This is a genomic window from Spirosoma sp. 48-14 (assembly GCF_001898575.1).
Classification (GTDB): domain Bacteria; phylum Bacteroidota; class Bacteroidia; order Cytophagales; family Spirosomataceae; genus Spirosoma.
On the sequence record NZ_MKUD01000086.1, the window covers coordinates 299227 to 349732 of the forward strand.

Sequence of the window (50506 nt, forward strand, 5' to 3'; positions counted from 1 at the left end):
AACCATTTGCCACACAACAGGAAGAAAACCAGGCCCGTCAGCGAGTCGAAATATCCCGCTCCATCAAGCCACAACACTTCGTAGGCTCCCCGGAAAAAAGCGACCAGAATACCCAGCAGAATCGGTAAGTCGATGTTGATAAGCCCTTTACGGAGGCTCGACCAAACCGATTCGAAATACCCCGATGCCGAGTAGAAAACGACCGGAATGGCCAGTAGTAAGTTAAGAATGCCGAAAACGTGTTTGAACGATACATCGTCGAGGCCGAGGTATTCCGGGAAACTGAACAGCATGATGTTGCCTGCACAGAATCCGGCCACACCCAGTCGGTACAGAAACGGTCTGTTGGAGGTTTTCTGCCCTTCTTTCACCACATCGTTCAGGCTGATCAGGGGTTCGTAGCCAATCGAACTTAGTAATTCGACCACCTGCCGAAGCGTAATTTCCGACGGGTTATACGTAATAAAAACCTGTTTCTTCAGAAAATCGACCCGCGACTGCTGGATAGCCGGGTTAATCCGGTATAAATGCTCCAGCAGCCACAGGCACGAACTACAGTGTATGGTGGGTACGTAAAACGTGACCTTCGCAACAGAATCGCCCGAAAACTCCAGTAATTGAGCAACGATGTCGGGGTGGTCTAAAAATTCCAGACGGGTTTGTTGGGCAACAGTAGCGGTTTGCGTAGTTCCCGGACGGTCAGTTCCTGGTTCAATGGCATAATACTGGCAAAGCTGGTGCTGGCTCAAAATGGAGTATACCGTTTTACAACCGTCGCAGCAGAAGTGCTTATCATCGAAAATAAGGTCTTCGTCCAGACATTCATTGCCACAGTGGTAGCAGACCGTTGGGGAAATCGTTGCCGTATTCATCGTTCAGAATTTGGACGCAAATTGGCACAGGTATTGGCTGCATACCCTGATAATCATCAGCAGATGGCCTGATACGGCTCAGTATTTGGAAGTTAGTGAGGAGGGAAATTTGCAAAAAATACGAGGAGTGAGGGCGGGGTGCAGGGAGCGGGGGTGAGTTATTCATCTTTGAAATCTGTATACTAACTCCCCGCACCTTGCACCCCGCTCCTCGCCCCTGCGGCTATGCAACTGATTCAGAAATACAACGTTCCCGGTCCGCGTTATACGAGCTACCCGACTGTGCCCTTCTGGGATGAAACCACCTTTAGCGAAACTGCCTGGATACGCAACCTGCGTCGGGCCTTTGCAGTAAGTAATGGCAAAACGGGAATCAGTCTTTATATCCACTTACCCTATTGCGAAAGCCTTTGCACGTTTTGCGGCTGCAACAAGCGGATCACTAAAAACCACGGTGTAGAAAGTCCATATATCGATGCCCTGCTGGCCGAATGGAATAGCTACTGCGATCTGCTGCCTGAAAAATCGCGAATTGCGGAGCTGCATCTGGGTGGTGGAACACCGAGCTTTTTTACGCCCGATCAGTTGAAACGACTGCTTACGGGTATTTTTAGCCGGGCTGTACCTACCGACTCGCCCGATTATGGCTGGGAAGGCCACCCCAACAACACGACCCGCGAACACTTACAGGTATTATACGACTTCGGATTTCGGCGCGTAAGTTTTGGTATTCAGGATTACGACCCGGTTGTGCAGAAAGCCATTCACCGGATTCAGCCCGTCGAGAACGTAAAACGCGTAACGGACTGGGCTCGCGAAATTGGCTATACATCAGTCAGTCATGATCTGGTGTTTGGATTACCGTTCCAGACCACCAATTCGATCATCGACATGATTTACCAGACGCTGATTCTTCGCCCCGACCGGATTGCGTTTTACTCGTATGCACACGTGCCCTGGATCAAGGGAAACGGCCAGCGGGGCTTTCGGGACGACGATTTGCCATCAGGTGAACAGAAACGTATTCTCTACGAAACGGGACGGGCATTACTGGAAGATGGCGGCTATGTCGAAATTGGGATGGACCATTTTGCCCGCCCACACGATGCCCTTTATAAGTCGATGGAAGCCGGTACGCTGCATCGGAATTTTATGGGCTATACAACCGCACAAACTCAGGTATTGATTGGCCTGGGTGCATCGTCTATTGGTGATGTGTGGACGGCTTTTGCCCAGAACGAGAAAGATGTCGACCTGTATATGAATCGGGTGTTAGCCGGAGAATTGCCCCTATTACGTGGGCATGTACTGGATGATCAAGACCAGTTTCTGCGTCGGCAGATTCTGAACATCATGTGTAAAGGAAAAACCAACTGGCACCTGGGCAACTGGTCGAAACGGGAGTGGGAGGCCTTGGAAGCGCGGCTGGAAGCGTTCTGGCTCGACGGCCTGATCGATTACACGGCCGAAGGTTTACAAGTCCGGCCGGAAGGGCGCCCGTTTCTACGAAACATCTGTATGGCGTTTGATGAGCGCTTGAACTACGCTAACCCACAAACCCGGCTCTTTTCGCAGACGGTGTAAGTATACCCTCTTCTGTTTTCCGTTGTTAATACGAATCCTTTCCGTGGCCTGTGAGGACACAGGCTACGGAAGGAAAACGGTCAAACATTGACAATCTACAACAATGCTTGACTATTCCTTAACAATCCTGACCAGCCTTGACAAAATTTATTCCCACTTATCCAGCCCCAGCAGTTTACGGCCCAGTGGGCTTAGCTCGGCGGTTTTATAGCGGGTTTTCTCCCAGCCGCGCGGATCACCGGGGAAAGCGTAGCCTTCGGGAGCGACACGGTCGCGCCAGGAGGTGATTCGCCATTGACGTAGCGCTTCGTTATCTTCTTCGGCAGGCATCATCGAGATGTATTGGGCTATCCGCACCTTGTCGGCCGACCGATTGGGCCGGATACCGTGCGGTTGTGTACTGTTGAAAATGAGCAGGTCGCCCGCTTCCATCTTTACCTTTACCAGCTCGAAACCTGTTGTGTCGGGTTTAAAATGGTCTCGGTCGGCAGGTTGGGTAAGTTTCCAGGTATCGTAGGTTCGATACAGTTCAGGAATGCATTGGAAGCCACCCATGTTTTCGTCCGTCTGATCGGCCAGTGCTAGTACGCCCTGTACGTTTTGGGGTCGGGTTTCGGGGTCGTAATCCCAATGAATAAAGCCTTTGAACGTATCCTGGGGGCGTAGCGGAAAGTTCAGGTTAGCCCGGTCGATGGTGACCCAAAGTTTTTCGGTGCCCCAAATATCCACAAAAGCATCGTACACGCGCTGGTATTGCCGATTGTCCCACTCGTACTGATGGTTGTAGAGTTCAACCATGCCGCTACCCGTCAGTTCTTTCATCTTCATTTCGGCGCGGGGTGGGGCATACCAGGTGCTGGAGTCGGTAGGGTCTTTTTCTTCAAACTCCCACAGAAGCGCTGCCAGCCGCTCGGCGTTTTCTTTCGGCACTGCCTGTTTGATAATTACGTAGCCGTTGGTAATCCAGAATTGCCAGTCTTCTTCCGATAGTACACGGAGTGGTTTCCCATTTGAGCGGTCGCTCAGTTTGAGTTTGCTGCTGGTAGCCGTCGACGGGTTGCCCGGAATCTCTTTATGGGCGTTGTTCGGAATCATCGTCGGGGCCATTGTTTGCGTCGCTTCCATAGCTGGTTTGTATTTTTGGTGTTTTTAGTTGTAACAAAGTTAGTCGGACTGCTTAGCGACGTGTTAGGACAGAAATTGCCAGTTTTTGCACTATATTGCTCTTGGTTCCCCATTTTTTAGATAAGTGAGGTAGTTATTGGCAAAAAGAAAGCACATTGAAGGTCGTTTTAGAGGAAATTAACCCCGATGCCAACAGTTCATTTCATCTGTTGCTGACGCCCCATCTGAGTGAGGTGTTTCTCTGGCATTATCACCCTGAGTACGAAATCGTGTATATCGAAGGAGCGAGTGGCACTCGGCATGTGGGTGATCATATTTCGCGATACGAAGGCAGCGACCTGGTGTTTATTGGCCCCAATATTCCGCACCTCAATTTCGATTATGGCGTTCAAACGGAACATCAGAAAGTAGTTGTGCAGTTGAAACAGAATTTTCTGGGCGATACACTTTGGCAGGCCCCGGAGTTCAATGCGATTACAGGTCTATTCGAACGGGCGCGGTCGGGGGTTTCGTTTTACGGGCAGACCAAGCAGGAAGTGGGTGAACAGTTGAAGCAGTTGGCTCAGTTACCGCCCTTCGAGCGACTGATGAAACTGCTGGCTATTTTTCAACAACTGGCTACCAGTACCGAATGGACATCGCTACAGGGTGAGGCCGTCACGAATGCATACAATCTGACGGAGCAACTCCGGCTGAAAAAGGTCAATCAATTTATTGCCGAACAATATGGCCGCAAAATCGAGGTCGATGAAGCAGCAGCTGTGGCTAATCTGACTAAAGCCGCTTTTTGTCGATACTTCAAACGCATGACTCACCTGACTTTTACGCAGTTTTTGAATCAATACCGGGTCAATCAGGCGCAGAAATTATTGCTGGTTGACCGAACGGTATCGGAAGCCTGTTTTGCCTGTGGTTTTGACAGCCTGTCGTATTTTACTAAAATTTTCCGGCGCGTAACCGGCGAAAACCCGCTACAGTTCAAAAAGCGGCATCGGAGTTAGTTTGATGTTTTTTAGCTGGCAAGCGTCCTCTTTGTAGTGTCTCGTGATGTCGGTTACTAATAACCGACAAGCTAGGTTTCTCAAAACCTATTGCGTTAGATTAGGTTTTGAGAAACCTGGCTTGTCAGATGAAAGCATCTGACACCACAACAGAAAACGGCATCGGGTGTAGTCAGGATTCTGCCTTTTGATGGAAAATCATTAGGGAAATGTGCGAATAAAGCGTCATGATCCTGGTCATGCTTTTGCCAAAGAGCTTTTCGGGTAAACTGCGTTGGTGAGCCGACATGACCAGCAAATCCACTTTGTTTTCGTCCAGATACTGCTCCAGTGTTTTTTCGACGCTCGTTCCTTTGACAAGTCGGAAGCGGATGTTGGAAGGACCAACTTCGGCGTTCACCTGCTGTTCAAAATCTGCCAGTGTTTTCACAGCTTCATCCGATTCGTCTCTGGTAATGTGGATAACTGTGATGTTGCTGTTGAATGCCTGCGCAATCGGTACCAGTTTTTGAAGATTGTCGATATCCCCTGGTAGATAATCGCTGGCATAGACAATGGTTCGCAGGGGTTCCAATGGCTGGTTGTCCGGCATGGCGATTACTGTACATTTCACATGTTCGACTATCCAGGAGGTATTGGTGCCAAACAACTTGCCCTCTAGTCGGCTGCCCGAACCCTGAGTACCCATCACAATGAGGTCAACGCCTTTTTCAGCCACCAGACGAAGCATTTCTTCATGAAAAGCCGTATCGCTACTGATAAATTCAGGACTTGGAAAGGTGTCGCTAGTGCCGACACGGGCGTACAAGTCTTTTAACTTCTGATCGGTATGCTCTTTTACCGCCTGTATTTCGTGGTCAAACGAGTTGGCCGATACATAAGCGCTGGTGTGGTGGCTGTGGAACGAATTAAAAACAATAAGCCGAGCCTGTAGCTTTTGCGACAGATTACTGGCGAAATGCAGCGCATTTTCTGAGTTCTTCGAAAAATCGACCGGTACCAGAATGGTTTCCATGATAATAGTATAACGCTTTTTGGGCGCTGATTAGTCAACCATAAAAGTACCGGGAAGCAATTTTTTCAACGATGACTTCAGTCATGCACCAACATGAGAATCACCTTCACAGTAATGCGGGTGGAAACCCGCAATTTGATTAAAAACTACGGGTTTCCACCCGCATTACCGAATCTTTTTCGACGAAATGTATAACGTCATGATGCCAGCGAAGATGGTAGGAACAGCATAAATCAGAAAGTTCGTGACCATCGATAACCCCATGCCAATCAGCACACCCCCAACAGCGGGACCAATAATGCCTCCTAACCGACCGATACCGATTGACCAGCCCACCCCCGTTGTCCGAAACTCTGTTGGATAGAGCCGGGCGGCTACGGCATACAAACCAACAAAGCCACCCTGGATGCCGAAACCCAATAGCCCAAATAAAACCAACAACAACGATGATCCCACAAATAACCCGAACATGGCCATCAGCACGCCCGTCATAATCAGGAAGATACCAATGGTTTTTTTGAGGCCAATCCGGCTTGAAAAATAGCCCTGTGTAACAATGCCAAAAAAGGCCCCTACGTTGAACACCGTTCCGGCATAAATGGCTAATTCAATGGAAAGACCCGCGTTGGAGGCTAGTTTCGGAATCCAGCTTGTCAGGAAATACAGCGTCGCAAAGGCTAGAAATAGAGCAATCCACAACTGAATCGTCGGGGTTTTGTATTCGCCATCCAGAACTGCCGTAAGCGGGATGCCCTGCCGTCGGGTGGGTTTGGGAGGCAGCACCGATAGGGTATTCATCCGCATCCGGTCCAGAATCACATTGGCCTTTACCAGCGCATCGGTTGGTTGCGACTTCAGATAAAATTCCAGCGATTCGGTCAGGAAAAACTGAATGATGGGAAGAGCTACAAGCGTAGCCATACCTGCCAGTTGGAACATCGTTTGCCAACCCGATTCCGGAATGACACGAGCTGCTACTAACCCCGACAGAACCGCCCCAACCGGATAGCCGCCAATGGCGAAACTTACCCAGAAATCTTTGGTTTTGTCGGGCGTGTACTCAGCCGCCAGAGCCGCCGTACTGGCCAGCATACTGCCAATGCCCAAGCCACTCACAAAGCGAAATCCAATCAAATGAAGCACCGAAGTAGACTGGGCCGTCAGGTAGATGCTAAAACCCATAATGACAGCACTAATCAGGATCATGGTTTTCCGGCCGAGGGTATCGGCAAACGGAGCCAGCATCAACGCACCGAAGGTCATCCCGAACAGTCCCGAACTGAACACGATGCCTAGGGCTTCGGGACTCGACTTCCAGCCTTTGGCAATGGCTGGTGCCGCATACGAAATCACCATTACGTCCATGCCGTCGAGCATGTTCATCAGAAAACAGATCAATACCGTTGTGTATTGTAGCCGCGTGATGGGTTGCTGGTCAATCAGAGTTTTGGGGCTAACTTCCATTGGTCAAAGGAGATTGGGTTTAGGATCTAGGCGCTCAGGTTAAGCCTAATAGCTTTATGGCATTCTCTTTCAGGATCAGGGGCTTTACTTCGTCGCGAAAACCGGCTTCGTGAAAATCTTTTATCCAGCGTTCGGGTGTGATCAGCGGGAAATCTGTACCGAACAGCATTCGGTCTTTCAGCAACGTATTGGCGTACTGCACCAACTGCTTCGGGAAATATTTAGGCGACCAGCCACTCAGATCGATGTAAATATTGGGCTTGTGCATGGCTACCGAAAGGGCTTCATCCTGCCAGGGCCAGCTTGGGTGGGCGATGATGATGGGGTTGTCGGGAAAGTCGATGGCTACGTCGTCCAGGTGAATCGGGTTCGAGTATTCCAGCCGAAGCCCACCACCTCCGCGTACTCCCGAACCAAACCCCGAATGTCCCGAATGAAACAGCATCGGCAATTTATATTCGGCAATAACCTCGTAGAGATGATAAGCCATGCGGTCGTTTGGGTAAAATCCCTGCACCGTCGGGTGAAATTTGAAGCCTTTAATGCCATGATTTTCGATCAGATCTCTGGCTTCGCGGGCACCCATACGCCCTTTATGCGGGTCGATGCTGGCAAAGGCAATCATCACATCGGGATTGTTGCGGGCCCCTTCGGCTACTTCTTCATTCGGAATCCGGCGCTTCCCAACATTAAACTCCGAATCGACCGTGAACATGACGAAGGCCATATTCTGCGCCCGGTAATAATCGGCCGTTTCCTGAATGGTCGGTCGTTTATCCGACTTGAAGTATTTGGCAAAGGCTTCGTCGAGTTCAGGCCGAAAGTCATCGTGCGGATGCCAGCAGGAAGCTTCGGCATGGGTATGAACGTCGATGGCGACGATTTTACGGGTATCGATCATTTTTTAAAGAGTAAATGAGCGATTGAGTGATTGAGCGATTGAGTGAATAGCTGACGCCTGATTTTTTATTCACTCAATCGCTCAATCACTCATTCACTCAATTTATAAAGCCTGCGGTTGGTTTTTTACCTCTTTTGACCCAGTTTCTCAGCGCATCGAACGCTTGGGCGGTTTGTTGCGGGGTGAACTGACAATGCCCTCGCCCGTTGGTGTACTTGACGGTAAAGTAGGCGTCTTTTTGCTGCTGATGCACCATATTCTCGAAGTTGACAACGCCATAAGTGGGAGGGATCAACTGGTCGTAGAGGGTGTGCATCAGCAGTACAGGTTTATTGATGTTGCCCGTTCGGTCGTACTTAGCAAAGATCGCATTGGGATTAGCCGTTGCCGCCAGTCGTTCGGCTTTCTGGTTGACTTCCAGATTGTTTGGGAAACCGCTGTAAACGGTATTGGTATTATCGAACGGGTTGCCTTTTGCTTTCTGGGCCAGGTCGCGCAGAACATTTTCATTGAAAAACAGCGAAAACGCTAGGTCGTCGAGTTGCAGATCAAAGCGTTTGGCAAAGGCAACGGCCAGCACCGAATCTTTAGCCAGAATCGCCGTTCGTATGGCCTTGGCTTTTGTTACCATAGCCTGAATCGGTTGGGCCTGATACGGTTTCGACAGATCGAAAATGTCGGTCAGCGAGGTTACAATACCCGGAAACAACCCATTGAACGTAGCATACATATCGAATTCTTTCCGGCACTGCAAATACGGTCGGCTCGAAAGTGGGCAGAGGGGTAGCCCACCGTTGTAGTTGGCGCCAAAGTTTTCGATGGTAGCCACACTAACGCCACCGCCCATCGAATGCCCAACCATAAACGTCGAATCGGGTTTGCCGTAGGTTTTAACAAAGAGCTTGCGTAAGGCTTCCGTATCATCCACACCTTGCGGTAGCGCAAACCCCTGGTACTGGTAATCGGACGCAGCCACGGCAAAACCGCGTTCCAGAAAGGGCTTCATGTTATTGGAAAAGCCAGGATTCTGACTCTGCAACGGACGTGCGCCCATAAACTCATAGCCATGTGCATACATAACCAGCTTCCCTTTCCAGTTTTGCGGAAACAGAATCACATACCGCGCCCCATCGATACGGCCCGAATCGATTTTTGCTACCAGACTTTGTGCGAACGACTGGCTGATGAGGGATAAGGTAACGAGTAAACTCAGCAGTGCTTTCATGAGGTGTAGTATCTTGATTTACGCTGTTCCCCAGACTTTCCGGGCGGTATTGACGACCAGTTCAATTTTGCGCCATTGGTCGTCATACGTCAGATCGTTGCCGTGGTGCGTTGACGAGAAGCCGCATTGCGGGCTTACACAAAGGTTATCCAAAGGCATATAATGAGCGGCCTCGTCAATGCGTTTGCAGAGGTCATCAATATCTTCCAGTTCACGCACTTTCGACGAAATGATTCCTAAAACCACCATCTTGTCTTTCGGCACAAATCGTAACGGTGCAAAATCGCCAGATCGTTCGTCGTCGTATTCAAGGAAATACGCATCGACATTGATTTCGTTGAACAGAACTTCGGCTACGGGTTCGTACCCTCCTTCGGCAAACCAGGTGCTGCGGTAATTGCCCCGGCACAGGTGAATGCCTACGGTCAGGTCGTCGGGCCGCCCATCGATTACGGAATTGATCAGGGCTGCGTAGGTTTTAGGAAGCAGGTTCGGGTCTTCGCCCCGTTCAATAGCAGCCGCTCGCATCTTGGGGTCGCAGAGGTACGCCAGATTCGTATCGTCCAGTTGTAGATACCGTAAACCCGCCTGATACAGATGGTCGATTTCTTCCCGATAGGCCGCAGAGAGATCATGGAAAAACTCATCCATATCGGGATACGATTCAATGTCGATGGATTTCCGGCCTCCCCGGAAGTGAATCATGGTGGGCGACGGAATCGAGACTTTGGGCGTTTGCGTCGTAACGGATTTCAGGAAGTTGAAATCGGCGACCTGAATATCTTTAACGTGTTTGAGCTTGCCCGTTACACTGAGCACAGGCGGTTTAAATCCATCTGAGGCTACTTTCGCGTTTGGATTCGCTTCAATGCCACCCGTTACCGAAACTCCAGCCAGTTCTTTCAGGAAATCGAGGTGAAAATAATCCCGGCGGAACTCGCCATCGGTAATCGAGCGCATCCCGGTCGATTCCAGTTTTTTAACGGTTTCGGCAATCGCGGCATCTTCAATGGCTCGTAGCTCATCGGCCGTAATCTCGCCTTTTTTCCATTTCAGGCGGTTTTCTTTTACTTCCGGGGTGCGCAGGAGGCTACCCACATGGTCGGCACGAAAAGGGGGAGTTTTCATTCGGTATTAGGATTTAAGAATGTTATAGGTTGGTAATTAAGTAAATGGATAATGGATAATGGATAAAAGACTAATTAGCCATTGTTCATTTTGCATTATCCATTATCATAAAGCTGTTCAATCAAGTGCGGTCGGTTGGCTAAAATGGCTCGCTGGTTCAGAGAGCCTTTATCGGTTATTTCACCTGTGTCGATGGAGGGTGGGTCGTGAGCGATAATCATTTTGCCTATGCGATCGGCACTGCCCATTGCGGTTTCATTGAGTTTGCCAAGCAATTGGTCGACAAAATCCGTTACGGCCATTGTCTGAAAAGCCTCCCGGTAGTGGACATCAGGAGAAAGCTTGGCTAGCTTCCGGCAGGCATCAGTGTTCAGGAAAAGGATGGCGCTGGCATAATCCCGGTCGAGTCCGGCAATGACGACATCCTGCACAATGGGCGAACCTGCCGCAATTATTTTCATACGCAGTATTCCTACGTTGACCCAGGTGCCGGTCGATAGTTTAAAATCTTCCGCAATGCGTCCGTCGAAAACAAGTCCTTTATTGGGGTCGGCCTCATCCAGAAATTTCACGGCATCGCCCGTTTTGTAATACCCTTCGTCGTCAAACGCTTTTTGAGTGGCCTCGGCATTGCGCCAGTAGCCGGGGGTTACGTTTGGGGCTTTGTAACGAGCTTCCAATTTACCATTGTCGGGCACCAGTTTCACACTCATACCGGCAACGGGTACACCTAATAAACCCGAAAAGCTACCTCCCCAATTGGCAAAAAGGGCCGATGGTCCCGATTCGGTACAACCCAGGCCTGTAATGATCGGAATTCGCTCGCCAATGGTCTCGACAGCCAGTTCTTCCAGTCGGTTCCAGATCGGTTGCGCCAGACTGGCTCCCGCATAGAACAGCATGGAAAGTCGGGCGAAAAAGGTTTCTCGCAGGGCGGGTTCGCGCTCAAAATAGGGAATCAGCATCTCGAAGCCTTTGGGGACATTGAAGTAAACGGTTGGTGAAATTTCCCGGAGGTTCTGCACCGTTGTTTCGATACCGGCCGGAGTCGGTTTACCATCGTCGATGTACAGCGAGCCACCATTGTAGAGCGCCAGCCCGACGTTGTGGTTGCCCCCGAAGGTGTGGTTCCAGGGAAGCCAGTCGATGAAAACGGGGCGCTCGGTAGCCATAAACGGAAACGTCTGCGTAATCTGCTGCAAATTGGCGCACCACATACCGTGGGTATTGATAACGCCCTTCGGCAAGCCCGTCGAACCGGATGTGAACAGGATTTTGGCAACCGTATCGGCCGTAACTTGCTCAAATGCCTGATCGACGGTATCGGTTGGCTGCGTGTTCAGTAGCTCAGAAAAATCGGTCTCATTGCCGGGTGTGGCTGTGATAATAAGGACTTCCGGGAAAAGCGATTTCGCTAACGCAATGGCGCGGGCATAGGCCGTCTCATTCTGTGCAAAAACAACTTTGGGCGTCATCACTTGCAAACAATGCTTTAGCCGCCCCAGATCGGTTGATAGAAGCGAGTACTGTGGCGAAATGGGGCTGTAAGGAACCCCAATATGCAAAGCCGCCAACGCCAGTAACGCATGTTCGAGACTATTCTCCGACAGAATGACGATCGACTCATTGGGGCTGATGTTCAGATTTAACAGGTATTGGGCAATGGCTTTTACCTGATCCAGCGTAGTCCGATACGATAAACGAATCCACTCTCCATCCGCCCCGCGACGAGCCAGAAAGGTAGCCTCGGGCTGGTGAGTGGCCCAATAGCGTAGCTTTTCGCCTGGTTTAGCAGGGTAAGCACCCAGTGGCTGTTCCAGTTCTAACCGGATGCAGCCATCAGCATCAACCTCTTTTCGGGTAGTCGTCGGTCCGAATTCAATGGTTTTGTAAGGAGATGTCATTGGGTTTAGGGTTTGCAGTATTGGGTTTATTGGTCGATCGTCCGCGATACAATCGTGGTCGAGTCGGCTCACTGCCCGACTTTCTTGGCTCGTCCTTCCAGAAAATCGGTTAATCGTTGTTTGGCTTCGGGCGATGACTGGGCAATGGTAGCCATCAGGCTTTCCATCAGCAATCCTTCCGATTGCGATGAATCGGCAATACGGGGGAGTACATGCATGAGGGCATAATTGGTCATGGGAGCGTTCTGGGCAATCCTTTTCGCCAGTTCAATCCCTTTTTCAAGCCCCTCCCCAGCCATGGTCACGTACTGAGAAAATCCCATCCAGACCCCTTCTTCGGCCGAGATCGTCCGTCCCGTAAACATCATATCTGCCATACGAGCCATACCTATTAGTTTGGGAAGCCTGACCGATGCACCACCACCCACAAAAATGCCCCGTTGCCCTTCGGGTAGGGCGTAAAACGTACTGGCTTCAGCTACCCGAATATGACAGGCCGACGCAATTTCGAGTCCGCCACCCACACAGGCTCCTTTTAGCACGGCCACGACCGGCACCTTCCCAAATTGGATTTTGTCGAGTACCCGGTGCCACATGCGCGAATGGTGCAGTCCTTCAATAATGTCCCGTTCCTGCAATTCAGACAGGTCGAGCCCAGCGCTGAAATGGTCGCCTTCGCTGTGGAGCACCGCACATTTTACCCCGTCTGGCATGTCGGAGAATACGGCTTCCAGTGCCAGAATGAGCGCATCGTTTACCGCGTTTCGCTTTTGTGGGCGGTTCAGTTTGACAAAAAGCAGTTCGCCATCCTGCTCGATTTCTACTAGTGCAGCCATGTTGTTGGAGTCATTCATTGCTTGAGGTTTAATCGATCAATGACAACGCTTATTTCACCTGCCAGACGGTAATGAGCACGTTATCTGGATTCCGAACTGCCGTAGCGATGAAAATGGCATTGTTCATCCACTCATATTTACCAACTGGCGCTTCGAATTTGGGCACCGTTCGGAAATAGTATTCGCTGGGGCTCACCTGTTCGCCACGACCAATACGCGCAGCCACTTCGGGCGTTGCAACCCGAAGGCCTGTGTTGGTGATGTAGATTGTGATCCCATCGAGGGTTTTGAGCTGATAATGGGCTTCTAGCTCGGCAACGCCATCTTTTCGGACGATTTGCCAGTCGGCCCCTCCGGGCAGGATTTCACCTTGAATACGGGGGCCTTCAAACGTACCTCCCGTAATAGGGATGATACGACGCAACCCATGAGGGGTTTCCCCAACCACATAAGGAGCCCCGACTTTCACACGTAGTTCGCAGACAAGTTCCAACTGTGGGATGTCGTACCGCTGGGGTTTCTGGGCGAGTGCGCCAGTGATTGACCCAATTAGTGCAAGCAGGATAAAGAGTTGGCGTTTCATAGCTTTCTTAACTCACTCGTTCCAGAATGATGGCGTAGCCCATACCGACGCCTACACACATGGTGGCAAGGGCATAGCGTTTTTGCTGCTTTTGTAATTCAAGCGTTGCTGTTTGAATCAGTCGGGCACCCGACATGCCCAACGGATGGCCCAGTGCAATGGCACCTCCGTTGGGGTTGATACGGGGGTCGTCGTCAGCCAGGCCCAACTGCCGGGTACAAGCCAGCGACTGGGCTGCAAAGGCTTCGTTAAGCTCAATCACGTCAATATCGGCCAGCGTCAATCCGGCCTTTTTTAACGCTTTCTGAGTAGCGGGTACAGGACCAATTCCCATGATACGCGGCTCTACACCCACTACGGCCGATGCAACAATGCGGGCTTTTGGAATGAACTGATACCGACTGATGGCGGCTTCCGATGCAATGAGTAGGGCGGCTGCCCCGTCGTTCAGGCCTGCTGAATTTCCGGCCGTTACGCTACCTCCTTCTTTCCTAAACGCAGGTTTCAGTGTAGCCAGAACATCCAGTGTGGTATTCGGCTTCACAAATTCGTCGTAGGCAAACAGCAATGGCGCTCCTTTTTTAGTAGGAAGCTCAACAGGCATGATTTCTTCCGATAATCTTCCCGATTGCTGGGAGTGGGAAGCCTTTTGCTGCGACCGATACGCAAAGAAGTCCTGATCGTCGCGGCTGATGTTGTACAGGTCAACCAGATTTTCGGCCGTTACACCCATCGCATCCGTACCATATAGGGCCTGCATTTTAGGATTGATGAATCGCCAGCCAAAGCTGGAGTCGAACAGTTGGGCGTCGTTGCCAAACGGTTTGGAGGTTTTCGACATCACCCATGGGCCACGCGTCATGTGCTCCATACCTCCGGCAATCAACACATCCCCATCACCTGCTTTGATTGCCCGATTGGCATGAATCACTGCCGACATGCCCGACGAACACAGCCGATTAATAGTTTCGCCTGGAACGGTGTAGGGAAGACCGGCCAGCAGCAGCGCCATTCGGGCTACGTTCCGGTTGTCTTCGCCCGCCTGATTATGACAGCCGAGTAGCACGTCATCGACCGCATCGGGTGGCAGGCCAGGATTGCGTTTGAGTAGTTCTTTGATCGGTAATGCCGCCAGGTCGTCGGCCCGAATGGTCGAGAGGCTACCGCCGAAACTTCCAATCGGGGTACGGATGGCGTCGATGATATAAGCTTCGTTCATAGGTGAAAGAGCGAAAGAGTGCAAGAGTGAAAGAGTGAAAGCCATCCGGCCAACACGCTCTTTCACTCTTTCACTCTTTCGCTCATTAAAAAATTCGCGCTTGTTTTCGTCTTTACGTCCTTCAATGTGGCACCAGGCATGAGTTCTACCAGGGTTAGTTGCCCATCAGGATAGGCAAATACGGCTAAATCGGTGATGACCAGATCGACTACGCCAGTAGCAGTGAGCGGAAGCGTACACTGCGGCACGATCTTGGATGAACCGTCGGGGTTCGTATGGGTCATGGTGATGATCAGCCGTTTAGCTCCTTTGGCCAGATCCATCGCCCCGCCAACACCTAGTAACGGCTTGCCGGGAACAGCCCAGTTCGCCAGGTTAGCGGCTTCGTCAACTTCCAACCCGCCCATGATGGCTACGTCGATATGGCCACCCCGAATCATGGCAAACGAGTCGGCACTGTCGAAGTAGCTACTGCCTTTCAGGGCGGTTACCGGAATTTTTCCGGCATTGACCGGATAATCCATCGCCCCACCGCCGTCGGCCGGAACGGGGCCTACACCCAACATGCCGTTTTCGGTGTGAAGCATGATACCCTGTTCGTCGGTGATCAGATCGGCGACGAGGGTTGGGATACCGATGCCCAGGTTGACCACATCACCTTTCTTCAGTTCGGCCAATGCCCGACGAGCCATGTTCATTCGTACCTCATCGACTTTTTTGGACGACGATACGGATGCCGACATGCCCAGATCTTCCGGCTTTAACGTGGCTTGCACCAGATAATCGACAAAGCAGCCGGGTGTATGCACACATTCGGGCGCAATCTGCCCTACAGGTACAATCTCTTCTACTTCCGCAATAACCAGATTAGCGGCTGTTGCCATCGCCTTGTTAAAATTGTTTTCGGTCATGCGGTATTGGAGGTTACCCGCCGTATCGGCTCGCCAGGCCCGAATGAAGGCCACATTGCCCCGAATGCTTTTGATAAACACGTGCTCAACGCCGTCGATAACTTTTATTTCGCGACCCTGTGCCAATGGGGTGCCTGCTGATGTGGGCGTATAAAAACCTCCGATACCAGCCCCTCCGGCCCGTATGGCTTCGGCCAACGTGCCCTGGGGTAGTAATTCGTATTCAACCTGACCACTTTGGGCGGCTTTAACGGCATCGGGATTGGAGGTGAAAAAGGAGCCGATCAGCTTTTTGAGTTGACCATTTCGTAATAGCCGCCCGCCACCAAGCCCTGTTTCGCCCGTATTATTGCCGATAAATGTCAGATTCTTAGTGCCCAACTCCGCCAGGGCGTGCATTAAATGGACAGGGTTGCCCGTCATGCCAAAGCCGCCCTGTAAAAGCGTATCGCCATCGCGTACTAACGCAGCCGCCTGAGTTAGTGTCAGGATTGGGACTGTTTTCATCGTTCAGAAAGGGTAGGTGGGTGTAGTGCTTCTTGCGTTTGCATACTTGCCTGCCTGGCCGCTAAACCAACGTAGTTTTCGGCTATGAGCGTAGAGGCTGTTCGACTAGTGATTAGCTGGTTGAATCGGGATGTCTGCAAATGGGCATCGAACGAAGATCGTTCTGGATTGTGATGCAGCAGTTCGGTCATGAAATTGGAAAACTCCTGAACCCGCCAAACCCGACGCATACAGCAATCGGTGTAATTAGTCAAATCCGCTGAACTGCCTTCCCGATACCAGCTCATCAGGGCATTGAAAAGTTGCTCTGTATCGGCTACGGCCATATTCAGCCCTTTTGCGCCCGTTGGCGGCACAATATGGGCCGAATCGCCAGCCAGAAACAGCCGCCCGAATTGCATGGGTTCGCTCACGAAGCTACGCATGGGTGTAATGGTTTTTTCCAGAATAGGCCCCTCGGTCAATGTCCAGCCTGTCGTTCTCAGCCGAATCTGTAATTCGGCCCATATGCGTTCGTCGGGCCAGTCGTCGAGGGTGTCGGTTACGGAACATTGCACGTATAGTCGGGATATTTCGGGCGAACGCATACTGTGCAGGGCAAAACCTCGCTCATGATACGCATAAATAAGTTCGTCGGTCGAGGGGGGAACTTTGGCCAGAATGCCTAGCCAGCAATAAGGGTACGTTTTGTCGTAAACGGTAGTTAGTGAGGCTGGTATAGTTGAGCGGGAAATACCGTGAAAGCCATCACAACCCGCTACAAAATCGCAGGTGAGGGTGTGCGTTTCTCCTTGGTAAGTATACTGAATGGTTGGTTGCTCGCTTTCCAAACCTTCAATGGCCGTGGCCTCGGCTTCAAACAGAAGGTCGCCACCTGCATCCAGTCGGAGCTGAATCAGGTCTTTTACCAGTTCGGTCTGAGCATAGATCGTTACGTGGGAGCCGCCCGTTCGTTCGGCCAGGTCGATGCGATGACGCTGGCCATTATAGCTCAGAATAACACCATCATGCACAAGTCCTTCCCGGTCGAGTCGATCCGTCGCACCTGCCTGTCGGAGAACGTCTACTGTATTCTGTTCGAGCAAACCCGCCCGCTGACGACTTTCGACGCGCTCCCGTGATCGATTTTCCAGCACAACCGACCGAATCCCCTGCCGATGCAGTAGCTGGGCTAACAGTAGTCCGGCTGGACCCGCTCCGATGATGCCTACCTGCGTGTGGTGATTCATAGCTGGCGTTCATTTATAATTTCCTGGGCAGCCTGAAAAGCGGCATTCGCGGCTGGTAGTCCGCAATACAGAGCTGAGTGCATAATGACTTCTTTCAGTTCGTCGAGGGTGACGCCATTGTTGAAAGCCGCCCGAACGTGCATCTTGAATTCTGTTTCGCGATTGAGGGCAATCAGCATCCCCAACGTAATCAGGCTACGGGAGTGACGGGTTAAACCGAGTCGGGTCCAGATTTCGCCCCAGGCATAGCGGGTGATGAAATCCTGAAAATCAGCAGTAAAATCGGTAAGGCCGGCGTTGGCCCGGTCGACATGTGCATCGCCCAGAACGGCCCGCCGGACGGTCATGCCCTGTTCATACGTGCTCTGCGTGGGCGATCCCGATGCTAATGACTCGCTTTGGGTGGCTGGTTCCTCTAAAAACGCCAGCAGGAGTTGCACCACTTCATCGGCCTTTTCAACGACCGACATATGAGCCGCCGATAATTCGCAAAGCTTGGCGTTCGGTATCTCCTGCTGCATAAACTGGCCGTCGGAAACGGTCGTCACCGGGTCGTAGGTGCCCGCAATGATGAGCGTAGGAGCCGTAATGTGGTGGATAGTTGCTCGTAAATCCGTATCCCGAAGAACTGCACTGCACGCTACATGACCTTCGGCTGTGTTTGCCTTAATCATCGTTAGCAAGCGTGCTGTCGATTCTGGATTTGCCTGTTGAAATCCATCGGTCAGCCAACGGTTCAGTACGGCATCAGCAATGGACGAAATACCCTGTTGACTAACGGTGTTAATACGGTCATTCCAGGCTGCAACGGTTCCGATTCTGGCGGCTGTATTGCAAAGAACCAGCTTGTCGATTCGGTCGGGATGATGAACTGCCAGCCATTGTCCAATCAGCCCACCCATCGACAAGCCACAAAAGTGCACTTTCGCGATGCCTAATGCGTCTAGTAAGCCAAGCACGTCCTGTCCTAAATCGGCTATACTGATGGGTTCCAGCGAAGGTGGGGTTTGCCCATGTCCGATTGTATCGTAGCGCAGAATCCGAAAATGAGACCGTAACGGCTCCACCACATCGTTCCACATGGTCAGATCAGAGCCCAGCGAATTGGAAAAAAGCAGAACAGGCCCTTGCTCCAGGCCTTCGAGCTGGTAGTGGACTAGGTTTCCGTTTATCTGTAGATAAGCCATTGTCAGGGTTGAGTAGTCAGGTTTTGTTGCATCCGGGCGGTATCGACGTCGAGGGTACGGATCAGATCGTTGGCATGGTGGAGGTTGGCAGCCGTGAGTTTAACTAGTTCCCGGATAACCGGCCATTCGCTGTGCCAGGCTCCGGCAGCTCGTTCGTGAGGCTGGTTCATTGCGCCTAACAGGCTGGCTACCAGATAGGGTGTCCGGTGCGCAATAGCCACCATAAACGTAGAGGTTACAGGGTTTCGCTTGTGCGGCATGGACGATGAGCCACCCTTGCCTTCGGCAGCCCCTTCCCGAACTTCACCGACTTCGGTTTGCATCAGCAGGATGATGTCGTTTGCCAGTTTGCCAAGTGACCCGTTTAAAATGCCCAGTGTAGATGCCAGATCGGCCAGCCGATCCCGTTGTGTATGCCAGGCCGTAGCGGTCGTGCCGAGGTCTAATTCCGCAGCCATCAATTCGCAAATCGTACGATAATGCGCTCCGAACGACTGCCCATTTCCAACCGGACCGCCCAACTGTATTACCAGGCATTCCTGACGAACCCGATCTAAACGCTCGGTGGAGCGAAATAGCCCACTGAGCCAGCCCGCTAGTTTGTCGCCGAAGGTAATGGGTAGCGCCTGCTGCAATAAAGTCCGGCCCATCATTGGCGTATGCTGATACGTTTGCCGAAGTTTTGTTAGCTGATTAATGAGTTCTTCCAGATCGGCCTTCAGTTGATCAATCGCCTGACGTAGTTGGCTCATTAACGCCGTATCGATCACATCCTGACTGGTTGCGCCCTGGTGTACGTATTGGGCTGCTTCGGGGCTTTTCTGGCGAACGCGTTGCCGGAGCTGGTCAACGAACGGAATGGCCGGGTTACCTGCCAGCAGCGTCTGGGTTTTAATCGACTCGATATCCCAGTCGGTTTCGGCACAACAATTCTTGATGGTTTCAGCCACTGACGCAGGAATAACCCCCATCGATGCCTGGGCCGTGGCCAGTGCCGACTCGAACGCCAGCATCAACCTCAGTTCGGCAGTGTCCGAAAAAAGGGATTCCATTAGCGGAGTCGTGAAAATTGAGTCGGCCAGCACAGCGTTAACAGGCTATAAGTCAAAAAATACGGTTTCGTCGGAACCTTGTAGATGAATGTCGAACTGGTAATGCCCTTCCCTGCTCTTCTTCGCGATGAGTGTATGGCGCCGTTCTGCGTCGACAGAATGGAGTAAAGCGTCCTGATTGTTGGCTTTTGGCTCGTCGGAAAAATAAAGCCGGGTATAGAGCGTTCGCAACGAACCGCGCAGAAACAGAATGACGTTGATGTGCGGTGCTGAATCCGTTGCAGTAGAACCCGGTTTGACGGTCGTAAACGTAAACTGATTCGTGCGTGTCGTACCGGTACCTAAGCGGCCAAACCCGGTAAAGCTGGCCTGATGGGGAGGGTAGGCAATGGGTTTTGTGCTGTATTGGCCTTGAGTGTCGGCTTGCCAGCATTCGATCATCGCATCGGAAACGGGTTGGCCATTGCCATCGAAAATTTGCCCGGATACGTAAATCAGTTCTGCCGAATGGGCGATGGGGTCTACAAGCTCTCCTTCGGCCAGACTGTTGAAGTCGTAGCCGTATTGATGGGCCGTCAGCCCATAGGCGAAAAAAGGGCCTACCGTTTGCGAAGGGGTGATGGGTAAGGTCGTCATTTACTCAAACGGGGTTTGATTTCGGCCATTCAGCACAATATTGAATTCATACGCCAGGGCGAATTCCGGCTCGGTCCAGTTCATGCTGAACCTGGCGATCAGTAACTCACGGGCGTGTTTCGGAACCGACTGGAAAATAGGATCATAGGCAAACAGCGGATCGCCCGGGAAATACATTTGTGTGATTAGCCGTTGATCGAGGTGGGGGCCAATTACCGAAAAATGGATGTGATTTGGGCGCCAGGCGTTGTAATGATTGCCCCAGGGATAAGCCCCCGGCTTGATGGTGTAAAACGAATAGCGGCCTTCGGTATCGGTGAGCAAACGTCCGGCTCCTAAAAAGTTGGGGTCCAGGGGGGCGTCGTGGATCTCTGCTTTGTGAATATACCGACCAGCGGCATTGGCCTGCCAGATTTCGACCAGCACATTCGGCAACGGCCGTCCCGACGCATCCAGCACGCGCCCCGCCACTTTAATCCGCTCGCCAATGGGTTCCCCATTTTTCCGTGCGTTTTTCGTCAGGTCATTGTCTAGAGGGCCCATGCAGGAATCACCAAAAACGGGCATCCGCAGGTTTTTCATCTGATCGGGCACCAGCATCAACGGGCGAGTTGGACTCCGTAGAATCGTGGATTTATACGCCGGCGACAGGTGCAGGGGGTGGTTGCTCAACGGGACAGATTGATCAAGGCCAGATGCGGTAGCAGGCTTATCCGGTTCAACGATGTTTGGCTCCATGTCGGGTTTGGTTCGGTGGTCTATGCGGGAGGACAAATCTATGGGGATGGTGCAATAATTTCTTGGATGATTCTAAAACAAGCTTGTACAAACAGAACATTAATCCGATATTCGGGCAGATAGTTGTCTTTTTAGAACATGAACCGCCAAGGGCTTAAAAACTATAAAGGGTTATATGGCGATCACCGATTGCCCTTCCCGGAGAATTTTATCCATCATGAGTTACTGGCTGTTCGTAGTAAACTATATGGTTGGGAAATCGATCAGCACTTACATACCGACTTATACCAATTATTCATTTTTACGGAAGGGAGTGGGATTGTTCTATCAGAACAACGGCGGGTTACGCTTCGACCGCCTTGTGTGTTGATGGTTCCGGCCAATACCCTGCATGGGTTTGCGTTTCAGGCGGGCATGGATGGCGAAGTGTTTACCCTGTCGGAGTCATCGCTGGACAAGCTTCTTCGCGACTCGCAGCACATTCGGCTGGGACTGAGTCAACTTCAACAGGTAACGTTCGAGGATTCAGGGGTTTCGTTCAATGATATACACTGGCTAAAAGACCGAATTATTCGGGAACTGGAAACCGATCAGCCGGAGAAACAAGGTATACTGGAGCATCTGACGCAGTTATTGCTGATTAGTTTGTATCGCACCAGTCTGCGTTCCGAAGCACCTGCGCCGAAGTCGGACAATCGAACCCTAACGTATTTTCTTTCCTTTCAGAAATTGATTCGCCAGTCGGTTCATGAGCCGAAGAGCATTCAGCAATACGCCCGCGAACTCCATATCACAACCGTTCATCTGAACCGGATCTGCCAGTCGATTGTCAACAAATCAGCCTTACAACTGGTACACGATTATCTGACGGCCGAGGCCAAAAAGTACCTGCTCAATACGTCCTGCTCGTTATCGGAGGTATCGTACCTGCTGAATTTCAAAGATCCGGCCTATTTCTCCCGACTCTTCAAGAAACAGACGGGTCTATCGCCCAGAGATTTCAGGAAACAGCAGGGGATATTATAAAAGGCCTTTCCGTGGCTTGGTAGAACACGCGCTAAGGAAAGGCTCGGTTTGTTGATGGACATACCAAACAATCTTCAATATTTTGTGGATTATATTCGTTAAAAGTAAGACCCGCCTGAATTTGCGTTATCTTGGGCGCGGAAAGTTCTGCTCACTAACCTCTATGAAAACCATTACGTCGTCTGCGCTGCTGGTGGTATTAGGTCTGGCCCTGGGTTTGTCAGGCTGTAACTCGGCCATGCAGTCTTATAAAAAAGGCGTTCGCCACTTCGATGCGGGAGAATATAATCTGGCCCTGACTCAGTTTGAGAAAGCCAGTAAAGGCACTATTGATCCGGCCCGGCTGAACTACTACGTGGCGGAGTCGTACCGGCTTTCGAACCGTTTTGGCGAAGCAGCGCCTTATTATCAGAAAGCCATTGAGGCCAATACGACCGAACCAACTGCCCGATTCAATTATGCTTATGCGTTGAAATCACAGGGGAATTACGCCGAAGCGCTTAAGCAATTGCAGGAGTTTGTTACCAATGCCCCGAAAAACACGGCCAAAGCGACTTTGGATAAGGCGAAACGGGAGGTCGAAACCTTGAAGGCCATCGACATCATTGCTAAAAATAAGTCGCTGATTACCTTGCGCAACATGAATAACCTCAACTCGCCCGGTGCCGAATTTGCGCCCGTAGTACGAGGGGAGGAATTGATTTTTACGGCATCGCGGAAAGAGCAGCTCTATAAAAACAACGGGCAGCCTATGCTCGGCTTATACAAAACCAAGCTCAACCAGAAGCCCGACGAAACCGGAACGTCGCCTGCTCCCGAACCCTTTAGCACAAATGTGTTTCAGGGTGATGTAAACGAAGGAACGCCTGCGTTTACGAAAGACGGGAAAACGATGGTTTTTGCGCGGGGCAATAATGGCAAACGCAAAGGTGGCCTGGATGTCGATTTGTATATTAGTCGCTTAGGGGAGGGGGGCGTATGGAGCCAACCGTTACGATTGCCCATCAGCGACTCGACAGCCTGGGATGGCTCACCCGCTTTTTCGGGCGATGGCCGTACGCTTTATTTTGCTTCGAACCGGGCTGGTGGAGCCGGGGGAATCGACCTGTACCGGACCAGTATCGACGCATCGGGGCGGTTTAGCCGTCCGGTCAATATGGGCCGCGATATCAATACGCCCGGTGACGAAATGTTTCCCTACGTAGGGCCGAATGCGAAACTGTATTTTGCGTCGGATGGGCATCCGGGCCTAGGGAAGCTGGATGTATTTGTAGCAACCCGTTCGGGCGGGGTTACACGCGTGGAAAACATGGGCCAGCCCATCAACTCCCCCGCCGACGATTTTGGCCTGATCTATACCGATCCGAACAAAGGATTTATGGCTTCCAATCGGTCGGGTGGTAAGGGCGATGACGATATTTACTTTTTCCAGGAAGGGCCTGATACGGATACAACCACAATTGTGCAGAATCCTCCAGCCAACGCACCCAAAATCGTTCATTACTTTATTGCTGGTACGATCTCTACGAATGAAACGCCTATTACTCCGCTTGACTCGGCAACGGTGAAAGTCATTGATGATGCTACAGGCCAGCCGATTGGCGAAGCTGTAACGGACAAGCCTGGTACATTCGGAAAATACCCCTTGCAGGAAGGCAAAGATTATACGGTTCTGGCGCAGCGGAAAGGTTATCTTACTCGTCGGGAGCAGTTCACGATGCAGGGCAGAAGCATTCCGCAGATATTCCTGACCAAACCGCAAACCGACACGACCTTTACCGTCGATCTGCTGCTCGATAAGGCAACGCTCAACAAAACGTTTGTGCTAGAGAATATTTACTACGACCTCGACAAGTATAATATCCGCCCGGATGCTGCGGTCGAACTCGATAAACTGGTGACGATTTTGCAGGATAATCCAACCCTGAAAATTGAGTTGGGTTCTCATACCGATGCCCGCGCTAGCGATGCCTATAACCAGAAGCTGTCGCAGAATCGGGCTAAGTCGGCGGTAGAATATATCGTATCGAAGGGTATCGACGCTGACCGGCTTACCTACAAAGGCTATGGCGAGACGCAGCTTATCGTAAAAAACGCCAAAACGGAAGAAGAACACCAGCGCAACCGCCGAACGGAGTTCAAAATTCTGGAACTATAAACCTTACAGACTATTCCTAAACATAAATGCCACCTCTTCGTGCTAGAGGTGGCATTTTGTCATTTTTGAGTGCCCTGAATTGTACAGGGTTATTTAACAAGCAACTGCGTTTGCTGTTGTTGGCCCTCCTTAACAATGACCAGCGAATAAAGCCCAAAAGGAAGTGCGTAAGTAGGTTGAAGGATTAATTCCTGATCATTAGCTCGCGACAGATTGATGGGTATTTCGAAGCCAAGAAGATTATATAGACGAACATCGACCGATGATTTTTCGGGTAATAGAAGCCGAAACGGTGCATTCGATTCAACCGGATTAGGGTACACGGTCAATCGGTCGGATAGGTCATTAGCAGGGCGATAAATGGAAATAATACGGGAGGTTTCTCGGCTTCCATCCAGGTCGGTTTGTACGAGTCGGTAATAGTTATGCCCCAAAGCGGGTGTTTCATCTACAAAGGTGTAGGCTTGCGTTTCCTGCGTTGTGCCCTTCGACTGTACCTTCCCTACATTGTCGAACACCTTTAAATCGGTACTACGCTGTATTAAAAAGTAATCAGCGTTTTTCTCCCAGGTGGTGGCCCACTCAAGCTTAACGGTTTTCTCGTCGGCTGTACCTTTCCAGAATAACAGACTTACAGGTAAAGGATTACTTTCCAGCGAAAAGGCACAACTGGCATCGCTGCTGGGGTCGGCAATATTCAGGACAACAAGCCGAACCGGATTCGATCCACAGGCGGTGTAACTGGAGCCTGTAGTGACACCCATGCCCAGAAAGCCTTCGTTACCCGTTGCTCCCCGGTCGTCCACATACCCTGTATGGCCACTGGCATCCACATTCTGGATGAGAACCGCTTCCCGGTGCCCCCAGGAGGAGCCTGAGTCCCGATAGAGCCAGCTAAAAATAGCCTGTTCTACGGCATAGGTAGCAGAACCGCCACAGGCGTAGTAGATGTTTTCAGAACGGCCCATCGTATACTGCCCTGAGCCATTACGTTGTACGCAGTTAGTCGCATAGGTGTCGGCAACTCGCTGAAAAGGGTCAGAACCGGGTATAGTATGTGTAAATAGATTATTGTTATACAGATAATTGGCCCAATTCTGGGCTGTATTGTCAAGGTTCGTTTCAATGCCTTCCAAAGGTTTACCTAGTACCGAACCACTGCCGTAATTGATACCCGCTCTGGCAGTTCGTTCGGCGTTGATTAAGTAGAGCGCACGTTGATTATCAGACAGTGTTGCATAGCTGGATGGAAGCGTGAGATTGCCCAGCGAATTAGCGGCCAAACCTAATTGGGTTTCTTCGGCACGTCGTGCTTTGTTAAATGCGGCCACTATTTGTGAGGTAGACGAGAAAAAGCCATACGGACCAAAGTCAGTTTCAGTTGGTGCTGTCAAAGAAACATCACTTGTAAGGTTCGCTGGAGCCTGGGCAAATAGTTTACCTAAATTTAAAAGTAGAAGCAATAGAAGACCATAGGTCGGGTGGTAGGGTAGTAGTATTTTCATTTTTATCACCTTGCGTAAACTTGAAAAAAGGTTAGTAGATATATTTATTTGAAAAATAGATAATTAATTATATATTAAAAAATGTATAATATATAGTAAGTCTATTGTAAATATAGTTTTTGTCGCTGTTTGTTTGTGAAATGGCACAAAAAAAGCCTGATATGTCGATCGACATATCAGGCTTTTTGATAGTATTCGAACCTAATCTTCGAGTATGGTGATGCTTTGAATTTTATCACCCTGCTGAATCTGGTCTATGACATCCAACCCGTCAACCACCTTACCGAAAGCAGTATGGTTGCGGTCGAGGTGCTGTGTATTCTGGCGGTTGTGGCAGATAAAAAATTGCGATCCACCCGTATTGCGCCCACGGTGCGCCATCGACAGGACACCCCGATCATGATATTGATTATCACCCGTTAGTTCGCAATCAATAGCATAGCCTGGTCCACCTGCTCCTGTGCCTGTTGGATCACCACCCTGGATAACGAAGTTTGGAATGACCCGGTGGAATTTAGTGCCGTTATAAAACCCTTTTTTAGCCAGCGAAATAAAATTGTCGACCGTTTTGGGAGCATCTTTCTCATAGAATTCGATGAGCATCGTGCCCTTATCCGTGTTCATTTGTGCCTTTGGCATAATTGCATTTGTTTAATGGGACGGCAAAGTTACGAGTATTTCCAGTGTTGTTTCCTAAAACCCGTTGAATTGAAAAAGAGAGCTATAGCAAATGACTGCAGTGAATGATCAATAATAAGTTAAAATAAACATGGTTCAGAGGGCTGTGAACCATTACTTACGCCACTACATCGATCAGGTTTTGAAGACCAGGGCCGTCCTTTATTGTAGCAAGCGTAGAAATGCCATCGGCGGCTTAGGGCCTGTGTATAAACACTGTTTTGGGCCTTGATAATAAATTGGCTCATTCGATTTTCTTTCTGTAAGGATTACAAAAATGCCTACTAATTATTAGGGCTCGATTTGTAAATTGGAACCAATTCCCCATATAATTTGGCCCGATGGGTCATATAAAATATAGCTGGCAATAGCTGTATAGGCATTTGGGATCGTTACATGATGGGCGATACGTATTCGGCTTTGAGCGGGTGGAATACAGGCGCACGACCATGTATTTGGGTCGTTCCAACTTCCGTTAGCAATAGTGTATATAAATGGTGTAGCCAGAAAGCTGGCTGTATAAATAGCGTTTTCTTCAGATATTATGACACTGCCATCGGCTGCTAAAGCAGGAGACCAGTCCGAGAATGTATAAATAGCATTAGAATTGATCTGCTGATTGATTGTACTGATTTTTACTTTCATCCCAGCCACAAATGATTGACTAAAAGGAGAAGTGAATGGAACTCCATCGATGTTTATCTGTAAACCGTTGGGTATAGTTGTTACCAGCATAGGCACTAGGTGGGGGTCTAGGTCAATAGAGTCTTTACCAATAATGCCGTTGCTATCATGAACTGTAAGAATAAGTCTATACCATACATTGGGTGAGGTTTCGCCTTGGTTAGGAATAGCTAACGTCCCACTTTGCGCTCCCGTCGAAAAAGGTGTTCCGCCATGGCGGTGAGTATTGTGGTGGAGGTAAAGCTGCCAACTGAAAGCTGAGGGGGGTAACAATCCATCTTCGGCATCAGTAGCCGTTCCCGAAAAGGCTACCGTCGTTCCGGCTTCATATACAGTATGGTTGGCAGGCGATAAAATTTTCGCTAAAGGTGCAGCATTGTGCCCAAGATTTGTTAAAGTAACATCATTGCTAGTTACGGTACCTTGAGAATTACTGACAATCACATGATAAGTCCCGAAGCTTGATGTTAATGAACCGGGTATACTGTACGTTGATGAATTAGCCCCAGGAATGTTAATTCCATTTAATTGCCATTGGTAATTCAGTGGAGTAGCGCCTGATACTGATACAGTAAACTGAATAGGTTGACCCTCATAAGCTGATGTACTGATAGGCTGGGCTGTAATTGCTGGACTCAGATTGTTTGTATATTGAATTCTATACAGTGTCCCCCAATCCCGGGAAGCAAAATACAAATTTCCATCTGGGCCCGTAGTCAGGCCTAAGGGTGATACACATATGTCTCTGGCGAAAGGTAGTCGTGTAGCTTGGCTCGTAGATAAATCGAGACAGTTTAGCCACCAGCCACAATAATCTATGTAGAAATAGCGGCCTATCCATTCGGGAGGATAGTTTGTTACTGATGGATTAAAAAACGTTCCACCCGTTATAGCACAACCTAACCCGTCGATGCCAGTTGCATGACCGTACGTATACAGCGGACTAATAAAATTCGGATCATTAGTTTGCCCTTCTGTGGTTGGCCAGCCAAAATTTTTTGATGGAAGAGTGGCATCATTAATTTCTTCATAGCTACCAAAGCCTACATCATTTACGAACAAACGACCTGTACCAGGCTGTATGGCTAACGAAAAGGGATTCCGTAAGCCCATTGCCCATGTAAGCCGTCTTGTAAATGAGCCACTTTGATAGGGGTTGTCGCTTGGTATTGAACCGTCGGGATTAATACGTAGTAGTTTACCATGGTTGCTGTCTGGGTTCTGAGCATCTAGCGATGATGAGTGATCGCCAATACCAACGTATAATTTACCGTCAATGCCAAAATGCATAGAGCCGCCGTTATGGAATACACCAGCCTCAGCTGGGTCAATGTCAAGTACTGTGAATTCTGATTCGAGAACAGCTATATCCCCATTGGCTGTAAAACGACTAATTCGGTTATGAGATGGATTTCCAGGAACTGTGTAATATAAATATACGTATCCGTTAGTTTCAAAATTTGGATCTATTGCTATTCCATCAAGCCCCCGTTCTCCCTGGCTATCGACTGTCAACTCGATAAAAGACGAGGAAAGCAAAACATCATTTTTAAAAATTCGCACTTTGCCTGCTTGCTCGGCGATGAAAAGTCGGCCATCAGGGGCAAAAGCCATTGACGTAGGATTTGATATGGACTGCGTTAACTGTACTATACTAAACCCGGGTGGTAGCGATTGAGCCAGACTTAAATAGTTATTCAACAACACTAGAACTAGAAAAAACGCTTTTAAAACGAACGATATTATTTTACTCATCAATATACTATGGAAAGAATGACTAGGCTAGAGAGCCGACCTGTTCAACACTTAGCAATTATTTGGTAAGCAGTGCATGTTGACCTGCCTGATGCGCATTGTCGCTACGGCCAGGAAAAGGCAGTAGCAGAAAATGCCATCAGTGGAGGAGGGGTCGGTCGTTAACGAATCGACTAGTAGTCTTTGCTGGCACATCTGTAAGCAAACCTTGGAAAGCACTGTTGGCCTTCTTTCAAGGTATGCTACACATTGATGAGGAGAGGAAAAGGTACTTTTTTAGAAAACAATGAGTCCTTCATTAGATAGGTCAGTTCTCATTGTTGTTTCAGCAAATTTAATACCATTGCTTTTTTTGTATACAATTTAGTACATTAAATTTTAATAATATACTATTTATAGGGTAATAATAGAGTTGCTGTATAAATAAGGCGCCCGGATTGGTATACATAGCAAGCAAAAAATATTTAATGCGATACGAGTAATTCTCTAGGAAATTATTCAAGCTAAGAGCACGAAACAGTTTGTACTTTACCCAGAAGGATTGTTTTAAAGAAAGCCGAATAGGAACTGGCTAGACTGACTATGTTGACGCTTTGGGTGAAACAGGTGTACTATCCTATATCGTATTTTTATAATTTTATTTAGTAATGACTATCTAGAAGTTCGTTTAGGCTGTGGTAAAGCCCTTTGCGAAAGACCTGAGTGTATAGAGGATTAACTATAAACTTGTTAGATGTCTTTTGCGGCTAAAATTCTAGTAGTCGGCTATAGTTTACATTCATTATTGTCGTAAAATCTCAGCTAATATGGAAACGCCAGCCAATCCACCTTTGTCAGACGATAATCAGGCTTTAACCCGCCTACGACGCTTTGAGGATGCCAATGATTTTCTGGAAACCTGTGACCGCTTATCGTCGGGGTACGAAAGTGGTCTTTATTGGGAAGATGTTCAACGGGCCCTGCGTATTGCCGCCGGTTTGGAGAAATGGCCCGATTGATGTAAAAGTAATGACTGGTCATGTTGGGCAAGTAGCTTTCTCAACGTTGTAGCGATCAGAAGCTATAAGTCGATAGGTTATTAATTTATTGTTGGAATAATCCAATTACATGGTTGTGTTTTTTAGGAAAATGCAACTAAATTGCCTGAGCTTAAGTTGGAAAGTAAAAACAGGAGCTAAGTCTTATCTTGTTTTTATTCAATACTACTTATAAAAATGGGTCAACTGAGTAGTACTACTCATGTAAGAACTACTACGAATCTGACTCTGCCCATTTGGACTAATAATGCATTCGTCAGGCCTTGGAAACGCAACCGATTCCTTATTACGATAATCTACCCGATTTTTTGAAGGCGGTAAAATCTATCGACGCCACCAATCGGTGTTTTGGTATTTTCCCCTTTGAGCAGTTTGGCGGGCCGGGCGAAGTGATTCCACCTTTTCGGAGTAGCACCTATGTAGCTGCTTTGGTAACGGAGGGAAGCGGTACGATTCATCTGGATGGTGTTCCCTACTGCGTAAAGCCTGGTACGTTGTATGTATTGCGCCCCTGGACGGTTCGGTCGATTCATAAGCAGGATCAATGGCATGGCTATGTCATTATGTTTACATCGGAATTTGTTACGAAACGTTCGGTACAGTCCGACCCCATGCGCGAATATCCGTTCTACCGGAAAGGCGCTCAGCCCTTGATTCATATTACACCTGCCGAAGTGGCGGAGTTATATAGCCAGTTTGAATTGATTGACAGGGAGTTTAATAACCCCAATCGACCTAAGGCCGACCGTCTGGATTTAGCCTATCATTTGTTGCAGGCGTTGCTGATCAAAGAACGTCAGATCTACCGCCAGACCCTTTCGGCCATTGAGTATTCACAGCCGATCTCTCTGGTTGAGCGATTTCAGAGTCTGCTTCAGATGTATTACCTGCCCGACCCGAATCAGGAGACTCCGGTTTTGCTGACGGTACATGAAGCGGCCGATCGACTGCACATTCATCCGCATTATTTAAGTGATATTCTGAAAAAATATACCGGCAAAACGGCCTTGCAGCACATTCGTGAACGAACGGTTTTTGAAGCGCAGAGCCTGATTCGAAACACCGATCTGACCATGGCTGAAATCGGGTACAGACTGAAGTTCGACGATCCGTCCAATTTTACAAAGTTCTTCAAAAGCGTTACGGGCATAACCCCACGCGCTTACCGCGAACAGGGGTATGTATTAGCTGCCTGACGTTATAACTGGTAATTAACTGAGCCCAACTTTAGGGATCTGCATTTTTTACCATTGAAACTACCAAACCTACCTGTTCTTCCAGATAGACTACCAGTAATTTTGACCCAGTGTTGACCAAAGTGACGACGAGTTGAGCTGGTTAGCTATCAATTGAGCTTATCTAACACGTATCAGGTTTACTATGTGGATTGTCCGCTTAGCGTTAGAGAAGAAATACACCATCGCCGTTATGGCGTTGCTGATTATGATTATGGGTGGGCTGGCAGTAACTCAGATGCCTACCGATATTTTTCCGCGTATTAACATTCCGGTTGTATCTGTCATCTGGGGGTATAATGGCCTGTCGACCAATGAAATGGAGAAGATGATCACCAACTTCTCCGAAACCTCACTCATCAATAACGTTAGTGATATTCAGCGGCTGGAATCGCAAACGTACAATGGTACGGCCGTTCTGAAGATTTTCTTTCAGCCAACCGTCAAAATTGAAGAGGCCATTGCTCAGGTAACGGCTATCTCGCAGACGATTCTGGTCAGGATGCCGCCCGGTACACAACCACCGCTCATTGTCCGATATAATGCTACCGACGTTCCGGTACTGCAATTGGGCCTTTCGTCTGATAGTCTGACCGAACCGCAGATTACCGACTATGCGCAGACTCGCGTTCGTCCGCAGATTTCGACTGTGCCGGGTAGTCGGCTCTCGCAGGCGTTTGGAGGGAAAAGCCGCCAAATTGCAGTAGACCTGGACCCTGAACAACTGATTGCCTATAACGTAACACCCGAAGAAGTAACCAATGCTGTTGCGGCCCAAAACCTGACCTTGCCGGGGGGCTCGCTACGGGTGGCAGATCGGGAATACAACGTCCGATTGAACTCAAAACCTGATGTGATTTCGGTCCTGAACGATATTCCGATTAAGGTAGTCGGCGGTACCACCGTACACATGCGCGATGTGGCGAATGTACACGACGGTGCTGCCATTCAGACCAACATCGTCAAACAGGATGGTAGTAAAGGTGCCCTGATGCGGATTGTGAAAACGGGGAATGCGTCGACCACCGAAATTGTCGATAAAATCAAGAATCAGATTTTGCCGACTATCCGGGCTGCGGCTCCCTCAAACCTGCGGGTTGAAGCCTTGTTTGATCAGTCGCTGTTTGTTCGGGCGTCCATCAAAGGGGTGTTGACCGAAGGGTTAATTGCGGCTTTACTGACGGCTGCGTTGATCCTGCTCTTTCTGGGTAGCTGGCGGAGTACGCTTATTGTTGCCATTTCAATTCCATTGTCCATTCTGACGTCGCTCATTATTCTTTATCTGCTGGGCGAAACGCTGAACATCGAAACCTTGGGCGGGCTGGCGCTGGCCATTGGGATTCTGGTCGATGATGCAACGGTTACCATCGAGAATATTCACCGGAACGAGGAACTGGGTATGCCGCTTCGGCAGGCTATTCTGGAAGGAGCGCAACAAATTGCGACACCAACACTGGTTTCGACCCTGACTATCTGTATCGTATTTACATCGGTACTGTTTCTGGAAGGCCCGGCGCGTTTCCTGTTCGGTCCGCTGGCCGAAGCCGTTGTGTTTGCTATGCTGGCTTCCTACGTGCTGTCGAGAACGCTGGTGCCAACACTGGCCGATATGATGCTGAAAAATGAACATCAGCACGATCATCACGGTACTAAACGGCCCAGCGCTTTCCGCCGATTTTATAATCGATTCAATGCGGGCTTCGATCGGTTTCAGGCGCGGTACGTTCGGGCTTTGGAATGGGTGCTGAATCACCGCCGGACTGTCTTTGTAATCTTTGTCGGTGTCGTGGCTGTTACGCTGGTTATGCTGCCGTTTGTTGGTCGGGATTTCTTCCCCCATGTCGACGCGGGTCAAATCCGGTTACACATGCGGGCACCTGCCGGAACCCGACTGGAAGCTACCGAGCAGATTTCAGCTAAGACGACCGAAATTGTCCGGGAGGTGATCCCTGCGGAAGAAGTCGGGTCGGTGATCAGTAATATTGGCTTGACTTCAGAGCGCTATAACTTCTTTTTCTCTGACAATGCTACGGCGAGTTCGGCCGATGCCGAATTGCTGATTTCGCTGAATGAAGAACGATCTCACTCGACCGACGATTATGTGCGTGCCTTGCGGACGCGACTCCGCAACGAAATGCCGGATATTTCCTACTTCTTTCTGCCGGCCGATATCGTCAGCCAGATTCTGAATTTTGGTCTAACCTCAACCATTGACGTACAGATATCGGGTTTCGACCGGGCCAATAACCTGAAAATCACCCGGGAAATGCAGGCGAAAATAGCGCAGATACCGGGGATGGTCGATGTGCATCTGCATCAGGTGCTGGATGCGCCTGAACTCTTTCTGGATGTTGACCGAGAGCGGGCGAGCCAGTTTGGATTGACCGAGCAACGTGTAGCTACTAACCTGAATATCTCGCTAAGCGGTACCGGGCAAACCCGCCCGAACTTCTGGCCGGACCCCAATACGGGATTCCCCTACATTATTGCCGTACAAACTCCCCCTTACAAACTGGATTCGTACGACAAACTGTTGCGGACACCGATTACGTCAGGGCAGCAAAGCAGTCCACAGCTACTGAGTAACATCACGACCGTTAAGCGTACAATAGCCCCTGTCATCATCAACCGGGTCAACACGCAGCCGACCTATGACATCTATGGTGGGGTTGAAAAAACGGATCTGGGCTCTGTTGCAAAGGAATTGAATAAGCTGGCGGCTGAATACAAAACGCAGTTAAAGCCGGGTAATGTAATCTCGATTCGCGGTCAGGTCGAAAGTATGGAGAGTGCGTTCAATCGGCTGGGGTTAGGCATTGTGTTTGCAGCCCTGTTTGTATACCTGCTGATGGTCGTCAATTTCCAGTCGTTCCGCTACCCATTCATTATTATCACCGCCCTGCCCGGCGCGTTGTGCGGGATGGTCTGGATGCTGTTTCTGACAGGCACTACGTTTAGTATTCCGTCGCTGATGGGGGCTATTATGAGTGTGGGGGTGGCTACCGCAAACAGTATTCTGCTGGTTAGTTTTGCCAAGGATTATCTGCCCGAAGTGGCTGGAGACGCCTATGCAGCAGCACTGGAAGCCGGTCGGACTCGGCTGCGTCCTATTCTGATGACGGCCATTGCCATGATCATCGGTATGTTGCCGATGTCGCTGGGATTAGGCGAGGGTGGAGAACAAAACGCGCCATTGGGTCGGGCTGTTATTGGGGGCCTTTTACTGGCAACCTTTACCACGCTATTGTTTGTACCCGTTGTGTTTAGTGCGCTGGCTCGTAAAACCGATGTCAAACCCGTAGACGCTGCCCCTGTAGCCGAAGAAGTGTAATTTTAATGAATAATGGATAATGAACAATGTAAAATGACTGCTATGCGGCTCGTATTTCTGGTGATCATTGCTCATTATCCATTTTACATTGTTCATTCAGTATAAGATGAGTATCATTTATCACATTGTTCCAGCGGTTGATTGGGTTTGTTACGAAAATGAGCCAGTTTATGAAGCTGCCAGTTTGCAGACCGAAGGATTCATTCATCTGTCGACGAAAGAGCAGGTGGATAAAACGTTGAACCGCTATTATCAGAACGTGCCCGATTTGCTGTTGCTGCACGTTGATACCGATAAATTGACGCATGAACTTAAGTACGAGCCATCGACCAATGATGAATTGTTCCCGCATGTGTATGGCCCGCTTAACAAAGAGGCCATAGTAACTATACAGCGTTTGAATTGATTGACTTTTAGCGATTTATATGAAAGCGTTACGAATCATTATTCCACTCCTGGCCCTGATTGCCCTGTTTGTGTTTTTCGGGGTATTGCCGCGTATTCGCAACAGTCAGGAGTTAAAGGCAGAAGCCATAGCCGAAAAAAATCGGGAACCGATTGTGAATGCGGTGCCGCTGAAATACTCGTCGGATACAACCGGGCTGACATTACCCGGCCAGATACAACCCTATCGGCAAACCCCTTTGTATGCCCGTACACAGGGATTTTTGCGTCGGTGGTATGTGGATATTGGCGCACAGGTGAACCAAGGTCAGTTACTGGCTACCATTGATGCCCCTGAACTAGACCAGGACATTGCCCGTGCCAAAGCCGACCAGCAACTCGCTCAAACAAATCTGGATCGTTTGCAGAGTGTACAGTTGCCGGGGGCGGTAGCTAAGCAGGACGTCGATACCCGCCAGTCGGCGGTAACGGTGGCGCAGGCGAATGTACGTCGGCTGGAAGCGTTGAAGGATTTGCAGCAGATTCGGGCTCCATTCAGCGGGGTTATCACTAGTCGGACAGCCGAAAACGGCGTCCTTGTGTCGCCCGGTGCCGGGCAGCCGCTATTCACGATTTCCGAAATTGGCACCCTGCGGGTATTTGTCGATGTACCGCAAACCTATTTCCAGTACGTCAAAGTGGGCTTGCCAGCCACGGTAGTTATTCCTGAATTAAAAAATCAGAAATTTACGGGTAAGGTTGTTCGTACATCGGGCACGTTGCGCAATGAGTCGCGTACGTTGCTGGCCGAAGTGGTTATTCCAAATCCGAAAGGCAATCTGCCATCTGGTTTGTACAGCCAGGTTAAATTCGACATGATCAATGCCAATGCGCCCGTGCTGATTCCGGCCAATGCGCTGCAAATAACGCCACAAGGGCCTCAGGTAGTAGTAGTCGATGCCGATCAGCGAGTTCGGTTTGTGCCTATCACACTCGGCCGCGATTACGGAACAACCCTTGAGGCTTCCAGTGGATTGACCGGACGCGAATTCGTCGTTACCAATCCCAACGAACAGCTTCACGATGGACAGAAAGTAAGGCTTCGGAAGCCAATTGCCGAAAAAACAGTGGCACGTAACTAGATGAAGAAACATATTTTTAGCGTATGGTTTTTGGCTTGTAGTGGGTTAGCCTATGCGCAGACAACGCCCGTTAATCCGACTGGAGGGGCCGTCACGATTCAGCCAAACGCCAGCCCCACGACTGGGCAAGGTACCGTTCAACCCCAGAATCCAGGAAATACACCCGGTGGTACTCAGCTACCCGCTACCTCAGCGTCGTCAGTAGACAATGATCTGGCTCCGACCTTGACGGTTAGTGGTTTCAAGCGATTTAGTGATCCACTACTCGAATCGCTGATTCAGTTGGGCCTCGACAATAGCCCCAATCTTAAAGCCGCTTTGAGCCGTCTGGAAGAAGCCCGGATTCGGGTACGGGTAGCCCAATCGTTTCTGTCGCCATCCCTGCGGAGTTCGGCATTGATCACGACTCAAAGCCTGTCACAACACCGACCGCTGGCGCTGACAACGGCCGCTCCTGACGAATTGCCGCGTTTTCAACTGAACACGTTTCAGCTATTACCCATCGATGCCAGCTACGAACTGGATCTGTTCAAACGGATTCGGAGTACCATTGCTGTAACCGAATTACAGGCCCAGGCCAGTATCGCTGACTATCAGGCGTTCCGGCTATCGCTGGCAGCCGACATTGCGCGGACGTATCTGCTCATTCGGGGAAATGATGCTGAACAGGCCGTTTTTCGCCGGAACATCCAGTCGCGCGATACTACCCTTTCGATACTTCGCGAACGCTTCCGGGTAGGATTGATCAATCAGATTGATGTGCAGCGGGCCGAAACCGATTACGCTACGTTGCAGGTAACGCTCAAAGGGCTGGAGCGTGCCCGTGTTGAACTGGTGAATGGATTGGCGCAGCTTTGTGCCCAGGACCCAACTCAATTTTCGGTGCCTATAGGTACCTTGCCAACAACCGTTCCGGTTTATCCGTATGCCAGTGTCGCCCCCGAACAAGTACAACGTCGGCCCGATTTGATTCAGCTCAGTCGGCAAAATCAGGTGGCTACAGCGCAGGTTACGCTCCAGCAGAACAGCACGCTTCCCAGAGTGAATCTGGTTGGTTCGGGGGGCATACTTTCCGGACGGATTGGCCCCTGGTTTACACCAAGCAGCGCCACCTACATTGTGGGTGTCAATGCATCTGTCCCATTGTATGAAGGGCATCGGGCCAAGCAGAACATTGCGCTTTCGAAGCAGCAGGTACAAACGGCTCAGCAAACCTATCAACAGGCCGTACAACTCGCCCAGCGAGATGCCGAAACCGCCCTCGATAATCTGATCTTACTCCGTCAACAGATTGACTTACAAGGGCAGACACTAACCTTGGCCCGCCGGACCGAACAGTACAACCGTGAGCTTTATGTTCGGGGGTTGGCCACCTACCTGGAAGTATTGGATGCCCAGCGTACCATTCTTACAGCCGAGCAGCAACTGGCTCAACTGCGCAGCCAGGAGATGCAATATGCCGTGGCTCTGCTTCGTGCCGTTGGTGGCGATTATTGATTAGTTTGCTGATGGCTGTTTTTGGTTTCTATTTAGTTGCCGTCTGCTAAAAAAATAAATAAAACGAGCTCGCTGGACCGTAAGCGTTTCATTCCGTTTGGTTGGAAATCGTAACTTGGACTTCGAAAATCAGTTATATACTAGCAACTTTGCTATAACTTATCGAAGTATCAATGAATCATACGTATGTAGTTATTATGGCGGGAGGTGTCGGAACTCGATTCTGGCCGTTCAGCCGCACAAGCTATCCGAAACAATTTCACGACGTACTTGGCACTGGCCGAACTTTACTGCAACAAACCGCTGACCGTTTTGAGGGCATTTGTCCCCCTGAGCATATCTTCATCGTTACGAGCTGGCTTTATAAAGACCTCTGCCAAGAGCAACTACCGCAGTTGTCCGACGATCAGGTACTTTGTGAACCTATTGCGCGGAACACGGCTCCCTGTATCGCCTACGCGTGTTATAAAATCGCCCAGCATGATCCAGAAGCCAACATTATCGTAGCCCCTGCTGACCATATCATCCTGAAAGAAGAGGAGTTTCAGCGTACCATTAAAACGGCGCTCCAGGCTACGACAGGCCAGGATATTCTGGTGACACTAGGTATCCAGCCCAGCCGCCCTGATACGGGTTATGGATACATTCAGTACATCCCTGAATCGGGCGATGCGATTAAAAAAGTAAAGACATTTACCGAAAAACCGCATCTCGAACTGGCGCAGCAGTTTGTGGCGAGTGGTGAGTTTGTCTGGAACGCCGGCATTTTCGTCTGGAATGTACAGGCTATCATCAAGGCATTTGAACAATATCTGCCCGAAGTAGCTGAGATTTTTGCCGAAGGGGCTGATGCATATTATACAGAAGGCGAAAAAGCCTTTGTTGATAAAGCATACTCGCTCACCAAAAGTATTTCCATCGACAACGGCGTAATGGAAAAGGCTGGCAACGTACACGTGGTATTAAGCGACTTCGGCTGGTCGGATCTAGGTACGTGGAAATCGCTTTACGAAGTATCGGACAAAAACGAAGACTTCAATGTAATCGACGGCCATATTATGCTGTACGACACCAAAAACTGCATCATCAAAACGCCGAAAGATCGGCTAGTAGTGGTTAATGGTCTAGACGGTTATATCGTAGCCGAGTATGATAACGTCCTGATGATCTGTCGGAAAGAAGAAGAACAGAAAGTTAAAAACTTTGTGGCCGACGCGAAAGAACGAGGCACGGAGTTTGTGTAGCATCGATTACCTTCCCGAGAGTTTTCGCTCTCGGGAAGCCAAATCCGCCTGTTAAACGGCCAGCAGGGCAATGGCAGAAATGATCTGTTCGTTAGCTTTGCAAATGGTGCTATCGGTATCTTGTGAAAAAAATAATTTACCTAAGTTTTTCGCTGCTTCTGACGACTCTGTTGCTGGAGTGTAAAGAAACCAACACGGATTTCTCACCCGGAGCTGGCGATACCCGTATTACGGGTACCTGGCGGCTTGTTGAACGGCTCTTTCAGGTCAATGTCAATACAACTGCCTATGATTCGGTCTTCGTCAAAGGCTATTATAAAATTGATTCGACACTGGTAAACGGGAAATACATTAAAGATTCCGTTCTTGTGAAAGATCATTACGTGAGGGATACCATCCAAATTACGAAATCGGTTGATGTTATTAGTCGGTATCCTGGGAGCCGTCCCCAAACCATCACGTTCAACACAGACGGCAAGCTAACCGCCAATGGGGATTCGATGTCCTACTACTTTCCCATCAAGTATTACCGGGTCGATACGACGTACCCCGATAGTCTGGGCATCAATTTTTACATTTATACCAATCGGGCAAACGTCTATTTTCAGCAGGGATTGCGGTTTAAAGGCGATACGCTTATGTTCCTGCCGCGTTGTGAACGACCCTGCTATTCGAAGTTCGTTCGGGCGAACTAAATGCGTTTCTACTGTTTGGTTGCTGTAAGGGTTACCGATGTCGTGCTGAACGGGTAATTGGCGAGATTCAGCGTACCCAGTACCCAACTTCCTACTTTGGTGCTGCCATCATACAGGTCAATGGTGTTATCGGCTCGCTGTAGGGTGATGGTTTTACTTTCCGAAAAAGTTGAGCTACCCGACGAGCTGGCTGTAGTGTAAGAAAGTGTAAGGTCAACTTTATCCAGTGCTGTCCCATTTCGTACCATCGCTACATTGCCACTAGCCACGGTTGTCGGTTGGCTGCTACTGGCCAGACTGATGGTAGTAAATGTATACGTTCCTGCTACACTTTTGGCCATGTCGGGGTCGGGTACAGTTTCGGTTTTTTTACAGCCACTGACCAAAAGTAGACAGATACAAAAGGTAGATAACCAATAGGAAAAGGTATTGAATGATTTAAACATAGGTTTTAGAAACTATTAATCTTCGCCATTGCTCTGACCGGAAATGTACCAGCTCCTTTAAATTTGGGTGGCGCAGCCGTAAAGGTAAAGTCCTCGGTCGGAACAGATGATAAATTGCATAAGTGTTCCACAATCAGAATGTTTGCACTGAGTAAGGTTGTGTGTACCGGGCGGTTATTTCCGCGTGTATCGTCGATGTTATGAGAGTCGATACCAACCAGCTTAACCCCACAATCGCGCAGGTAATTAGCGGCATCGGCTGTCAGAAACGGGTGGTTCTCATAGTAGGTTTCGGTGTTCCAGAAGGTGTCCCAGCCAGTATGAATGAGCACAGCCCGATTTCGCAGTTCGTAATTTCGTAAATGAGCGTCGGTAATCGCCAGGGTATCGGTATGGGGAATACGAATCACGATGCCTTCCAGATCGGTGAATGCTTCCAGACCAACCTGCGACAAATCATCACCATTCTCAAAACGATGAAACGGACAATCCAGATAGGTGCCTGTGTTGGTAACCATTTCGATCTTGCCAATCTGGAACTCGGTACCTGGCGCATATAATTGCCGTGACCGTTCACGACTCAGGTAATCGCAGATGATCGGGGCGGGGAGACCTTTATACGTGACCAATCCATTCTCAATCGTATGACTCAGGTCGATCAGGTAACTTCCCGAATGGCTTTTGGGTAAAGGGTTTCGTTTATGCGGTTCGGTAATGATTTCTTTGTTGACTATCTGGGCTTTACCAACCATAAGCAATCGTAAATCCGCAACGATATAGTCGATCAACTCCTGATCTGAAATTGAGTCACCGTCAATATCCAATCGGAAATCCTCACCTTTCAGGCTGCCGCCATTGGTAAATTCGAATGCGAAGTCAAACTTTACCCGCTTTTGTGTCATTCTGTTAATAGAACGCAGATGCTTATGATTTTTATGATGTACGCAGATCTTAATAAATCATAATGATCCTAATAGTCCGCGTTCTATATAACTATAACTGTCCCCAGCCTTGTGCCCGAATGGGTGTTTGTTGTCCGGCTTTGGTTGCCAGAACAATCTGTGAAGGGTCGGCTGTCAGATACCCAATGGCCGTAATTCGGGAGTGGTTGGCTAATTTCTCGAATTCCTGTGGGCGAACCGTAAACAGTAATTCATAATCCTCACCGCCGTTCAGAGCAGCCGTTATCGGACTAATTTTGAATTCGTCGGCAGCCAGATGGGCCTGATCATCAATTGGGATATTTTCATCAAAAATAATGGCACCCGTACCTGATTGGTGGCAAAGATGAAGCAGTTCCGACGCAAGGCCGTCCGAAATATCGATCATAGCCGTAGGACGAATACCCAAATCCCGAAGCTCATGAACAATGTCGGTGCGGGCATCGGGACGGAGTTGACGCTGGAGCAGATACGATCGTTCTTCCGGCAGGCTGGGTTGCATATTGGGATCGGCCAGAAAAACCTGTTTTTCCCGCTCCAGCAATTGCAGACCCAGGTAAGCTGCCCCCAGATCGCCCGTTACACAGACCACATCGTTCGGTTGAGCTGTATTCCGATACGTAATTAATTCTTTAGAAACCTTACCCAACACAGATACGGAAATAACTAACCCCGACCGTGAGGCTGTGGTATCGCCCCCAACCAGATCAACATCATACGCTGTACAGGCTGCCCGAATCCCTTCATACAACTCATCAATGGCTTCGACGGGAAAGCGGCTGCTGAGGGCAACGCCAACGGTCACCTGAATGGGGAGGCCATTCATGGCGGCAATGTCTGATACGCCAAACGTGATGGCCTTATAGCCAAGATGCTTCAGCGGCACATACGACAGGTCGAAATGAATGCCTTCTACAAGCATATCTGTAACCAACAGCCCGTACTGGTCACCCCAGTCGAATACAGCCGCATCGTCGCCAATGCCCCGTATCGTTTCGGGATGTGATGGAGCCGAAGTGGCTTGACGGATGCGTTCGATCAGGCCAACTTCGCCAATTTTATTTAGATCAGTCATGGGAATGAATAATGTAGAATAGCCAATGAATAATGGGAGGTATAAACCATGCAATGCGTGATTCATTACCTGTTATTCATTGAAAAAGCCGTTCCGATTGATTTACGGAACGGCTTTTTTTGCGAATTGGTTTATAACTCCTTACGGATTTGTCAGCGTATATACGTTTGTAGTACCACCTGTTTTCTGGCTAACGTCGGTCCGGGTCAATTTCAAATTACTATCATCAATGGAGTTGATCGTAAATGTAATTGTTCCATTCGTGCCCGTCGGAACAGGATTTAAGTTCGTCAGTTTTAGTGTATTGTCGTCCGGAAGCGAATATTGTCCTGTAAACGAAACTGTAGCCCCGTCATAGTCTTTATAAACGACCGTAGGTGCCTTGCTTAGATCAAGGCTGAATTTACTGTAATCGCGAATGTTACTGGTTGCTCCTTTCGTGTAAACAGTGGTGCTGTTTTCGTCCACTTTACTGGCGGTCCATACTTTGGCAATACGTTCCGAAACAGGAGCCACTTTATTACCATTGCAGCCCATCAGTAGACTGAACATGCTTAGTACCGAAAAGAAACCAATAAAATAAGTCTTTCTCATGGTGAATTGAATGCGGAGAATCAGAAGTGGCTAAAGTTACGCTAATTTTGATGTGACTCACAAAATTGATGCCTAATTATTCATTCAACTGATTAAGCGGACGATGTCGACAGAAACTCCATTACCCGCTTATACGCGTTCTCAACTCGCTTTACGCAATGGTCAGGACCGTGACGAAATCTGGTGTGCCTACAATGGCCTTATTTATGATCTGTCAACGTCGAGACTGTGGCGTAATGGGCACCATTATGAACACTGGGCTGGTCAGGACCTGACCGACGAACTGGCCGATGCCCCGCATACCAATGGCGTTTTTACCCGGTTTCCGGTAGTTGGGAAATTATGTTAAACTCAAACTATGGCACTATTAATTGCCGATAGCGGCTCTACAAAGACCGATTGGCGGCTTGTCGATACCGATGGGCAAACTCATGCTATTCAAACGGACGGATTGAATCCATATTATCAGTCAACCGCCCAAATGACAGAAACTTTACGCGAACAACTAGTACCGCAAGTGGCTGATGCGACCGTTCGTAAGGTTTTCTTCTATGGAACAGGCTGTACAGGGCCAGCCGTTAACCACATTGTGGCCGATTCTGTACAGGCTATATTGCCTGGCTTACAGGTTGTTGAGGTAAATAGCGATATGCTGGGTGCCGCCCGGGGCGCTACAGGGCATGAACCCGGTATAGTCTGTATTCTGGGAACGGGTTCCAACGCCTGCTGTTATGATGGAGAGAAAATCAGTCGGAGTATTCAGTCGCTTGGTTTCTGGCTGGGTGATGAGGGGAGTGGTGGGTACTTAGGTAAAACGCTGGTTCGGGATTTTTTTCAGGAGCGCTTGCCCGCCGATCTTCGTGAACAATTTCAGGAACGTTATGGGCTTGATCGGCCAACGCTACTCGAAAACGCTTATCAGAAACCCTATCCTAACCGCTATTTTGCTGCGTTCACGCCCTTTTTATCAGAGCGTCTGACACACCCATACATTAAGGGCCTGGTAACCGATGCGTTTACGCTGTTTCTGACAACATACGTGAAACGCTTTCCCGAATCCGGCCAATGGCCCGTTCATTTCGTAGGATCTATCGCTCATTATTTTGCCCAGCCTTTACAGATCGCCATTCAACAAACAGGGCTGATCATGGGTACTATTCTGAAAGCACCCGTCGAACGTTTAGTTGAATTTCATAAAAATAGCTGAGTATCGGGTGTTCACTGTATTTTTGTAGGACGGTTTTCGGTTTATGCCGAATCTGACAACTACCTGAAAGAATGGCAAATCGGTATTTTTTGAAAGTAAAAGACGTCGTTCGCGAAACGCCCGACGCCGTGACAATAAGTTTCTGGCACCCCATCAACGAAGAAGTTCGCTATCAGCCTGGTCAATTTCTGACGTTTCTACTCAACATTAACGGAGAAAAAATACGTCGGTCCTACTCGATGTCGTCGTCTCCTCATATGGACGTATCGCTATCGGTATCGGTCAAGCGTGTACCCGGCGGCACTGCTTCCAACTACCTCTGCGATCGGACCAAACCCGGCGATATTCTGGAAACACTGGAGCCCATGGGCACCTTTGTGCCGAAGCTAGATCCACAAAACCGGCGGACAATCGTACTGATTGGTGCCGGTAGCGGTATTACGCCTTTGTTTTCAATGGCTAAGTCGGCGCTGCATGTGGAGCCTAATAGTCGTGTATGGTTGATTTATGGCAACCGGAACCAGTCGTCGATTATTTATAAATCGCATCTGGATGCAATGGAGCAAGCCTACGGCCGTTCGCGTTTTCAAGTGACCCATGTACTTAGCCAGCCAACCTTTGGCTGGACAGGGGCAGAAGGCCGATTGAATCAGCACTCAATCAGTAAATTGCTAGAACAGCTACCAACCACCGAGCGTCAGAATGCCAGTTACTATTTATGTGGTCCCGATGGCATGATGGCCGAAGCTCGCTCAGCGCTCGCGCTTCTCGGTGTGTCAACCGAACATGTCCACAAAGAAAGTTTTGCTCACGCGCCCGTTACAGCTGGCGATGTAGTGGAAGAACCCATGACAGCTGCTGATTCAGGAACGCCCGAAGTAACGGTGTTATACGAAGGCAGCGAATATAAATTTACGGTAGCTCCGCATCAGACCATTCTCGAAGCGGCTCTGGATCTGGATATCGATTTACCGTACTCCTGTCAGGCAGGAATGTGTACTGCCTGTATGGGGCGATGTACGTCGGGCAAGGTAAAGCTGGATGAAGAAGATGGATTGTCTGAGTCAGAGTTGAAAGCGGGGTATATACTTACCTGCGTAGCTCACCCCGTCAGCCCGAATGTGGTGATCGAAATCGAGTAATTGATTATCTGAAACTATAAAAAGCCGTACACTGTGGTTTGTAATACCTTCAGTGTACGGCTTTTTATAGTTGAATTAATCCTACTCAGTTATTGACACTGACGACGGATGTGGTTGCTTTGCCAGTTGCTGATTGAACCGTTGTAGTAGCGAATGGGAGAGCGTCAGCACGCGCAACTGATGTCATGTTGGATGTAAGTGAAGCTGCTTTTGCCATTGGAGACTTACCGGGTTTGGCAACCAGGCCTCTTACAGACATAGCATGTTCGTTATTAAGTGTGGGTGTTATACTGGACTGATCTTCGGGCTTTGGAGCCGTTGGTGGTTTGGGTGTTGAGCGGGGCGTTGCTGGCAGCACAGGGGCGGCTGGCGCTACAACATCAGGAACTACATGTACATCGGGTACAACGGCAGGAGCTGTGGCTGCTTTCACCCGAACTGATGGACGAGTAGGAGCTAGTGGTGCTGCCGGAGCCGCTGGGGCAGGTATATACCGCCAGCGTGTTTTCATGGGGCGATCTGCACGGGGAGCATAGCGAATTTTTGGCCGAGCGCTTCGGAGATCATAGTCAATTTCTTCCTTGAATTCATCTGAAAAATTGAAGTTTCCATCAACTTTTACATCCATATCTATATTCGATAGATGCTCGCCATATTTACCCATTTCTTCTGATAAGCGTTCTAGCCGCTCGTTTAATTGCTGACTTTCACGCTCTAATTTTTGCAGGGGTTTTCGGGCTTCCTGCATTTTAGACTGAGCCGCTTCGAGTTGCTGATTGATTTCTTCGATATGCTCTTCCTGCTTTTTAATTTCAGGCTCCAGGGCCGCTACCTGCTTCTCGACATCGTCCAGTGTTGCCTTCTGCTTTCCATCCTGATACATTACCTGGCGTTGTTTTTCGATCAGGGCCATGCGTTGCTGCATCAGCTTCTGTTTACGCCACTCCAGCATTTGTTGGTTACGTTCAGATTCCTCAACGGGGAACTGCATTTTTTCCATCTGAAGCTGTAACGTCTGAATGTGCTGCGTCTGTTGTTGCATAAGCTGTCCGAGGCTATCCATTTTCCGTTGCTGCAAAGCCCGGAGCCGATTAAGTGAATCGTTAGGGACAAACCCAGATAGGGAGGCCAACGCGTCATAAATAATTCCGTTTCCATGAATATCCGCCAAGACTTCGCCCGGCTCATTGAGTGGATCTGGCAAATTATTGGCTGCGCCCACCGAGATAGTCGATAGGTCGATATGCGATAATCCTTCGCCCAGAGAGGCCATGCCACTCTCGAAAGCATGGTTTTTTTCAATGATCGTCAGGAGTATATCGCGGTCCGGTTGCGGAACGTTATCGAGCGATAACTGACCGGTCATTACGCCATCGAGCTGATGCTGTAACCGCATAACCCGCTCGCCCGATAGCCGTCGTCCTTTCCAGACTACGTAGCTAATATGGCTATCGTCGGCCATGCCGTATTCTGAACGGCTATCTACTTTATGCTTGCGGGTTGTCTTTAAAGGGTGAGGTTGGGTAGCTTGGTGTTTGGGTTTATCCTGCTTCTGAACAGCATAGACCGATACACTCATCAACAAAATCGTTATGAATGTCAGGCCAGCCAGGCTACTGTTCGATATGAAAGGCTTAGTTGGTACGCCCAACACCCGGCGAACCCGATGCAGTAAATGCTGACGTTTTGAAGCAAACGCCATCGCTAGTGAAGGGGCCTGTATCTGCTGCGTTAGCCGTAGCTCTTCGATACGGGCAAGGGCCTGGGCCAGTATTCGTCCATCGCCACCGCAAACCTGAACCGCCAAATCATCGCAGCAATGTTCGCGCTCTTCCCGAACGCGTGCCGAAAGCCACCACAACGCCGGGTGGAAGAAATACAGCACCTCAACGACGGACTGCAACAGATTTACTGCATAATCGTATCGTTTGACATGGGCTAATTCATGAGCTAAAACGGCTTCAATTTCCCGGATCGATAGGTTCGCTGCCAGACCAATAGGAAGTAATAGAACGGGTTTAATCACGCCAACCACCATCGGAACAGCAATGCGAGCTGATTCTCGTACCTGGATCAGCCCCCGGATACCCAGCGCCGAACGAAGCCGATCGGTCATTTGCGCCCAGCCTTTCGTAGCCGGTTGTAGTGCTGTTTGGCTCAGCCGTTGTAAGTAAAGCCAGCCACCTGCCAGCCGTAAGCCGAATAAGCCTACTCCGATCAGATAAATCAGCACAAACTGGCTCAGATGAATTTCCAGAAACTGCTGCAATTGCTGCTGCCAAGAGACCGTTTGTGCTACCGTTTGCCAGCGTACCGGATACAGAATGGCTTTGTGCCCATAGGAAGGTAAGGCCGGAATAACTACGGCAGGTTGATAGCACCAGAAAAAGGTACTAATCGATGCCAGCACCTGCAAAGACAAGGTGGCTACACCTACCTGATAGCGTAAGGCACTGGACCGTTTGCGCAGCAAATGCAGCACGATAGCCATGGGCAGTACCAATGCGAAACCCTGCCAGATGGCATGAATCAGTGTCCAGCCCAGCGCATCGACTACCGGATTCGATAAGAAATGGAAAGCGTTCATGAGTATAGGAATTCTTTGTTTGCGGAAAATCAATTTATCACATCCTCAATCGACAAAATCTGTTTAATCAGCTCAATCCAATAAATCCCGGTTCAGATTGTTCAGCAGGGTTTTGATTTCGTCCAGTTCCTCACGGGAGGCTTTGTGCTGGCCCAGTACCTGCATGACCAGTTTTGAAGCCGAACCTCGAAAGGCGGTCTCTACAAAACGGTCGACCAGATTACGTTGCGTGTCTTCTTCGGTGACAACGGCCGTATAGGTATGCGAGCGTCCGTCTTCTTCACGCGAGAGCAGACCTTTCTCGTACATTATTTGCATCAACTTAAGGGCCGTTGTGTACCCAATGTCACGATTCTGGCTTAAGTTATCATGTACCTGTCGAACAGTGCTGGGACCATTGGCCCAAAGCACGTGCAGGATTTCAAGTTCGGCATCGGTTGGCTTCATAAATGACCTACGAAAGATTTCGTAGCAATGATATACGAAGTTTTTCGTAGATGCAAATTTGTGAACAAAAAAGTTTTAGAATCACTTAATTGTAGGGTGGCTTACCAGCCGCTATATTGCCATTTGTAGACCTATTTACGAGCTAAAGGCTTTTCCAGCCGAGTTACTGATGACTGCCAACGAAACCCTGACCATTCCAGCCCGACCCGCTCGCCCATTTATCGGCGAAGCCCTAACATTGACAAGCTGGGACGATGTAAAACCTCTGTATGACAACCTGATGGAGCGGCCCATCCAGAACGCTGATGAGCTGCGGCAATGGCTGATCGACCGAAGCGAGCTGGAATCGTATCTGTCGGAAGATTTTGCCTGGCGATACATCCGCATGACCTGCGATACGGCTAATGAAGAACTGGTCAACAACCTGAACTTTTTCATTGCCGAGATTCAGCCACCGATGACCGCTGTAGGCAACGAGCTTGATTTGAAAGCAATAAATAGCCCTTACCTGAGTCAGTTGACCGACGAAGGCTACGAGGTGATGGTGCGGGGAATGAAAAAAGCCATCGAAATTTTCCGGGAAGAAAATATTCCGATTCAAACTGAGCTTCAGACCGAAGAACGGAAATACGGCGCTATTGTTGGGGCCATGACCGTTACCATCGACGGACAGGAAGTCACCTTGCCCAAAGCTGGCGATCTGTTACAATCCACCGACCGGACGGTGCGGGAAGATGCCTGGCGGAAAATCTGGGAGCGCCGTTACCAGGATCACGAAGCACTCGATCAACTCTTCGATCGCTTACGGACATTGCGGCATCAGGTGGCGGTGAATGCAGGCTTTGCCAACTTTCGCGATTATGCATTTGCTGCACTGGGCCGGTTCGATTATACGCCACAGGATTGCGTTAATTTCCATGAATCGGTAGCCGAAGCCGTTGTGCCCTTGCTTAATGAACTGGCAAAGGAACGTAAACAGAAGCTTGGCGTTGACCCACTCCGCCCCTGGGATGCGAAAGTCGATGTGGAAGGCCGTGCTCCGCTAAAACCGTTTGCCAATGGTGATGAGCTACTCGAAAAAGCCATTGCCTGTTTCGATCGTCTGGATAAGGAATTAGGTGATGACCTGCGTATTATGCGGGCGATGGGCCATCTGGATCTGGAATCGCGGAAAGGAAAAGCGCCGGGTGGTTACAACTACCCACTCGAAGAAATTGGCGTACCTTTTATATTCATGAACGCCACCTCCAGCCTGCGCGATCTGGTAACAATGGTACATGAAGGTGGCCACGCCGTCCACTCCTTCCTGACTCGCGACCTGCCATTGAAAGCCTTCCGAAATCCGCCGATGGAAGTAGCCGAACTGGCGTCGATGAGCATGGAATTACTATCGATGGACCATTGGGACGTATTTTTTGATAATCCGGAGGAGCTTCGGCGGGCTAAGCTTCAGCATCTTGAGTCAATTATCGAGACACTGCCCTGGGTAGCCACCATCGATAAATTCCAGCACTGGGTGTATGAACATCCAACGCATACCGATGCCGACCGTCGGGAGAACTGGCTTCGCATTTATGAGCAGTTTGCCGATTCAATAACCAATTGGGATGGCTTTGCCTATTATAAGGAATACATATGGCAGCGGCAGCTTCATTTATACGAAGTACCGTTCTATTACATTGAATATGGTATTGCGCAGTTAGGGGCCATTGGCGTTTGGCGGAATTACCGTCGCGATCCAAAACTAGGGTTGGACGGGTATAAACAGGCCCTGAGCTTGGGATATAAGCGACCCATTCGGGAAATTTACGAAGCTGCCCATGTACCATTCGATTTTTCTCAGGCTCACATCCAGGAGTTGATGAATTTTGTGTGGGAAGAGATTAAAAAGCTAAGTTGACAGCCATCTGTAGTTAGTCAGTAGGAAGGGGCGTTGTCCATTTGTGAAAAAACTAACGACAGATGGTTATTGACAAACGACTCTTTTTCCTATTTTTGCCGAATCAATTCGTAATCAAGTAGCTATGAAACGCGTACTCAATATAGGTTTGTTAGGTGTGTTGGTGTTGTCGCTGGCCTCGTGCGATTATCAGAAATATAACTCCGTACGCCAAACCGACTATCGTGCTGGTGATGTTAGCTCAACCTACCGGGCAGGCGATCCAGAGGTATATGGCCTTGGGAAAGATTCGCCGGCCGTTCAGACCCGATACAAATATGCTCCGAATGCTGCATTGGATGCTAAAGCAGACGAGATTCGGAAAAAATTGTATGGTCCTAACAATATAACTCAAGGTTTATAGGAACTGTTGAATAAACATAGAAAAGCGATGAATTGGTCAATCACTAGCCGGTTCATCGCTTTTTTTGTTCATAGTGACGGGCTTCTATACCTTACGCGTTTTATTCAACGGCCGTACCAAACGCACAGTAAGTGTAAATTTTTGTGTTACTTTGTTGAGTCAAACAACTTGAGAAAAAAGAATTATTTGGTGAGATAAGCCGCTCTACGCATAAATAGCCTTATGAAAATTGCACTCGTTACAGGTTCGGCAGGGTTGATCGGTAGTGAAGCCGTT

General features: G+C 49.4%; 43 protein-coding genes. 17 read left to right on the forward strand and 26 right to left on the reverse strand.

Annotated features, from left to right (window positions below):
* On the reverse strand, window positions 1-872 hold an 872-nt coding region (locus tag BGO59_RS34995; protein ID WP_293692118.1), incomplete at its 3' end, for a heavy metal translocating P-type ATPase metal-binding domain-containing protein.
* A 225-nt stretch (window positions 873-1097) separates the two neighbouring features.
* Between BGO59_RS34995 and hemN the strand changes: the two genes are divergently transcribed.
* Window positions 1098-2456, forward strand: a complete 1359-nt coding sequence (gene hemN, locus BGO59_RS35000) for an oxygen-independent coproporphyrinogen III oxidase (RefSeq protein ID WP_293692120.1) — start codon at window positions 1098-1100, stop codon at window positions 2454-2456.
* Between the two features lie 147 nt (window positions 2457-2603).
* On the opposite strand, the gene BGO59_RS35005 is transcribed toward hemN, so the two are convergent.
* A complete protein-coding gene (locus BGO59_RS35005) occupies window positions 2604-3581 on the reverse strand; it encodes a phytanoyl-CoA dioxygenase family protein (RefSeq protein WP_293692122.1) in 978 nt (325 codons plus the stop codon).
* A gap of 155 nt (window positions 3582-3736) precedes the next feature.
* On the opposite strand from BGO59_RS35005, the gene BGO59_RS35010 reads away from it, so the two are divergent.
* On the forward strand, window positions 3737-4582 hold the full coding sequence (locus tag BGO59_RS35010; protein ID WP_293692124.1) for a helix-turn-helix transcriptional regulator: 846 nt from the start codon (window positions 3737-3739) through the stop codon (window positions 4580-4582).
* A 172-nt stretch (window positions 4583-4754) separates the two neighbouring features.
* On the opposite strand, the gene BGO59_RS35015 is transcribed toward BGO59_RS35010, so the two are convergent.
* The 15 genes from BGO59_RS35015 to pcaH form a co-directional block, all read right to left on the reverse strand.
* Window positions 4755-5597, reverse strand: coding sequence for a universal stress protein (locus BGO59_RS35015; protein ID WP_293692126.1), 843 nt, complete (start codon window positions 5595-5597; stop codon window positions 4755-4757).
* Between the two features lie 165 nt (window positions 5598-5762).
* A complete protein-coding gene (locus BGO59_RS35020; RefSeq protein WP_293692128.1) occupies window positions 5763-7061 on the reverse strand; it encodes an MFS transporter in 1299 nt (432 codons plus the stop codon).
* A 34-nt stretch (window positions 7062-7095) separates the two neighbouring features.
* A complete protein-coding gene (locus tag BGO59_RS35025) occupies window positions 7096-7962 on the reverse strand; it encodes an amidohydrolase family protein (RefSeq protein WP_293692130.1) in 867 nt (288 codons plus the stop codon).
* A 97-nt stretch (window positions 7963-8059) separates the two neighbouring features.
* Window positions 8060-9187, reverse strand: coding sequence for an alpha/beta hydrolase (locus BGO59_RS35030; protein ID WP_293692131.1), 1128 nt, complete (start codon window positions 9185-9187; stop codon window positions 8060-8062).
* Between the two features lie 18 nt (window positions 9188-9205).
* Entirely contained in the window at window positions 9206-10315 is a 1110-nt protein-coding gene (locus tag BGO59_RS35035; RefSeq protein WP_293692133.1) for a 5-methyltetrahydropteroyltriglutamate--homocysteine S-methyltransferase, read from the reverse strand.
* Window positions 10316-10410: 95 nt separating this feature from the next.
* Entirely contained in the window at window positions 10411-12219 is a 1809-nt protein-coding gene (locus BGO59_RS35040; RefSeq protein ID WP_293692134.1) for a feruloyl-CoA synthase, read from the reverse strand.
* 68 nt (window positions 12220-12287) lie between these two features.
* On the reverse strand, window positions 12288-13055 hold the full coding sequence (locus tag BGO59_RS35045) for a crotonase/enoyl-CoA hydratase family protein (RefSeq protein ID WP_293692136.1): 768 nt from the start codon (window positions 13053-13055) through the stop codon (window positions 12288-12290).
* Between the two features lie 49 nt (window positions 13056-13104).
* The gene (locus BGO59_RS35050) at window positions 13105-13638 is read right to left on the reverse strand and encodes a DUF3237 domain-containing protein (RefSeq protein ID WP_293692138.1); all 534 of its coding nucleotides are present in this window, start codon (window positions 13636-13638) and stop codon (window positions 13105-13107) included.
* Between the two features lie 7 nt (window positions 13639-13645).
* Window positions 13646-14857 carry a 3-oxoadipyl-CoA thiolase gene (gene pcaF / locus BGO59_RS35055; protein ID WP_293692140.1) on the reverse strand — a complete coding sequence of 404 codons (1212 nt, stop codon included), beginning with the start codon at window positions 14855-14857 and terminating at the stop codon, window positions 13646-13648.
* A 62-nt stretch (window positions 14858-14919) separates the two neighbouring features.
* Window positions 14920-16275 carry a 3-oxoacid CoA-transferase gene (locus BGO59_RS35060; RefSeq protein ID WP_293692142.1) on the reverse strand — a complete coding sequence of 452 codons (1356 nt, stop codon included), beginning with the start codon at window positions 16273-16275 and terminating at the stop codon, window positions 14920-14922.
* Window positions 16272-17504, reverse strand: a complete 1233-nt coding sequence (locus tag BGO59_RS35065; RefSeq protein ID WP_293692144.1) for a 4-hydroxybenzoate 3-monooxygenase — start codon at window positions 17502-17504, stop codon at window positions 16272-16274. The genes BGO59_RS35060 and BGO59_RS35065 overlap by 4 nt, the downstream gene beginning before the upstream one ends.
* A complete protein-coding gene (gene pcaD / locus BGO59_RS35070) occupies window positions 17501-18691 on the reverse strand; it encodes a 3-oxoadipate enol-lactonase (RefSeq protein WP_293692145.1) in 1191 nt (396 codons plus the stop codon). Before pcaD ends, BGO59_RS35065 begins: the two co-directional genes overlap by 4 nt.
* Before the next feature lie 2 nt (window positions 18692-18693).
* Window positions 18694-19776: a 3-carboxy-cis,cis-muconate cycloisomerase gene (gene pcaB / locus BGO59_RS35075; RefSeq protein ID WP_293692146.1), complete on the reverse strand. Its 1083-nt coding sequence runs from the start codon at window positions 19774-19776 to the stop codon at window positions 18694-18696.
* Between the two features lie 12 nt (window positions 19777-19788).
* Window positions 19789-20379, reverse strand: a complete 591-nt coding sequence (pcaG, locus tag BGO59_RS35080) for a protocatechuate 3,4-dioxygenase subunit alpha (RefSeq protein WP_293692148.1) — start codon at window positions 20377-20379, stop codon at window positions 19789-19791.
* A complete protein-coding gene (gene pcaH / locus BGO59_RS35085) occupies window positions 20380-21117 on the reverse strand; it encodes a protocatechuate 3,4-dioxygenase subunit beta (protein ID WP_293692150.1) in 738 nt (245 codons plus the stop codon).
* A 138-nt stretch (window positions 21118-21255) separates the two neighbouring features.
* Here pcaH and BGO59_RS35090 point away from each other — a divergent pair, with 138 nt between their 5' ends.
* Window positions 21256-22143, forward strand: coding sequence for a helix-turn-helix domain-containing protein (locus BGO59_RS35090; RefSeq protein ID WP_293692152.1), 888 nt, complete (start codon window positions 21256-21258; stop codon window positions 22141-22143).
* A gap of 163 nt (window positions 22144-22306) precedes the next feature.
* Window positions 22307-24301 (forward strand): OmpA family protein, encoded by a 1995-nt coding sequence (locus BGO59_RS35095; protein WP_293692154.1) that lies wholly within the window; start codon window positions 22307-22309, stop codon window positions 24299-24301.
* 89 nt (window positions 24302-24390) lie between these two features.
* Here the strand turns inward: BGO59_RS35095 and BGO59_RS35100 are convergent, their stop codons facing one another.
* The 3 genes from BGO59_RS35100 to BGO59_RS35110 form a co-directional block, all read right to left on the reverse strand.
* Entirely contained in the window at window positions 24391-25806 is a 1416-nt protein-coding gene (locus BGO59_RS35100; RefSeq protein ID WP_293692156.1) for a hypothetical protein, read from the reverse strand.
* 201 nt (window positions 25807-26007) lie between these two features.
* On the reverse strand, window positions 26008-26445 hold the full coding sequence (locus BGO59_RS35105) for a peptidylprolyl isomerase (RefSeq protein WP_293692158.1): 438 nt from the start codon (window positions 26443-26445) through the stop codon (window positions 26008-26010).
* Between the two features lie 330 nt (window positions 26446-26775).
* Window positions 26776-28923 (reverse strand): PQQ-dependent sugar dehydrogenase, encoded by a 2148-nt coding sequence (locus BGO59_RS35110; RefSeq protein WP_293692160.1) that lies wholly within the window; start codon window positions 28921-28923, stop codon window positions 26776-26778.
* A gap of 806 nt (window positions 28924-29729) precedes the next feature.
* On the opposite strand from BGO59_RS35110, the gene BGO59_RS35115 reads away from it, so the two are divergent.
* From BGO59_RS35115 to BGO59_RS35150, 8 genes are all read left to right on the forward strand, one after another.
* Entirely contained in the window at window positions 29730-29921 is a 192-nt protein-coding gene (locus BGO59_RS35115; protein WP_293692161.1) for a hypothetical protein, read from the forward strand.
* 302 nt (window positions 29922-30223) lie between these two features.
* A complete protein-coding gene (locus BGO59_RS35120; RefSeq protein WP_293692162.1) occupies window positions 30224-31156 on the forward strand; it encodes an AraC family transcriptional regulator in 933 nt (310 codons plus the stop codon).
* A gap of 184 nt (window positions 31157-31340) precedes the next feature.
* Window positions 31341-34526, forward strand: coding sequence for an efflux RND transporter permease subunit (locus BGO59_RS35125; protein WP_293692163.1), 3186 nt, complete (start codon window positions 31341-31343; stop codon window positions 34524-34526).
* Window positions 34527-34632: 106 nt separating this feature from the next.
* A complete protein-coding gene (locus BGO59_RS35130) occupies window positions 34633-34932 on the forward strand; it encodes a DUF952 domain-containing protein (protein ID WP_293692164.1) in 300 nt (99 codons plus the stop codon).
* A 19-nt stretch (window positions 34933-34951) separates the two neighbouring features.
* A complete protein-coding gene (locus tag BGO59_RS35135; RefSeq protein WP_293692166.1) occupies window positions 34952-36052 on the forward strand; it encodes an efflux RND transporter periplasmic adaptor subunit in 1101 nt (366 codons plus the stop codon).
* Window positions 36053-37549, forward strand: a complete 1497-nt coding sequence (locus BGO59_RS35140; protein ID WP_293692168.1) for an efflux transporter outer membrane subunit — start codon at window positions 36053-36055, stop codon at window positions 37547-37549.
* A 173-nt stretch (window positions 37550-37722) separates the two neighbouring features.
* On the forward strand, window positions 37723-38793 hold the full coding sequence (locus BGO59_RS35145; protein ID WP_293692169.1) for a mannose-1-phosphate guanylyltransferase: 1071 nt from the start codon (window positions 37723-37725) through the stop codon (window positions 38791-38793).
* A gap of 122 nt (window positions 38794-38915) precedes the next feature.
* Window positions 38916-39488, forward strand: coding sequence for a hypothetical protein (locus BGO59_RS35150; RefSeq protein ID WP_293692171.1), 573 nt, complete (start codon window positions 38916-38918; stop codon window positions 39486-39488).
* A gap of 8 nt (window positions 39489-39496) precedes the next feature.
* Here the strand turns inward: BGO59_RS35150 and BGO59_RS35155 are convergent, their stop codons facing one another.
* The 4 genes from BGO59_RS35155 to BGO59_RS35170 form a co-directional block, all read right to left on the reverse strand.
* Window positions 39497-39934 (reverse strand): hypothetical protein, encoded by a 438-nt coding sequence (locus tag BGO59_RS35155; protein ID WP_293692173.1) that lies wholly within the window; start codon window positions 39932-39934, stop codon window positions 39497-39499.
* Window positions 39935-39939: 5 nt separating this feature from the next.
* On the reverse strand, window positions 39940-40836 hold the full coding sequence (locus BGO59_RS35160; protein WP_293692175.1) for a cyclase family protein: 897 nt from the start codon (window positions 40834-40836) through the stop codon (window positions 39940-39942).
* Between the two features lie 91 nt (window positions 40837-40927).
* Window positions 40928-41950: a thiamine-phosphate kinase gene (thiL, locus tag BGO59_RS35165; RefSeq protein WP_293692177.1), complete on the reverse strand. Its 1023-nt coding sequence runs from the start codon at window positions 41948-41950 to the stop codon at window positions 40928-40930.
* Window positions 41951-42091: 141 nt separating this feature from the next.
* Window positions 42092-42544 carry a hypothetical protein gene (locus BGO59_RS35170; RefSeq protein ID WP_293692178.1) on the reverse strand — a complete coding sequence of 151 codons (453 nt, stop codon included), beginning with the start codon at window positions 42542-42544 and terminating at the stop codon, window positions 42092-42094.
* A 103-nt stretch (window positions 42545-42647) separates the two neighbouring features.
* Here BGO59_RS35170 and BGO59_RS35175 point away from each other — a divergent pair, with 103 nt between their 5' ends.
* The 3 genes from BGO59_RS35175 to BGO59_RS35185 all read left to right on the forward strand — a co-directional run bounded on the left by BGO59_RS35175 (window position 42648) and on the right by BGO59_RS35185 (window position 44893).
* Window positions 42648-42893, forward strand: a complete 246-nt coding sequence (locus BGO59_RS35175) for a cytochrome b5 domain-containing protein (RefSeq protein ID WP_293692180.1) — start codon at window positions 42648-42650, stop codon at window positions 42891-42893.
* Between the two features lie 9 nt (window positions 42894-42902).
* Window positions 42903-43751, forward strand: coding sequence for an N-acetylglucosamine kinase (locus BGO59_RS35180; protein WP_293692182.1), 849 nt, complete (start codon window positions 42903-42905; stop codon window positions 43749-43751).
* 71 nt (window positions 43752-43822) lie between these two features.
* Entirely contained in the window at window positions 43823-44893 is a 1071-nt protein-coding gene (locus BGO59_RS35185; RefSeq protein ID WP_293692184.1) for a ferredoxin--NADP reductase, read from the forward strand.
* Between the two features lie 85 nt (window positions 44894-44978).
* On the opposite strand, the gene BGO59_RS35190 is transcribed toward BGO59_RS35185, so the two are convergent.
* Together BGO59_RS35190 and BGO59_RS35195 are read right to left on the reverse strand one after the other, a co-directional pair.
* Complete coding sequence (locus tag BGO59_RS35190; RefSeq protein WP_293692186.1) at window positions 44979-47480, reverse strand: M56 family metallopeptidase; 2502 nt, start codon at window positions 47478-47480, stop codon at window positions 44979-44981.
* Window positions 47481-47552: 72 nt separating this feature from the next.
* Window positions 47553-47927, reverse strand: coding sequence for a BlaI/MecI/CopY family transcriptional regulator (locus BGO59_RS35195; RefSeq protein ID WP_293692188.1), 375 nt, complete (start codon window positions 47925-47927; stop codon window positions 47553-47555).
* A gap of 169 nt (window positions 47928-48096) precedes the next feature.
* Between BGO59_RS35195 and BGO59_RS35200 the strand changes: the two genes are divergently transcribed.
* Window positions 48097-49827, forward strand: coding sequence for a M3 family oligoendopeptidase (locus BGO59_RS35200; protein ID WP_293692190.1), 1731 nt, complete (start codon window positions 48097-48099; stop codon window positions 49825-49827).
* Between the two features lie 124 nt (window positions 49828-49951).
* Entirely contained in the window at window positions 49952-50230 is a 279-nt protein-coding gene (locus tag BGO59_RS35205; protein WP_293692192.1) for a hypothetical protein, read from the forward strand.
* Window positions 50231-50506: the final 276 nt, after the last annotated feature.

Excerpts from the sequence above, each read along its gene's own strand:
- hemN (WP_293692120.1), top strand. The coding sequence starts at position 1,098 with ATGCAACTGATTCAGAAATACAACGTTCCCGGTCCGCGTTATACGAGC.
- BGO59_RS35005 (WP_293692122.1), bottom strand. The coding sequence starts at position 3,581 with ATGGAAGCGACGCAAACAATGGCCCCGACGATGATTCCGAACAACGCC.
- BGO59_RS35015 (WP_293692126.1), bottom strand. The coding sequence starts at position 5,597 with ATGGAAACCATTCTGGTACCGGTCGATTTTTCGAAGAACTCAGAAAAT.
- BGO59_RS35020 (WP_293692128.1), bottom strand. The coding sequence starts at position 7,061 with ATGGAAGTTAGCCCCAAAACTCTGATTGACCAGCAACCCATCACGCGG.
- BGO59_RS35025 (WP_293692130.1), bottom strand. The coding sequence starts at position 7,962 with ATGATCGATACCCGTAAAATCGTCGCCATCGACGTTCATACCCATGCC.
- BGO59_RS35030 (WP_293692131.1), bottom strand. The coding sequence starts at position 9,187 with ATGAAAGCACTGCTGAGTTTACTCGTTACCTTATCCCTCATCAGCCAG.
- BGO59_RS35035 (WP_293692133.1), bottom strand. The coding sequence starts at position 10,315 with ATGAAAACTCCCCCTTTTCGTGCCGACCATGTGGGTAGCCTCCTGCGC.
- BGO59_RS35040 (WP_293692134.1), bottom strand. The coding sequence starts at position 12,219 with ATGACATCTCCTTACAAAACCATTGAATTCGGACCGACGACTACCCGA.
- BGO59_RS35045 (WP_293692136.1), bottom strand. The coding sequence starts at position 13,055 with ATGGCTGCACTAGTAGAAATCGAGCAGGATGGCGAACTGCTTTTTGTC.
- BGO59_RS35050 (WP_293692138.1), bottom strand. The coding sequence starts at position 13,638 with ATGAAACGCCAACTCTTTATCCTGCTTGCACTAATTGGGTCAATCACT.
- pcaF (WP_293692140.1), bottom strand. The coding sequence starts at position 14,857 with ATGAACGAAGCTTATATCATCGACGCCATCCGTACCCCGATTGGAAGT.
- BGO59_RS35060 (WP_293692142.1), bottom strand. The coding sequence starts at position 16,275 with ATGAAAACAGTCCCAATCCTGACACTAACTCAGGCGGCTGCGTTAGTA.
- BGO59_RS35065 (WP_293692144.1), bottom strand. The coding sequence starts at position 17,504 with ATGAATCACCACACGCAGGTAGGCATCATCGGAGCGGGTCCAGCCGGA.
- pcaD (WP_293692145.1), bottom strand. The coding sequence starts at position 18,691 with ATGGCTTATCTACAGATAAACGGAAACCTAGTCCACTACCAGCTCGAA.
- pcaG (WP_293692148.1), bottom strand. The coding sequence starts at position 20,379 with ATGACGACCTTACCCATCACCCCTTCGCAAACGGTAGGCCCTTTTTTC.
- pcaH (WP_293692150.1), bottom strand. The coding sequence starts at position 21,117 with ATGGAGCCAAACATCGTTGAACCGGATAAGCCTGCTACCGCATCTGGC.
- BGO59_RS35090 (WP_293692152.1), top strand. The coding sequence starts at position 21,256 with ATGAACCGCCAAGGGCTTAAAAACTATAAAGGGTTATATGGCGATCAC.
- BGO59_RS35095 (WP_293692154.1), top strand. The coding sequence starts at position 22,307 with ATGAAAACCATTACGTCGTCTGCGCTGCTGGTGGTATTAGGTCTGGCC.
- BGO59_RS35100 (WP_293692156.1), bottom strand. The coding sequence starts at position 25,806 with ATGAAAATACTACTACCCTACCACCCGACCTATGGTCTTCTATTGCTT.
- BGO59_RS35105 (WP_293692158.1), bottom strand. The coding sequence starts at position 26,445 with ATGCCAAAGGCACAAATGAACACGGATAAGGGCACGATGCTCATCGAA.
- BGO59_RS35110 (WP_293692160.1), bottom strand. The coding sequence starts at position 28,923 with ATGAGTAAAATAATATCGTTCGTTTTAAAAGCGTTTTTTCTAGTTCTA.
- BGO59_RS35115 (WP_293692161.1), top strand. The coding sequence starts at position 29,730 with ATGGAAACGCCAGCCAATCCACCTTTGTCAGACGATAATCAGGCTTTA.
- BGO59_RS35125 (WP_293692163.1), top strand. The coding sequence starts at position 31,341 with ATGTGGATTGTCCGCTTAGCGTTAGAGAAGAAATACACCATCGCCGTT.
- BGO59_RS35130 (WP_293692164.1), top strand. The coding sequence starts at position 34,633 with ATGAGTATCATTTATCACATTGTTCCAGCGGTTGATTGGGTTTGTTAC.
- BGO59_RS35135 (WP_293692166.1), top strand. The coding sequence starts at position 34,952 with ATGAAAGCGTTACGAATCATTATTCCACTCCTGGCCCTGATTGCCCTG.
- BGO59_RS35140 (WP_293692168.1), top strand. The coding sequence starts at position 36,053 with ATGAAGAAACATATTTTTAGCGTATGGTTTTTGGCTTGTAGTGGGTTA.
- BGO59_RS35145 (WP_293692169.1), top strand. The coding sequence starts at position 37,723 with ATGAATCATACGTATGTAGTTATTATGGCGGGAGGTGTCGGAACTCGA.
- BGO59_RS35155 (WP_293692173.1), bottom strand. The coding sequence starts at position 39,934 with ATGTTTAAATCATTCAATACCTTTTCCTATTGGTTATCTACCTTTTGT.
- BGO59_RS35160 (WP_293692175.1), bottom strand. The coding sequence starts at position 40,836 with ATGACACAAAAGCGGGTAAAGTTTGACTTCGCATTCGAATTTACCAAT.
- thiL (WP_293692177.1), bottom strand. The coding sequence starts at position 41,950 with ATGACTGATCTAAATAAAATTGGCGAAGTTGGCCTGATCGAACGCATC.
- BGO59_RS35170 (WP_293692178.1), bottom strand. The coding sequence starts at position 42,544 with ATGAGAAAGACTTATTTTATTGGTTTCTTTTCGGTACTAAGCATGTTC.
- BGO59_RS35175 (WP_293692180.1), top strand. The coding sequence starts at position 42,648 with ATGTCGACAGAAACTCCATTACCCGCTTATACGCGTTCTCAACTCGCT.
- BGO59_RS35180 (WP_293692182.1), top strand. The coding sequence starts at position 42,903 with ATGGCACTATTAATTGCCGATAGCGGCTCTACAAAGACCGATTGGCGG.
- BGO59_RS35185 (WP_293692184.1), top strand. The coding sequence starts at position 43,823 with ATGGCAAATCGGTATTTTTTGAAAGTAAAAGACGTCGTTCGCGAAACG.
- BGO59_RS35190 (WP_293692186.1), bottom strand. The coding sequence starts at position 47,480 with ATGAACGCTTTCCATTTCTTATCGAATCCGGTAGTCGATGCGCTGGGC.
- BGO59_RS35195 (WP_293692188.1), bottom strand. The coding sequence starts at position 47,927 with ATGAAGCCAACCGATGCCGAACTTGAAATCCTGCACGTGCTTTGGGCC.
- BGO59_RS35200 (WP_293692190.1), top strand. The coding sequence starts at position 48,097 with ATGACTGCCAACGAAACCCTGACCATTCCAGCCCGACCCGCTCGCCCA.
- BGO59_RS35205 (WP_293692192.1), top strand. The coding sequence starts at position 49,952 with ATGAAACGCGTACTCAATATAGGTTTGTTAGGTGTGTTGGTGTTGTCG.